The sequence below is a fragment of the Billgrantia antri genome (genome assembly GCF_019430905.1).
GTDB lineage: Bacteria > Pseudomonadota > Gammaproteobacteria > Pseudomonadales > Halomonadaceae > Halomonas > Halomonas antri.
Genome location: NZ_JAHYCA010000004.1, coordinates 169,309 through 225,326 on the forward strand (window position 1 = coordinate 169,309; position 56,018 = coordinate 225,326).

Below are 56,018 nucleotides of genomic sequence, written 5' to 3' on the forward strand. Positions count from 1 at the left end.
GGAGCCGCCGGAATCGGCGTAGCGATTGGCGCCTCCGGCACCGGCACTGGTACTGGAACGGGTACCGCTACCGGGACGCGCTGATGAGACGCGACAAACGGTGCAAACGTGTACCGACACAGGGCCGCCGCAAGGCGGTCCTGCTTCGCTTGCTGCTGTTGGGTAGCCTGGTCACGGGCCTGACGGCCTGTGCCAAAGGGGGTCAGCTGACGCCGATGGGCGCCACGCTAATGGGGGGACGCCAGGGCGAGGACCCGGCAGCACAGGCAAAAGCACTGCCTTACGCGACACTGGTAGCACACCTTCAGGGCAATGAGGCCCTGCTGGTCATGGCGCACCGTACGGGAGAGCGCGGTCGCGATACCTATTGGCAGGCGGGCGACCGTGCCACGTTGCACCTGCGCGATGGCATGCCTGCAAGCACGGCTGGCTTCGAAGCGACTCTGCTGGGACGGTGGCACTCGGCGGAGCCAGGGCCTACCGGACAGTATCGGGTACATGCTCACTGGCGCGATGCAGACGGCCAGGAGTGGCAAGACGAGGCGGTGGCAAGCCTTACCTGCGACGCGGCTCAGCCACTCGAGCTTCCACTGACCCGACTATCGTTGGAGCGCTGCACCGAGCGACTCGACTGGGTGGGCAGTGATACGCACAGCCGCGGGACGTTCTGGCGCGAGCCGGGCAGCGAGCGGATTTGGGGGGGTGACATGGCGCTCTGGCCGCATGGCCCACGCCTGCGCTGGCAGGTGGCGAGGCCTTGGTGGAGCGATGCCGAGGACACCGAGCGCGATGCCGGGCAGTCGAGCCGGCCCGATATCGTGCCATCGTCGTAATAGAAGAGAGCGAGAATGACCCGACGCCCCCCCACCCGTGCCGGCGGCTGGCGCATAGCCTGCCTGAGCACCCTACTGGCCCTGCCCCATCACGGCCACGCCGAGACCTTGCGGCTCTCCGACCTGTGGCTCGCGCAGCAGGCCCTGCCCGAACCAGCCGCCTACAGCTACTTCTTGCTGGAGCGGCAACAACAAGCCGAGCAGCGCCGGGCCAGGCGCCTGCACGAGGAGCTGACGACCCTTATTGACTGGCATGACCTCAGCGGGCGTACCGACCTGGCGCGTGGCTTGGAAGCCTGGCAGGCCACCATAGACGAACTGCAGTCGGCCCCGGCACGCACACCCGCCAGGGCCGATCTCGCCGCCCTGCTCGCCGCACCGCGTCATGATCCGATGCTGGCTTCGCTGGCCGCCGTTGGGCACTGTGACGTTCCCGACTGGGTAGAGCTGTGGCATTTCGGTGGCGTAACGCGTCATCAATGGGCCCCGGAGCTGAGTCTGCGAGATGTGCTCAACAAGCAAGCGGACTCCCAGTGGGCACGCGCCGACGAGGCATGGCTCATTACCCCACAAGGGGCTCCTCGCCGCATTGGGGTCGCCGCGTGGAATGCCAGCGATGCGCCATTGGTTCCCGGCACTCGCATTGCACTCGCCCTCGCCGAACCGGTTCAGGAAGCCGCCTGGGTCAATCGTGCCCTGCCAGGCTTCCTGGCCACCCGCCTGCCCGGCGATACCTGCCATACCATCGCCGTGCCGGAAGCCGCGGGTCAGGTCGATTCAGGAGGGCCAGCCACGTGAAGCGATCAAACCCAAGATCGCCCTGCCTCGCACCATTGACCTTCGCCATTGCCGTGGCCATGGCCACGCCAGCACTCGCCAACCCCGGCCAGCCTCGCCTTGGCACCGGGCAGAGTGACTTCGGCGGCGTAGGACTGATGCAGACGCCTACGGCTCGGATGGCACCGCTTGGAGGGTTCGCCTTTTCGCTGTCACGCACCGCACCATACCGACGCTACGGGCTTTTCTTCCAGCCCACGGAGTGGCTCGAAACCGGCTTTCGCTACGTCGAGGTGGAAAACCGTCGCTATCTGGCTGCCAGCGATGACCGCAACAACCTCGACAAGGGTATTGACCTCAAGGTGAGATTGCGCGAAGAGGATCGCTACTGGCCGCAAATTGCGGTTGGCGCGCGCGATATCGGCGGTACCGGACTTTTCTCGGGTGAGTACCTGGTCGCCAGCAAGCGTTGGCACAGCTTCGATTTCTCCTTGGGTATCGGCTGGGGCTACCTGGGCAATCACGAAGACTTCACCAATCCTATGGCCCAGTTGGACGAGCGCTTTGAGCGACGCACCGGATTCAGCTCGGGAGGAGATGGAGGCGACTTCAACCTAGGCAGTCTGTTCAGCGGCCGCAGTGCCTTGTTCGGCGGGATCGAGTACCAGACACCATGGGATCCGCTGGTGCTTCAGCTCGAACTGGATGGCAACGACTACCAGCATGAGCCGCAGCGTAACGACCAGACGCAGACGTCGCGCGTCAATCTCGGTGCTCGGCTGCGCCTCACCGACGGCATCGAGCTCAAGGCCGGCTGGCAGCGCGGCGACACCGCCATGATCGGTATCACCCTGGCCACCAATCTGGCCAGCATCTCCCAAGCCAAGCGAGATCCAGCCCCCGTCGAACTGACACCACCCCCGACCGAGCACACCCGCGACTGGAACGGACTCAGCCGTGAACTGGACGCCAATGCCGGCATCGGGGTCTATCGCATCCACCAGAACGGAACCAGCGTGACCGTCGAGGGCGAACCCACGCGCTATCGCTCGCTCGCCGAGAGCGAACTGCGTGCCGCGCGTCTGCTACACAACCATCTCGACAGCGACGTGGAAACTTTCCGGTTCCGCTGGCATGAACGTGGGATGGCGCTGCGCGAGAGCGTTCACGACCGTGACACCCTGATCGCTGCAGCGTCATCCAGCGAGAATAGCGTCGCCTATCGTCATGGGCTCTACTCGCATGCCATGCTTCACCCGACACAAGGCGAGGTGCTGCATGAAGCCGCCCCACGCGGCCTCAACTACAGCCTGGAGCCCCAGCTCGAGCAGAACTTTGGCGGCCCCGACGGCTACCTCTACCGGATATCCGCCAACCTAGCCGGCGAGTACCGCCTGGGAGCCCAGCACTGGATCTCGGGCTCTCTCACCTACACGCTGGCCGATAACCTTGGCAAGTATCGCTATATCGGCTCCTCTGACCTGCCTCGCGTGCGTACCCATATCGGCGACTATCTGGCGGAAACCGACATCGGCATCAGCAATCTCCAGTACACGCGTACCGCCCGACTGGGTAACGACTGGTACGCCCTGGGCTACGGCGGGCTGCTCGAGACGATGTTCGCCGGCGCCGGCGCCGAACTGCTCTACCGCCCGTTCAACAGCGACATGGCTCTCGGCCTCGACCTCAATTGGGTCAAGCAGCGTGAATTCGATCAGCGCTTCGAGATGCGCGACTATAGCACCTGGACGGGCCACTTGACCGGCTACTGGCAAACCGACTACGAGGACATGCTGGCCAAGGTCAGTGTCGGTCGCTACCTGGCCGGCGATCTCGGCGTCACTTTCGACGTCTCCCGCGAGTTCGACTCCGGGGTGCGCCTCGGCGGCTGGGCCACGTTCACCGATGCCGGCAGCGATTTCGGCGAAGGCAGCTTCGACAAGGGCATCTACCTATCGCTGCCGCTCGACGCTTTTTTCGTTCACTCCACGCGACAGCGGGCCAATCTCTCCTGGAGTCCGCTCACCCGCGACGGTGGCGCCCGCCTTGCGCGGCGCGAGTCACTCTACGAGCTGACCGAGGAGCGCAGCATGGGCCGCTACTGGCAGGATCAAGCCGAGCTGGTGCGTTGACCGCAGGACTGCCGCTGAAACGACCAGGCCACCGCATGGAAATGCGGTGGCCTGGAAACAAGATAACGGTATAAACGCGATCAGCCGCGATAATAGCCCGGCGCCACGAACGGCATCTTGCTCACGACCATGGGCAGGCGCTTGCCACGGACTTCGGCATAGACCGTGGTGCCGAGATCGGCCTGCTCGACATCGACGTAGCCCATCGCCACAGGCTGCCCCACGCTGGGCCCGAAACCGCCCGAGGTTACTTCACCAATGCGTTGACCGCTCTCGCTGTAGAGTTCGGCTCCCTCACGCACCGGGGCACGCCCTTCCCCCAGCAGGCCAACCCGCTTGCGACGATGATCCCTGGCATCGACCTGATGCAGGATCACATCGGCCCCGGGGAAACCGGCCGAACGTTCGCCGCCGTGGCGACGCGGCTTGCCGATGGCCCAGATCAGTCCGGCTTCCACCGGCGTGGTCTCAGTGTCGATATCGTGGCCATACAGACACAACCCCGCTTCCAGGCGCAAGGAGTCACGCGCACCCAGGCCAATCGCCTCGACTTCCTCTTCCGCCAGCAGGCGGCGCGCCACTGCCTCGGTCTCGCTAGCCGGCACCGAGATCTCGAAGCCGTCCTCGCCGGTATAGCCACTGCGGCTCACCCATACGGACACGCCATCGATCTCGAAGCGGCCGTGCTGCATGAACACCATCTCGCAGGCCTGCGGACAGTACCGGCGCATGACGTCAACGGCCTTGGGTCCCTGCAGGGCCAACAGGCCACGCTCCAGCACCTCGACCCGATGCTCATCGACGAGGCCGGTCTCGAGCAGTGCCACGTCCTGCTCCTTGCACGCGGCATTGACCACCAGGTAGAGCACTCCATCGCCAGGGTTGGCCACCATCAGGTCGTCGAGAATGCCACCCTCGTGACCGGTGAACAGTGCATAGCGCTGCATGCCTTCGGGCAGGCCCACGATGTCGGCACACACCAGCGTCTCGAGCGCCTCGGCAGGACGCGGACCGTGCAACAGGATCTGCCCCATGTGAGAGACATCGAACAGGCCACAGGCGGCACGGGTATGTTCGTGCTCCTTTTTGACCCCAAGCGGGTACTGCACCGGCATCTCATAGCCGGCAAAGGGGACCATCTTGCCTCCCAGCTCGAGATGCAGGTCGTGCAGGGGGGTACGCTTGAGTTGGCTCATGGGGTTTCCTCATGACGTGATGGGAGGCGAGAGACCAGCCACGGAGGGAGAGGCACACCAGGGTGCCTCTCCATCGTCGCGGCAGTCGTTCAGTGCTTGTCGTGGTCCAGATCCTCGCCCGGCAGCACGGTCTCGCCGTTGAAATAGTCGCGCGTCACCTTGAATACCACGGGCGACAGCAAGGCCAGCGCGATCAGGTTGGGAATTGCCATCATGGCGTTGAAGGTGTCGGCCATCAGCCAGATGAAGCCGAGCTGGGCCATGGCGCCAAGCGGGATCGCCAGCACGAACAGCACCCGGTAGAGCATGATCGAGCGCGTACCGAACAGGAACTGGAAACACTTCTCACCGTAGAACGACCAGCCCAGGATGGTGGTGAAGGCGAAAACCGCCAGCGCCAGCGACACGATCTGGTTGCCCCAGCCCGGCAAGGCCGCATCGAAGGAGAGCGCGGTCAGCGAAGCCCCCTGCTCGCCGTCGATCCATACCGTGGAGGTCAGGATGACCAGTGCGGTGATGGTGCAGACGATGATGGTATCGATGAAGGTGCCGAGCATGGCGATCAAGCCCTGGCGAACAGGGTTACGGGTCTTGGCCGCCGCGTGGGCGATGGGCGCGCTGCCCAGGCCCGCCTCGTTGGAGAAGATACCGCGCGCCACGCCGAAGCGGATCGCTGCCATCACCGCCGCGCCGGCGAAGCCACCCGCCGCCGCCACCGGATTGAAGGCGTAGTAGAAGATCAGACCGAAGGCTTCGCCGATCTGGCCTGCATTGACGATGAGCACCAGCAGGCCCGCCACCACGTAGGCGATACCCATGATCGGAACCAGCTTGCCCGCAACCTTGGCGATGCGCTTGATACCGCCGAGGATGACGGCACCCGCCAGGACCATGATGACCACGCCGGTCATCCAGGGAGGAATGCCGAAGGTGGAGTCGAGGGCGTCGGCCACGGAGTTCGATTGCACGGTGTTGCCGATACCGAAGGCAGCCACGGCGCCGAAGAAAGCGAAGGCGCCGCCCAGCCACAGCCACTTCCTGCCCAGACCGTTCTTTATGTAGAACATCGGGCCGCCGACGTGGTAGCCAGTGCTGTCGGTCTCGCGGAAACGCACCGCGAGCACTGCCTCGGAGAATTTCGTCGCCATGCCGACGAGCGCAGTGATCCACATCCAGAACACCGCACCGGGTCCGCCCAGGGCGATCGCCGTTGCCACGCCGGCGATGTTGCCGGTACCGATGGTGGCCGACAGGGCCGTCATCAGCGCGTTGAACGGAGAGATTTCACCCTCGTCGCCCGCCTTCTTCGCCTCGCCGGGCGCCGGCTTGGCATCACGCCCTTGCCACATCAGCTTGAAACCGGTGCCCAGCTTGCGGATAGGCATGAGCTTCAAGCCGATCTGCAGATATAGCCCCACCCCCAATAGCAGGATGAGCATCAACGGCCCCCAAACCACGCCGTTGATGGCGCTGAATATCGCTGTCAATGTTTCCACGAACGTATCCCTCTGTTGTTTAGACTGTTTTTAAGGCAATTTCCGAAGATCCCCACTATCGGACGGCGCTACCATAGCGGAAAGTACCGCAATCGTTCCACCAGGTCACAAAGCCTGCTGCCAGTCGTTCGTCTTGTCTCGGCTGCGCAAGCTTAGCGCGTGTTTCGTATCGGAAACAAATATCGTATGACCGTATGACTTACATTTTGGCGACACGCACAAGCCTGGCCTGGCTCCCGAGCAACACGTTTCACAGCGTAGTGAGCCTCTCCTGCCATGTCGAATCCCAGCGCTGCACAGCGGAGAGCTTACTCTTGCGCATCTTGCACTGGACGCCTGCCACCCTAGACGCCACGCTATCGATGCGGCACTTCTAGCGCATTACCCCAGGGCTCGCCAAACGGCGTCAATGGCGTTAGCATTCGTCGCACAGACAGAAACCTTTTTCGTATAGGAAAAATATCATGAGCTCGATCCCTGCCAACCTGCGCTACAACGACAGTCACGAGTGGGTGCTCGACAATGGCGACGGCACCGTCACCATCGGCATTACCGATCATGCCCAGGAAGCCCTTGGCGACGTCGTGTTCGTCGAACTTCCCGAGGTGGGGCGCACCCTCGCGAAAGGAGAAGAGTTCGGCGTGATCGAATCGGTCAAGGCTGCCTCCGACCTCTATGCCCCGCTGGCCGGTGAGATCGTCGAGGTCAACGAAGCCCTCGAAGATGCCCCCGAGACGGTCAATGAAGCGCCCTATGAGGGCGGCTGGATCATGAAGGTTCGCGTCGAGGATGCAGCTGCCGTCGAAGCACTGCTGGATGCCGAGGCGTACCAGGCCGTGGTCGACAGCGACGCCTGACCGGCTCCTCCGAGCGCTGCAGCGATGCTCCCGTCCCGGCGACCGGGCATTTCGAATCGCCGGGCACATCCCCACAACGTACAGGGTTATCCATGGTTAACGACAACCGCCGCCTGGCCGAACTGGCCGATCATGACGCCTTCATCCGTCGCCACAATGGCCCCGGAGCCGAAGATGTAGCCGCCATGCTGGCGGCGCTGGACATGGACAGCCTCGATACACTGGTCGAACGTACCGTACCCGCAGACATCCGCCTGAATCGCGAGCTGGATCTCGATCCGCCACGCAGCGAAGCCGAGGCGCTCGACTATCTCAAGCGCCTGGCGCGCCAGAACAAGGTGTTCAAGACCTACATCGGCCAGGGCTACTACAACACCCATGTGCCCGCCGTAATCCAGCGCAACGTGCTGGAGAATCCTGGCTGGTACACCGCCTACACGCCCTACCAGCCGGAAATCGCCCAGGGCCGCCTGGAAGGCCTGCTCAACTTCCAGCAGATGGTGATGGATCTCACCGGCATGGAGCTAGCCAACGCCTCGCTGCTCGACGAGGCCACCGCCGCCGCCGAGGCCATGGCGCTGTGCCAGCGCGCCAACAAGAAATCGAAGAGCAACGCCTTCTTCGTTGCCGACGACGTGCTGCCGCAGACGCTGGACGTGGTGCGTACGCGCGCCCACTACTTCGGCTTCGAACTGATCGTCGGCCCCGCCGAAAACCTGGCCGAGCACGACGTGTTCGGCGCCCTGCTGCAGTACCCCGGCGAAAGCGGCCGCGTCCACGACCTCGCCCCGCTGCTCGCCGCCGCGCGCGAGAAGAACGTGATGACCTGCGTGGCCGCCGACATCATGAGCCTGGTACTGCTCAAGGAACCGGGCGCACTGGGCGCCGACATCGTGGTCGGCAACAGCCAGCGCTTCGGCGTACCGATGGGCTACGGCGGCCCGCATGCCGCCTACTTCGCCACCACCGACAAGCTCAAGCGCTCGATCCCGGGTCGCATCATCGGCGTATCCAAGGATGCCCGCGGCAACACCGCCCTGCGCATGGCCATGCAGACCCGCGAGCAGCACATCCGTCGCGAGAAGGCCACGTCCAACATCTGTACCGCCCAGGCGCTACTGGCCAACATCGCCGGCTTCTACGCCGTCTATCACGGGGCCGAAGGCCTCACTACCATCGCCACGCGCATCCACCGCCTGACCACTATCCTGGCCGAAGGGCTGAAGGCCAAAGGGGTGGCGCTGGGGCACGACAGCTGGTTCGATACCCTGCGCCTGAGCGGCGTTGATGCCGGCAAGATTCACGGCCGCGCCCTGACCCACGAAATCAACCTGCGCTATTTCGACAACGGCGACATCGGCGTCAGTCTGGACGAGACCACCACCGCCCACGATCTCGACACGCTGTTCGACGTGCTGCTCGATGAGGAGCATGGCCTCTCCGTCACGGCCCTGGACGAACAGGTGGCCAGCCAAGGCATCAGCGGGATTCCCGCCGCCAGTCGTCGCCAGAGCGAGTTCCTGACGCACCCGACCTTCCAGCGCTACCGCAGCGAGACCGAGATGCTGCGCTACCTCAAGCGCCTGGAGAACAAGGATCTTTCGCTCACCCATGCGATGATCCCGCTGGGCTCGTGCACCATGAAGCTCAACGCCACCAGCGAGATGATTCCCATCACCTGGCCAGAGTTCGGCCAGCTGCACCCCTTCGTACCGCGGGATCAGGCAGTCGGCTACAAGCAGATGATCGACGAGCTGGCGGCCTTCCTGGTCGAGATCACCGGCTACGACCACATCTCGATGCAGCCCAACTCCGGCGCCCAAGGGGAATACGCCGGCCTGGTGGCCATTCGCCGCTATCAGGCCGCCCAGGGCGAGGGACACCGCGACGTATGCCTGATCCCCAGCTCCGCCCACGGCACCAACCCCGCCTCCGCCGCCATGGCGCAGATGAAAGTAGTGGTGGTCGAGTGCGACGAGATGGGCAACATCGATCTCGACGACCTGCGTGCCAAGGCCGAGCAGCACGGCGACGCCCTGTCGGCAATCATGCTCACCTACCCCTCGACCCACGGCGTGTTCGAGGAGGGGGTACGTGAGGCCTGCGCCATCGTCCATCGCCACGGTGGCCAGGTCTACATCGACGGCGCCAACATGAATGCCCAGGTCGGCCTCTCCCGCCCCGGCGACTTCGGCGGCGACGTCAGCCACCTCAACCTGCACAAGACGTTCTGCATCCCGCATGGTGGCGGTGGCCCGGGCATGGGCCCGATCGGAGTCAAGGCGCACCTGGCGCCCTACGTCTCCAATCACGTGGTGACGCCGATTCCGGGCGTCAAGGAGCATTGCGGCGCGGTCTCGGCGGCGGCCTACGGCAGCGCCTCGATCCTGCCGATCTCCTGGGCCTACATCAAGATGATGGGCGCACGCGGCCTGCGCCAGGCAACCGAGCTGGCCATCCTCAACGCCAACTACGTCGCCAAGCGCCTCGAGCGGCACTACCCGGTACTCTATCGCGGCGTCAACGGTACCGTGGCCCACGAGTGCATTATCGACATCCGCCCGCTCAAGGCGGCCTCGGGTATTAGCGAAGAAGACATCGCCAAGCGCCTGATGGACTACGGCTTCCATGCGCCGACCATGTCTTTCCCGGTGCCCGGCACGCTGATGGTGGAGCCCACCGAATCGGAGTCGCGCTACGAGATCGACCGCTTCTGCGACGCCATGATCGCCATTCGCGAGGAGATCGCTCGGGTAGAGCGCGGCGAGTGGCCGGCCGACGACAACCCGCTGGTGAACGCACCGCATACCATGGCCGACCTGATGGACTCAACCTGGGAGCGACCCTACTCCCGCGAGGTCGGTGCTTTCCCCGCGGAAGCGGTCAAGGCGGCCAAGTACTGGCCAGCAGTCAATCGCGTCGACAACGTCTTCGGCGACCGCCAGCTGATCTGCTCCTGCCCCAGCATCGACGAGTACCGCGACTGACGCGTCGCTGACTGAAGCAGCAAAGCGAAACGGCCCGCCGAGCGATCGGCGGGCCGTTTGCCTTGTGTCTGCCTGCCCTACAGCGGCGAAGTGACTTCCCCGTAGCCGAAACGCTCACGCATGCGCTGCTCGCGGAATCCCTCCAGCAAGCGCGCATATCGGCGCGGTATCTTGGCGCCTGAGCGAGTGACCAGATGCAGCGCCTCATGCTCCGTTACCGGCAAATCGAGCTCCTTGACCTGGCGTTGCCAAGGCGAGGTCTCCAGCACCAGCCGCGACACTACGGTAAAGCCAAGGCCACGGGCTACCGCATCCATCACCATGCTCACCTCGTTGGTGAAGCCCTGACGGCGAAACTGGCTCATGGAGCGAAATTCGTCGGGAAAGTTGCTGCGCAATAGCGCCCCGGCATGGTTGATGCCGTCGGAATAGTTGAGAAAGCCGATACCCATCAGCTCGGTAAGAGAAGTACCGGCGAAATCGGCGGGCACCACCAGGCACAGCGGCTCCTGATGCCACAGCCGGCAATCCAGCTCGGGGTGCCGAATCGGCTCGGTGACGATCCCCAGGTCGTAGCGCCCCGCCAGCACGTCCGAGACGATCTCGTGGCTGAAGGCGAAACTGTAGTTGACCGTCAGCCCCGGCGACATTTGTTGCTGCCCGAGAATGTAGGGGTAGAACATCAGACCCACACTGCCGGGGGAGGCAATGCGGCATTCTCCGGTATCGAGCGCATCGTCATCCAGTGAATGGCGGAACTGCTCGTGCTCGGCGAACAGGCGCAGACCGTAGTCATAGGCCCGCCGCCCCGCCTCGGTGAGCGTGAAGCGCCGCCCCTGGCGCTCCAGCAGCGGCTTGTCGAGGTACTGCTCGAGCTTGCGCACATGCTGGCTGACGCCAGGTTGCGTCATGTCGAGATGGCGTGCGGTGCGCGTGAAGCTGCCGGTTTCGACCAGGGTAATGAAGGTACGGAAATACTGGGCATTGAACATGGCGCATCGCTTGCTAGTGCGGTCGGGGCGCGACCGGATGCTGCCATCCTACCACCGCGAGCCAGGCGGCGCAGCGCTGCGCCCTTCTGGCCAGCGTGGTAGCATCGACTTACGTCTCGATGATCTCAAATCGATGAATATTGCATGACCCCCTGTCCACCTCCATGCGACAGGGACGCAAGCCGACACCACAAGGATCGTTTCATGCCCGATACCATCTCCGCCACCATCTCGCCCCTGCGAAGCCTGGAAGTGCTCTCGCAGCACGAGGTCAACCGCTTACGCGATACCTCCAAGGCCGGCCTGCACGACCTGCTGCGGCGCTGTTCGCTAGCCGTACTCAGCTCAGGCAGCATGACCGACGACAGCCTGGTGCTGATGGAGACCTACCACGACTTCGATATCGAAGTGATCCAGCAGGATCGAGGCATCCGACTCAAGGTCACCAATGCACCGGCCGAGGCCTTCGTCGACGGCAAGATGATCCGCGGCATCCGCGAGCATCTGTCCTCGGTGCTGCGCGACATCATCTACGTCTATAACGAGATCCAGCATCACCAGCGCTTCGACCTGACCACGGGTGAAGGCACCACCAATGCCGTGTTCCACATCCTGCGCAAGGCCGGCACGCTGAAGCCCGGCCGCGACCCCGGCATCGTGGTGTGCTGGGGCGGCCACTCGATCACTCGCGAGGAGTACGACTACACCAAGGACGTCGGCTACCATCTTGGCCTACGCGAGCTGGACATCTGCACCGGCTGCGGCCCTGGCGCCATGAAAGGACCGATGAAGGGGGCCAACCTGGCGCATGCCAAGCAGCGCATCGGCGATGGTCGTTATCTGGGCATTTCCGAGCCTGGCATCATCGCCGCCGAAGCGCCCAATCCGCTGGTCAACGAACTGGTGGTCATGCCCGACATCGAAAAACGCCTCGAGGCCTTCGTACGCCTTGGGCATGGCATCGTGGTTTTCCCCGGCGGGGTCGGCACGGCCGAGGAGATTCTCTATCTGCTGGGGATCCTGCTCCACCCGGACAACCACGACATGAAGCTGCCGGTCATCTTCACCGGCCCCGCCAATTCGGCCGAATACTTTCAGCGTATCGATGAATTCCTGGTCTATACCCTGGGTGAAGCGGTACGCAGCAAGTACCGCATCATCGTCGACGACCCCGTCGAGGTCGCTCGCACCATGCGCCAGGGCATCGACAGCGTCACCGAATTCCGGCGTGCCCACCAGGACGCCTTCCATTTCAATTGGCGGCTCACCGTTGCACGCGATTTTCAGGACACCTTCGAACCGACGCATACCGCGATGGCCGGCCTCGCACTGCATCGCAACCAACCGGTGCACGAACTGGCGGCCAACCTGCGTCGCGCGTTCTCAGGCATCGTGGCAGGAAATGTAAAGGAGCACGGATTGCGCGCGATCGAAGCCCACGGACCCTTTCAGTTGCACGCCGAGTCCGAGCTAATGCGGCGCCTGGATGAGCTGCTCGGCTCCTTCGTCGCCCAGGGCCGCATGAAGCTCCCGGGACAGGAGTACGTGCCCTGCTATCGACTGGTGTGATCGGGAGGAAAAGAGTAGCGGCATAATGGCTGGGCGCAACCGCACCCGGCCATTTTCCCTCAACCCTGCGGGCTGATGGGTCGTCCCCAGAGCCACAGAGCATGCAGCAGCAGCCCCAGGGTGGCGCCATGAGCGATCAACAGCTGCCAGCTCATCCAGTCGGTGAGCAGCGCATGCCAGAGACCCATCAGTGCCAGCCCAGCCACCAGCGACAGTGCCAGCCGCCTGCCCAGCCGTGGCAGCCGGGAACGCTCGTCTGCGCCCAGCATGCGCCAGTTCAGCATTGCCACCACCGCCACCACGCCAATGGCGATTACGATCAGAGTAAGGCGATTGTCGTGACCGCCAGCGAGATAGCGCGGCACGGTGGCCAGCATCAGGATCAGCAGGCCCGTCAACAGGCTCAACCGCTCGGCGGTTGGCGAAGCGTTCATCTCAGGCCACCTTGAGCTGCTGGGTCTCGATCCATTCCTCGGCCCATGGCAGCGCAGCATCGTCGGCCATGAAGGTTTCCATGGCATCGACCTCCAGCCGCTCCCCCAGGCGAGTGGCGCCCAGCCCCTCGAGCATTTCGTCGAGGCGGCGACCGGCTCCGCAAAAGGTATCGCCATAAGAGCTGTCGCCCAAGGCGATCACACCGTAGCGCAGTCCCACCAGCGATGGGCTGTGCTCATCCAGCCCACGGGCGAAGGGCACGAAGTTGCCGGGAAAGTCGCCGCTACCGGTGGTGGAAACACAGAACAGCGCCAGATCGGGCTGCTCTTCCGTCAAGTCTTCCAGCGTGGGCTGTTCGAGAATGGCGGTTTCATAGCCGGCCGCCTCGAACAGCGGCGCGACCTGTTCGGCGACGTCGAGCGCGCCGCCGTACATGGTTCCTACGAAGATCTTAAGCATTGGCATGTCGAGGGTTAACCTGAATTCATTCGACGCGATGGTACCATGCGCCTGTCGGATGTCGCAGTTCGGCTTTGGCCACGACCCTTGGTGACGAGGTGCCGCATGCAGCGGACATCATGCCCGAGTATAATGGTCGGCCTTTCTTGCAAGGAGGCGACATGCTGCAGACGCAGACGTTCGAAGCCTGGATCACCCCACTGCTCATCGGTGGCCTGATCCTTTTCATGTGCTTCATCATCTGGGACCTGGCCAAGAAATCCCAGGCCGGACGCTTCGGCACCCTCATGCTCTTCGTGGTGCTCGGAGCGGGCATGATGGGCTACATCCTCAAGGTGGTGATCACCTGGCTGATGGAGAATGGCGGGGGCGTGTAGCGTGCCGGATGCCACCACGGGGGTGGCATCCTGTCACAGCATCAGCTGGGGGACGAACCTTCGTAGCGTTCCACCTGGCTCTTGAGTTTCTGCCCAGGGCGGAACGTTACCACGCGACGTGCCGAGATGGGGATCTCCTCGCCGGTCTTCGGGTTGCGACCGGGGCGCTCACGCTTGTCGCGCAAATCGAAGTTGCCGAATCCTGACAGCTTCACTTGCTCGTTCTCGCGCAGGCACGCCCGGATCTCCTCGAAGAAAGCCTCTACCATGGCCTTGGCTTCACGCTTGGTCAGCCCAAGCTCGGCGTGCAGGTGTTCGGCCAGTTCCGCCTTGGTCAACGCTCCCATGTCACCTCCTCAGAATGGCGGTCCAGCCCGCCGCCTTGACGACACCCCATCGAACCTACGCTCATCCGCGCAGCTCGGCCCCCAGGTGCTGATGTGATTCGGCGACGATGGCATCGACCAACTGATTGATTTCATCGTCATTCAGCGTGCGCGAAGGATGCTGCCAGGTCAAGCCCAAGGCTACACTCTTGCTTCCTTCGGGCACGCCCTTGCCCAGGTACACGTCGAACAGGTTCAGTTCCTGGAGCCACTCCCCCGCCTGGTGACGAACGCAATCCAGCAACGCCTGCACGGGACACTCCTCCGCCATCAGGAAAGCCAGGTCCCGACGCACCTCCGGATAGCGCGACAATGGCTCGAACCCGGGCAGGACCCCATGGGTCAGCGCGTCCTGGCGCACCTCGAACAGGAACACGTCGGCCTTGAGGCCCAGTTCGGCCTTGACGCCCGGATGCAGCGCCCCGATCCAGCCGACCGGCTCGCCACGGTGAATAATCCGCGCGCTCTGGCCCGGATGCAGTGCCGGATGCTCACCGGGCTCGAAGCGCCAGGCGTTCTCTTCTCCACCGAGCGCGATCAGGCTCTCGAGATCCCCCTTGAGATCGAAGAAGTCGACCTTCTCGCGGCCACCGGCCCAGCCTTCCGGAAAGCGTTCACCACAGGCCAGGGCGCCGACCATGGGCGTCTGCTCCAGCTCGTCCAGCTCGCCGCGGAATACCAGCCCGGTCTCGAACAGACGCACGCGGGTCTGCTGTCGGTTGAGGTTATACTCGAGCGCCCTTACCAGCCCCGGGAACAGGCTCGCCCGCATTACCGCGAGATCGCTGGAGATGGGGTTGGCCAGCCGCGGCGATACCGCCTCGGGCAGCAGGGCCTGCTGGAGTTCAGGCGCCACGAAGCTGTAGGTGATCGCCTCTTGATATCCACGCGCCACCATCTGTCGACGTAGCCTGGCCAGCGGCGTGCGCGCCTCGTTATCAGGACGCAGCGCCAACCGCGCCGCCGGACGCCGCACCGGCAGACGGTTGTAGCCATGAATGCGCGCCACCTCCTCGATCAGATCCTCCTCGATGGCAATGTCGAAGCGCCAGCTCGGCACGCTGGCTCGCCAACCGCTCTCGATGGCACGGACCTGCATGCCCAGCCGCTCGAGTATGTCCTGCACTTCTTCGCCAGGCAGCGCCTTGCATAGCGCCTGCTCGAGCCGCGCAGCACGCAGGGTCACCTCACGCTTGGTGGGCAGGTTGGCTTCGCTCGCCACCTCTACGAGCGGCCCCGGCTCACCGCCGGTGATCGCCAGCAGCAGCGCCGTGGCACGCTCCACGGCTTCCTGCGTGAGCTGAGGGTCGACGCCGCGTTCGAAGCGGTGCGACGCATCGGTGTGCAGCCCGTAGGAGCGCGCCTGGCCTGCCACCGCCAGCGGCGAGAAGAAGGCGGACTCGAGGAAAATATCCTGCGTCGCCGGTCCCACTCCGGAATGCTCGCCGCCCATCACCCCAGCGATCGCCAGCGGGCCGCGCTCGTCGGCGATCACCAGCGTGGACGCTTCCAGAGCAATCTCCTGACCATCGAGCAGGATCAGCCGTTCGCCCTGGCGCGCCAGCCGCACCACTACCGCACCGTGCAGATTGTCGCGGTCGAAGGCATGCAGCGGCTGGCCGAGCTCGAGCATCACGTAGTTGGTCACGTCGACCACCGGGTCGATCGAGCGGATGCCGCTGCGCCGCAGCCGCTCGACCATCCATAGTGGTGTGGCAGCGGTGACGTCGACCCCCTTGATCAGCCGCCCAATATAACGGGGGCAGCGCTCGGCATCCTCGACGTGCACGGGGAACGTCTCATCATGACGAGGGGCGACCGGCTCGATAACGGGGGGCGTGACCGGCAGGCGGTTGAGCACGCCGACCTCCCGCGCCAGCCCCTTGAGGCTCAGGCAGTCGCCACGATTGGGCGTCAGGTCGACCTCGACGGTATGATCATCGAGCCCCATCCAGGCGCGGAAGTCCTCGCCGGCTGGAGCATCGGCGGGCAGCACCAGGATGCCCCCGGAGGTTTCCTCGGCCAGGCCAAGCTCGGAAGCCGAGCAGATCATGCCGCGCGATTCGACGCCACGCAGCTTGGCTTGCTTGATCTTGAAATCGCCTGGCAGCACGGCGCCCACACGGGCAAAGGGTACCTTCTGCCCTACCGCCACGTTGGCAGCGCCGCATACGACCTGCACCGTCTCGCCGCTGCCGTCTACCACCTGGCAGACGTTGAGCTTGTCGGCATCGGGATGCTGCCGCTTGTCCACGACCTCAGCTACCACCACGCCGCTGAAGACCGATGCCACGGGTTCGATGGCATCGACTTCCAGACCGGCCATGGTGATCTGGTCGGCCAATTCTTGTACGCCCAGCTGCGGCGATACCCATTCACGCAGCCACTGTTCGGAAAATTTCATGACAAATCCTGTGTTCTGCAGCGGTCGGTCAAGCGAATTGGCGCAGGAAGCGCAGATCGTTGTCGAAGAACATGCGCAGGTCGTTGACTCCGTAGCGCAGCATGGCCAGACGCTCGGCGCCCATGCCGAAGGCGAAGCCCTTGTAGCGCTCCGAGTCGATGCCGGAGTGGCGGAAAACCTCAGGATGCACCATGCCGCAGCCCATCACCTCGAGCCAGCCGCTATGCGAACAGACCCGACAACCCTCGCCCGAGCACATCACGCACTGAATATCGACCTCGGCAGAGGGTTCGGTGAAGGGAAAATAGGAGGGGCGAAAACGCACCGAAAGATCGTCACGCTCGAAGAAGGCGTGGAGGAAGTCCTCGATGGTGCCCTTGAGGTCAGCGAAGCTGACGTCCTCGTCGACCAGCAGACCCTCGACCTGGTGGAACATCGGTGTATGGGTCAGGTCGGAGTCGCTGCGATAGACCCGCCCGGGGCAGACGATGCGGATCGGCGGCGCCTGCTCCTTCATGGTGCGCACCTGCACCGGCGAGGTGTGAGTGCGCAGCAGCCGCGTGGCATCGAAATAGAAGGTGTCGGCCATGCCCCGTGCCGGGTGGTGGGCCGGAATGTTGAGGGCCTCGAAGTTGTGGTAGTCGTCCTCGACCTCGGGGCCGACCGCCACATCATAGCCGATGCGGCTGAACAACCCCTCGATGCGCTCCAGCGTCAACGTGACCGGATGCAGGCCACCGCTGGCCTGGCCACGCCCCGGCAGGGTCACGTCGATACGCTCCTCTGCCAGCTGAGCCTCCAGCGCAGCCTTCGACAACGCCTGCCGGCGGGCGTCGAGCTCCTCGGACAGGGCCTGCTTGGCCTGGTTGATACGCTCACCAGCCGCGGGCCGCTCCTCCGCCGGCAGCTTGCCCAACCCCTTGAGCTGGGCGGTGATCTCGCCTTTCTTGCCGAGGTAGCGCACGCGCAGCTCATCGAGCGCCGCGATGCTCTCGGCGGCCTGGATGGCCTGACGGGCCTCGGTGACCAATGACGGTAGATGGTCCATCCGCTGAGCTCCGAAATCGTTGATTCTACTATTAACGCGTCAGTGGCGAGTGGCAAAGGAATCGCCGCAAGCGATTCTTGACGTCGCGCCAGCGACGGTCCACAGGGTGGCCGCCAGGCAGGCTGACCACAAAAAACAGGGGAAGAGCGGCTGCTCTTCCCCTGCGACGGTCTGGCATCGTGACGGACCGGCCTGGGCCGGCCCGACGCCATTGGCCGATGTCACTTACTGGGCAGCCTTGGCCTTCTCGACGATGGCAGCAAAAGCAGCCTTCTCGTGAACGGCCAGATCGGCCAGCACCTTGCGATCGATCTCGATGCCAGCCTTCTTCAGACCACCGACGAAGCGGCTGTAAGACATGCCGTGCTGGCGAGCGCCGGCATTGATACGCTGGATCCACAGGGCGCGGAACTGGCGCTTGCGCTGACGGCGGTCGCGATAGGCATACTGACCGGCCTTGATGACAGCCTGCTTGGCCACGCGGAAGACGCGTGAACGGGCACCGTAGTAGCCCTTGGCCAGCTTGAGAACTTTCTTGTGACGACGGCGAGCGACGACACCACGCTTGACACGAGTCATGGCTTTCTCCTGACGTTAAAGTGGGGCAACCAAAGGCTTACAGATTCGGCAGCATGCGCTGAATCAGGGCCTTGTCGGCGTCGTGGATCTGCTTCATACCGCGCAGCTGACGCTTCCGCTTGGTCGACTTCTTGGTCAGGATATGGCTACGGAACGACTGCTTGTGCTTGAAGCCGTTGGCCGTCTTCTTGAAGCGCTTGGCAGCGCCGCTGTTGCTCTTGATTTTCGGCATGAGACTAACTCCGCTCGAGATTTTTCAGAAAATCCGGGGCCGCTGCCCAGCGCTTGCCGGGCAGCCGTTTGACTGGCCTTCGGATCACTTCTTCTTGGGGGCAATGATCATGATCATCTGGCGCCCTTCCATCTTGGGGAAGGCCTCCACGGTCCCGATCTCCTCGAGATCCGCGGCGATCCGCTCCATCAGCTTGCGGCCAATGTCCTGGTGCGCCATCTCACGGCCGCGAAAACGCAGCGTGACCTTGCCCTTGTCGCCACCTTCGAGGAAGCGAATCAGGTTACGAAGCTTGACCTGATAGTCGCCCTCGTCGGTGCCAGGCCGGAATTTGACTTCCTTGACCTGAATCTGCTTCGTCTTCTTCTTCTGAGCTGACTTCTGCTTCTTCTGCTCGAAGACGAACTTGCCGTAATCCATGATCTTGCAGACGATCGGATCGGCATTGGAAATCTGGACGAGGTCTAGACCGGCCGCTTCGGCACGCTCGAGCGCTTCGCTGGTGGGCACTACGCCCAGCTGCTCGCCGTCGCTGTCGATCAGGCGCACCTGATCCTCGGTAATCCGCTCGTTCATTGGGGGGCGCTTGTCCTGAGGACGTCCGCGCTGGCTGCTTCGCTTGATCGTTCCGTCTCCGTTCCGGTAATTGACGATGTCGTTACCAACCTGTCTTTACCAACCTGTGCTCACCAACCTTCTTCCCGTACCCGCCCGATGAAGGCGTCGACGGTCATGGTGCCCAGGTCTTCGCCGGTGCGCGTACGCACGGCAACCGAGTCGGCTTCGACTTCCTTATCTCCTACCACCAGGAGATAGGGAACCTTCTGCAACGTATGTTCGCGGATTTTAAAGCCGATCTTCTCGTTCCTCAAGTCCGCCTTGACTCGCAGACCAATTTTCTGCAAGCGCCGCTCGAGTTCGACGGCATAATCGCGCTGAGCGTCGGTGATGTTCATCACCACGACCTGCTCCGGAGACAGCCACAGCGGCATGGCCCCCGCATAGTGCTCGATCAGAATGCCGATGAAGCGCTCCATCGACCCAACGATGGCACGGTGGAGCATCACCGGGGGCTTACGGTCCCCCTCCTCGGTCACGTACTGGGCCCCCAGGCGAGTCGGCATCATGAAATCGACCTGCATGGTGCCCACTTGCCACTCGCGGCCGAGGCAATCCTTCATGTGGTACTCGATCTTGGGCCCGTAGAAGGCGCCCTCTCCCGGCAACTCTTCCCACTCCACCTCACAGGCCGACAGCGCCCCGCGCAGTGCGGCTTCGGCGCGATCCCAGACGTCGTCGTCGCCCAGCCGCTTGTCGGGCCTCAGGGCGATCTTTACCGCAATGTCCTCGAAACCGAAGTCGCGATAGACCTTCAGGGCCTGGCGATGAAACGCCGTCACCTCGGGTTCGATCTGCGCTTCGGTACAGAAGACATGGCCGTCGTCCTGGGTAAAGGCGCGGACGCGCATGATGCCATGCAGCGCCCCCGACGGCTCGTTGCGATGGCAGCCACCGAACTCACCATAGCGCACCGGCAGCTCTCGATAGCTGCGCAGTCCCGAATTGAAGACCTGCACGTGGCCGGGACAGTTCATCGGCTTGAGCGCGTACTCGCGCTTCTCCGACTCGGTGAAGAACATGTTCTCGGCGTAGTTATCCCAGTGACCCGACTTCTTCCACAGCGAGACGTCCATGATCTGCGGACAGCGGATTTCCTGATAGCCGCCCTCGCGATAGACGTTGCGCATGTATTGCTCGACGACCTGCCACAGCCTCCAGCCCTTGGGGTGCCAGAAGACCATGCCCGGTGCCTCTTCCTGCATATGGAAGTAGTCGAGCTTGCGTGCCAGCTTGCGGTGGTCGCGCTTCTCGGCCTCCTCGAGGCGCTGCAGATAAGCCTTGAGCTGCTTCTTGTCACCCCAGGCGGTACCGTAGATACGGGTCAGCATCGGCTTACTGGCATCGCCGCGCCAATAGGCGCCGGCCAGCTTGGTCAGCTTGAAGGCCTTCAGGTGCCGCGTATTGGGCACGTGAGGCCCCCGGCACATGTCGGTGTATTCCTTGTGGTAGTAGAGCCGGATCGTCTCGCCTTCCGGTATGTCGCGGACGATCTCCTGCTTGTAGGGCTCATCACGATGCAGGAAGGTCAGCATCGCCTGGTCGCGATCGACGTATTCGCGCACGACATCGTACTCGCTGTCGATCAGCGTCTTCATGCGCTCTTCGATGGCGGCGAGATCGTCCGGGGTCACCGAGCGGCCGAAGTCGATGTCGTAGTAGAAGCCGTCCTCGATGACCGGGCCGATGGCCATCTTGGCCTCGGGATAGAGCTGCTTGACGGCATGCCCGATCAGGTGGGCGCACGAGTGACGTATGACCTCGAGCCCCTCGGGGTCGCGGGCGGTGATGATCGCCACCTCGGCATCATGCTCGATGAGGTCGGCGGCATCGACCAGCACGCCGTCGATCTTGCCGGCCACGCAGGCCTTGGCCAGACCCGGCCCGATGGACTCGGCGAGCTGCATCACGCTAAGGGGTTCGTCGAAGGTTCTCTGGCTGCCGTCCGGCAGGGTCACGATGGGCATCAAAGCATCCTTTGCGCAGTGGTGATCCATACCAGGGATCACATGTCGCGGTTGATAGCGGTACGAAAAGCGTGTCAGCCAGCGAGGCATACAGCCCACCCATTACTCTGGGCGATACGGGTGCCGTACCAGACGGCCCCGCCGTACGTCGCGGCAGCCGACAAGACTAACAGAGTCTAGCCCCGCTGCGCCACGGCCTGTGCCGATTCACCGGGTAAAGAAACGACAGGGGCACCCGAAGGTGCCCCTGTTGACGCCAAACCCCGGACAACACGTCCGGGGAGAGTCGCGATCAATCCCAGTTGTTGATCTCGACGCGACGGTTTTGCGCACGTCCGGCATCAGTTTCGTTGGTAGCGATGGGCTGTTCCTCGCCGTAGCCACGCGTGGTCATGCGATTCGAATCGATACCACGAGACACCAGGAAGTCACGCACGGAGTCGGCGCGACGCTGAGACAGGTCCTGATTGTACTGGTTGGAACCGATGGAATCGGTATGACCCTCGATGCTGACGCGCATCCGCGGATTCTCGCGCAGGGTAGCAGCCACCTGATCGAGAATCGGGTAGGCGCTCTCGCGAATCTCGGCGGAATCGAAGGCAAAGGTCACTTCGCTGTCCAGTACCACCGGTTCGAACTCGGGTGCAGGAGCCGGTGCAGGCTCGGGCTCCGGCATCGGCTCGGGCTCGGCTACCGGTTCCGGCGTGCGGTCGGCACACAGCAGGGCACCAACGGCGGAACCTGCCACCGCACCGGTTGCAGTGCCTTCTTCCTCATCGGATTCACCGCTGGTCGCATAGCCGATGCTGCCGCCTACCAGGCCGCCGGCGATGCCACACACCAGGGGGTGCTGATACCAGGCACGATCGCCGGAGGTATTCGACATGCCGCCAGATGTCTCACCACCGCGCTGGAAATCGGTGGCACAGCCGGAAAGGCCAATCATCAGTGCAGAACCCAACAGCAAGCCAGTCGTTGATTTTTTCATTGCAAGACTCCTTCTTGATTTCATCTCGGGGCTATGCGAAAGCGAACTCCCCGAAGGTCAGGGCATTCATTGACCCAACGGCTTCAAGTGTAGGCCTTTATTGCCTTTGCTCAAAGCGTCCTCACACTCCATTCGTTGACCATCTTGCAGAATTTTGCCAGAAAAATCCCGTCAATGGACACTGATCAGCTTGATGGAGTACAAGACGCCGCCAACATACCTTGGCGTAAAGTGTTTGTATAGCTTCAATGCAAACCATCCGGCCAGCGGCGGCGAAACTTAAGCACCTCTTCCGCTGCTGCCAGAACCGGTTGGCGCCACTCCGCCTCGACCTCGAGGCGCTCGCGGTCCTCACGCATCCGCTCGCGCGGCGCCAACTGCTTGCGTGCGGCGTGCGTATGCAGGTGCCGCGTACGGGCATAAACCTCACCGAAGGCCTGAAAACCAGGTCTTTCGATGAGACCGGGATCGAGGATATCGAGCAGCAGCTTGCATCGCCAGGCGCCCTCGGTGACGTCCACTTGCTCCTGGATCAGCGACGACGCGACGATCTCGAGGTTGGACAGACAGTTCTCGTGGGCGCGACGAAGCTCCTCCTCACGAAAGGCCTGGCGGCGCTTCACCTCCTGCCACAGCGTAAAGGCATAAGCCCCCAGGCCGGTAACGATCGCCAAGCCCACCCCAAGCAGGATCAATGCCGTTGTCGTCGTCATCGCATCTCCAGACTGACGGAATGATCCGCGCATTGTAACGCAAGGCGTTTGCCGGTACAGGCCCGACCCTTCTCGTTACGTGAAGGCCCACAGGCCAGCGTAGTGATCCAGTAGCAGCACGCCGAATACGCCCAGGATGTAGCGAATGGAGAACCAGAAGGCCGCCAGCGGGGCCTGAGGGTCCGCGCCACGCCAGACCTTCCAGTTCCAATACATGAAGCGCAGATTCAGCACCATGACGCCTATCAGGTAGACGGCACCGCTCATGCCGATGGCGAACGGCAGCAGGGTCACGGCGACGGTCAGCCAGCCATAGAGCCATACCTGTAACCGCGTGAATGCCTCGCCATGAGTCACTGGCAACATCGGTACCCCGGCGCGGGCGTACTCGTCTCGCTTGTGAATCGCCAGCGCCCAGAAGTGCGGCGGCGTCCAGGCAAACACGATCAGCACCAGCAGCAGCGGCTCCGGTCCCAGCTGTCCGGTCACCGCCGTCCAGCCGAGCATGGGGGGCGCCGCCCCGGCGACGCCGCCGATCACGATGTTTTGCGGGGTCGCACGCTTGAGAAACGCCGTATAGATGAGGGCGTAGCCGATCAGCGAGCCCAGCGTCAGCCACGCCGTCAGCGCATTCACCTGCCACAGCAGCAGGCTGATGCCGGCAACCGAGAGCAGCGATGCCCAAATCAGCGCCAGTGGCGTCGGCATCCGCCGGGTTGCCAGGGGGCGCTGCGAGGTGCGCAGCATCATCGCATCGAGCCGACGATCGACCACATGATTGAACGCAGCCGCTCCGCCCGCGGCCATGCCGATGCCGGCCAGACCGTACACCATCACGGCAAGCGAGGGCAGCGTCGGTGTCGCCAGCGCCATCCCTACCAGCGCACACACCAACATCACCACGACCACCCTGGGTTTGCACAGCGTGAGCAGGTCCTGCCAGGTCCAGTCGGAAGCCTCCCACTGTGCCGGCGGTACGCGCTTCACACTCTCTCGCTTCAACAGCGCGTTAGACATTCGCCCACTCCTTGTCTTTTCCCGTTGAACCCACGGCCTCGACGGCCGTCTCTCGCCAGCTCCACACGGCCAATGTCAGCAGCAGGACCAGTGACACGGCCCCGGCCGTATGCAGCAACGCCAACCATAATGGCAGCCACATCAATACGTTGGCGACACCCAACCCCAGTTGCACAGCATAGGCGGCAACCAGCCCCGCCAGCCAGGGCCGCATGCGCGCCTCGCCCCAATGGCGTAGCGCCAGCGCCAGCAGCGCCAACCCCAGCAGCAGCGCACCGAGGCGATGCCCCAGATGAATGGCGGTGCGGGCCTCGGCATGCAGCTGGCCGTAGAGATAGTTCGGCCCGACCGTCTGAGTCAGATGGAACCCCTCGCTCCAGTCCATCTCCGGCCACCATTGACCGTTGCAGGTCGGGAATCCCTGGCAGGCAATTCCGGCATAGTTGCTTGACACCCAGCCCCCTAGCGCCAGCTGCAGCACCAGCAGGAGCATGGCCAGCCCCCACAGCGGCGTGAGACGACGCCTTGGCGCCCCGGGCGCGGCCCCCTTGGCGAAGCGGCGCAGGCTCAGGTGCAGCCACAGGAACAGCAGCAGCACCGTCAGCCCGCCCAGCAGGTGCAGGGTCACCACCTGCGGCCACAGCTTGAGCGTCACCGTAAAGGCACCGAACGCCCCCTGAACAAGGATCACCCCAAGTAGCGCCAAGTTGATCGCCCACGGATAACCGCTACGTCGGCGCAGGCCGGCGCCCAGAGCCAGGAGCGTAATCACCAGCAGACCGAGCGTCGACGCCACGTAGCGATGAATCATCTCCATCCAGGCCTTGAACGTCTCCAGCGGCGCACCCGGCGAATGGGCCATGGCGCGCTCGGCATCCGGCACTACCAAGGCACCGTAGCAGCCCGGCCAGTCGGGACAACCAAGCCCGGCATCTACCAGCCGCGTCCAGGCACCGATCAGCACGACGACCGCCGTGAAGACGACACCAACCAGGCTGAGGTTGAGCAACCAGCGCAGACGACGCGAATGGGCCGGCTCGAGAAGTCCTGGTGTGAAAGCACCCTGCATGCCTGGCATCCTGGATCCTGTCATGTTCCGTCACCTTGTCACATCCGGGGCCCGCACCGCCAGGCGGCACCGGGCGTTCAAGGACGCTCGCCGTCCAATTCCGTCACCGCACGCCGATCGGGATTGCGTTTCAGCAGATGGCCGAGATCGTCGAATACGTCACGCTGCGACACGCCTTGCGCATAACTCAGGACCGCCCGCCCTTCGGGGTCGAGCAGCCAGATGCCCCCTGGCTGCTGCCACTCGGGGCGCTCCCGCCACTGGGTTACCGTTTCACCCGGCAGGGCCTCTGGCATCCCGCCGATCCGCAATCGGCTGACACGCGGCGCCTCCCGCCCCAGTGCGCGGTGCATGCGCCACCAGCGATCGGCCTCGGCGCGACAGTCGCGGCTGCAATCGAAAGCCAATATCCAGTCCCCTCCATCCAGGGAGGCATGGCGTGGCTCCAGCGGCCACTCCGCCAGCACCGGCACGTCAGGCGCCAGTTCGCCGTGCGCGGTACGCTGCGCGGGGATGCCGATGCGCCACTGCACCATGACCCAGGCCGTCAGCATGGGCAGGGCGAAAACCGCGATCAGGGCGAACAGCTTGAGGCGCTGTCGCTGTACGTTCATGGCTTGCTGCACGATCTTGCTCCGCTAGTTGCCGCTCATGAGTCCACGCCGTTCGACCACTGCTCCCTGGTCAACCGTCGTCCTCCGATAATCATCACGGCCAACGCTGCCAGCGCCAGCCCCCACCACTGCACGGCATAGCCCACGTGACGCGCAGGCGGCACCACGTTGGGCTGCCACCACAGCTCGAGCCGCCCAGGCCCCTCCTCGAGATGCAGCCAGCCCGGATACGCGAATCCTTCCGGAATCTCCCACGCCGCGAGGTCGATGCGCTGCAGGCGCATGCCCTCCCGGTTGGGCCCGAAGAGCGGCGCCCCATCGCCGGCGAGCTGCCAGCGCCCGCGTAGCTCGACTTCGCCCGCGGGCGTCTCGGTGCTGGGTGTGTCGCGGGTCGGCCCCGTGGGCATGAAGCCTCGCTGCACCAGCCACAGGCGCCCCGCATCGTCGCGCAGCGGAGTGAGCACGGCCACGCCCAGCTGTCCCTCATGGGTACGATTGTCGAGGAATAGGGTCTCCTGCGCCACGTACTCCCCTTTCAGTGTCAGACGGGCTCCCTCCGGCGGCGGCTCGTGGGGCGATGTCAGCGTTGGTGCCGCGTCGAGCCGAGCCAGGTAGCGGCGCTTGTCGTCGGCCCGCTCCCACTGCCATAGTCCAAGGCTTAGCCCGACAATCACAAGCAACGACCAGAGCAGGTACCACAGACCCAATCGCCTCCTGGGCAGGCGCGATGACGGTCCCCGGCCTGCCCTGGCTCCCTGACCTTCGATGGAGTGCCCCATGATTCTCAAGACCCTGATCGCGGCTCTGTTCCTGGCCATGCTGGCCAGCCTGGCGGCCGGCGTAGGCTTCCTGTTGCGCGACGACAGCCAGTCCCGCCGCCTGCTGATCTCACTGAAGGTCCGCGTCACCCTCGCGGCCCTGCTGGTCGCCCTGCTCTTCTACGGCTTCTACTTCGGCGGCCTGGGCGAGGCATGAGCCCAAGCCGCCGCCTGACCGGTCAGAAGACGTAGACGAAGATGAACAGCCCCACCCAGACCACATCGACGAAGTGCCAGTACCAGCTCGACGCCTCGAAGCCGAAGTGCTCCTCGGCAGTGAAGTGGCGCCGCATGATCCTCACCAGCATCACGATCAGGATGATCGTGCCGATAATGACGTGCAGGCCATGGAAACCGGTCAGAATGAAGAAAGTGGCGCCGTAGATGCCGGCCTGCAGCGTAATGCCGTAATGGGCGTAGGCCTCGTAGTACTCGACGGCCTGGATCGTGATGAAGCACAGCCCCAGCAGGACGGTTCCTGCCAGCCAGTTGCGACATACCTGGCGATGACCCTCCTTCAGCGCCTCGTGGGCGACGGTCAGGGTGATGCTCGACGAGACCAGGATCAAGGTGTTCACCAGCGGCAGCTGCCAAGGGCTGAAGACCTGGGCGGGGCCGGCCACCGAAGAATCCGGTGGGTTGAGCAGCGGCCAGTGCGCGGTGAACTCCGGCCACAGCAGCGCCGTGGCCCCCTTGGCGCCCTCGCCGCCCAGCCACGGCAGGGCGAAAGTTCGAACATAGAAGAGCGCGCCGAAGAAGGCAGCGAAGAACATCACCTCGGAGAAAATGAACCAGCCCATGCCCCAGCGGAAGGAACGATCCATCTGGGTATCGTAGAGGCCGCTGCGAGATTCGTGCACCACGTCTCGAAACCACAGCGCCATGACCGTCAGCACGCCGACCAGACCGATCGCCATGACCACGGTGCCGCGTCCATGTACCAGCACCATGCCGGTGCCGATCATCATCACGCCGAGAGCCAGGGATCCCAGCGCCGGCCACTTGCTCGTTGCGGGTACGTAGTAACTGCCACTCATGCCTCTTCTCCTTGTTTGGTCTGCACCTCCGCCTGCAGCGGCTGGTGTCTGCCCTCGACGGGATAGAGGGTATAGACCAGGGTGACGGTATGAACCTCGGGGGGCAGATCGCGCGCCAGCTGGAACACCAGCGGCAGCTCGATCCGTTCGCCCGCCTGCAGTTGCTGCTCCTCGAAGCAGAAGCAGCTCGTCTTGCGCACGTGACGCGTGGCTTTGGAGGGCGAGACGCTGGGCACGGCGCGGCCCCAGCTCTCGGCACCGCTCTGGTTGCTGAAGGTGAAATAGATCTCGGAGGTCTGCCCCGGGTGCAGCCGCACCTGGCGAGTTTCCGCCTCCATGCGCCACGGCAGCCCGGTGCCGTTACGGGTAATGAACTGCACGGTCACCATGCGCGACTCGTCCACCTCCTCGTTGACGATGGCCTGGGCGGTGGTATCCACTTTGCCGTTGATGCCTGTGAGCCGGCAGAAAGCGTCGTACATCGGCACCAGGGCGAAGGCAAAGGCGAACATGCCGACCAAGGCTGCCACGGTGCGCCAGACCGTGCGCCGCACACCGGCTTCACGCACCTCGGACTCGTTGCGGCTCATGCTTAACTCCTCCTCGCCGACGCCGACTTCACCCGTACGTCCCGGCCTTAGTGGGCCGGGCGCTCGAAGGTCGGCGGTGTCTCGAAGGTATGCAACGGTGCCGGGCTGGGTACGCTCCACTCGAGGTCCGTGGCGTAATCTCCCCAGGCCTGGGCCGGCGCCTTCTTGCCGCCGCGTACGCAAAGCACGATGAGGGCGACGAACAGCAGCTGGGAGAAGCCGAAGATGAAGGCCCCCAACGACGACGCCAGGTTGAAGTCGGCGAACTGCAGCGCGTAATCGGGAATACGCCGCGGCATACCGGCCAGGCCCGAGAAGTGCATCGGGAAGAAAGTCAGGTTGACGCCGATCACCGAGAGCCAGAAGTGCCACTGTGACAGGCGCTCGTTGGGATAGTGACCGGTCCACTTGGGCAACCAGTAGTAGGCCCCGGCCAGGATCGCGAAGATCGCCCCGGGCACCAGCACGTAGTGGAAGTGCGCCACCACGAAATAGGTGTCGTGATACTGGAAGTCAGCCGGCGCGATGGCCAGCATCAGTCCCGAGAACCCACCGATGGTGAACTGCACCACGAAAGCCAGGGCGAATAGCATCGGCGGCTCGAAGCTGATCGAACCGCGGAACATGGTCGCCACCCAGTTGAACACCTTCACCCCGGTGGGTACCGCGATCAGCATGGTGGCGTACATGAAGAACAGCTGCCCGACCAGCGGCATCCCCACCGCGAACATGTGGTGACCCCAGACCACGAACGAGAGGATGGCGATGGCGGCGACGGCGTACACCATCGAGGCATAGCCGAACAGGCGCTTGCGCGAGAAGGTCGGGATGATCGCCGAAACGATGCCGAATGCCGGCAGGATCATGATGTAGACCTCGGGATGGCCGAAGAACCAGAACAGGTGCTGGAACAGCACCGGATCGCCACCCCCCGCGGCATTGAAGAAGCTGGTGCCGAAGTTGATGTCCATCAGCATCATGGTGATCACCCCGGCCAGCACCGGCATCACCGCAATCAGCAGGAAGGCGGTGATCAGCCAGGTCCAGACGAACAGCGGCATGTCCATCAGGCGCATGCCGGGCGCACGCATGTTGAGGATGGTGGCGATGATGTTGATCGCCCCCAGGATCGAACTGATGCCGGCGATATGCAGCGAGAGGATGAAGAAGGTCGTCGAAGGCGGCGCATAAGTGGTCGACAGCGGCGCATAGAAGGTCCAGCCGAAGTTGGGCCCACCCCCGGGCATCAGCAGCGTCGAAAGCAACAGGCAGAAGGCCACCGGCAGCAGCCAGAAACTGAAGTTGTTGAGTCGCGGCAGGGCCATGTCGGGCGCCCCGATCTGCAGCGGAATCATCCAGTTGGCCAAACCGGTAAAGGCCGGCATGACCGCCGCGAAGACCATGATCAGGCCATGCATGGTCGTCATCTGGTTGAAGAACTCCGGCCTGACGAACTGCAGGCCGGGCTGGAACAGCTCGAGCCGCACCACCAGTGCGAAGATGCCGCCGATGAAGAACATCGTCAGCGAGAAGATCAGGTACAGCGTGCCGATCTCCTTGTGGTTGGTGGTCAGCAACCAGCGCAGGATGCCCTTCGGCGGGGCATGGTGGGCGTGACCATGCCCGGCTTCCGCGGCGGTGCTGCTCTGCTCTAGCGTCGGTTGAGGAGGTACCTTCGGGGCCATCGGACTACTCCATGAACATTGTCTTGTTATAGCGCGGCATGTCAGGGTGGCACGGCGCGCACGCCGTGCCTGCCGTCACTCCTCCAGCCGTTCGGCGATCTCGGCGGGCTGAACGACTTCACCGGTATCGTTGCCCCAGGCGTTGCGCGTATAGGTGAGCACCGAGGCCAGTTCGACGGGGTTGAGCGTATTGCGGAACGAGGGCATGGCGGAGCCGGACACGCCGTTGATCACCTTGTTGACGTGCCAGTCCTTGTCCGAAATGAGCTGCTCGTTACCGGCCAGGGCCGGGAAGGCGGGCGGCGAGCCCTGACCCTCGGGCTGGTGGCAGGAGGCGCAGATGCTGCTGTAGATGCCCTCGCCGCGCTCCATCAGTTCGTCCATCTCCCACTCGCGGTCGATACCCATGGCCTCTTCGGCCGCAGCCTCCTTACGCTCGGCCAGCCAGGTATCGAACTCCTCCTCTTCGACGGCATGCACGACGATCGGCATGAAGCCATGGTCGACGCCACACAGCTCGGCGCACTGTCCTCGGTATATGCCGGGCTCCTGGATTTCCACCCAGTTCTCGTTGACGAAGCCGGGAATGGCGTCCTGCTTGACGGCAAGCTGGGGCACCCACCAGGCATGCATCACGTCATCCGAGGTAAAGAGGAAGCGCACCTTGCGGTTGACGGGCAGCACCAGCGGTTCGTCGACTTCGAGCAGGTAGTGTTCGCCACGCGCCTCCTCGCCGTTGATCTGTGCCCTGGGGGTAGCAAGGTTGGATATGAAGGAGACGTCCTCGCCGAGGTACTCGTAGCGCCAGCGCCACTGCTGGCCGGTAACCATTACGTCGAGCTCGGCTTCGGAGGGGTCGTAGATCTTCTGCAGCGTCGCCGTGGCGGGCACTGCCATGCCGACCAGAATCAACAGCGGCACGATGGTCCAGATGACCTCGACGGTGGTGTTCTCGTGGAAGTTGGAGGCCTTGGCCCCCCGGGAGTGGCGGAACTTGAACAGGGAATAGAACATCACCCCGAACACGACCACGCCGATGACCACGCATATCCAGAAAATGGTCATGTGCAGGCCATAGATCTCGCCGCTCAGGGTCGAAACCCCAACGGGCATGTTCCAGCCGTTAGCCAGAGCCACCTGGCTCGAGCCGACAAGGGTCAAGCCCCCTGCCAACCAGACGAGCAGAGTGCGCATCGACGCCTCCCGAAGTTGTAGTTGTACCGGAACGGCAACCCCGAGGGTCAGGGATCGGGGGCTCTCCTCCTGAGAACATTAGCCGCTTCTTCATCGAGTATAGATATCTGGTTTCGAAAGTCACTGCCCTCGGCCATGCCTGCTGGCTAACGCGCCAATCAACGCAACGCCGGTGAGCGTTACCCCGCTGCAAGGCTCGCCACCAGAACGATCAACCCCACCAGCACGGCCCCCATCACGATGCCAACGGCGATGAAGGCGACCGGATTGCCCTTCTCGAAATCCTTGAGCCGCTGCTGCTCACGCTGCACGCCGAGAAAAGCGGCCAATACCGATTTGACGACCTCCCACATAACCGGCTCCTTCTTCCGCTCGGCTCGACAAAGCATGCCATGAACGAAGGGCCAAGAGACAAGCCCCCGAAAGTCGAACTTTTCATAATGCAGCGCAGCAAAACATCTGTCCTACAGGACGGCGTGCGCTACACTCAGGATGATTACCTCTCCTCCCGTTTACCACGTTTGGAGCCTGCTCATGGCCAGCCCGTCAGCTAACAGTCCCTTCAGTTTCACCCCTGCGCTCGATGCTTCACAACCCATGATCGAGTGGTGGTCCCAGCAGTGCGTGCAAGGCCTTGCTCCGATGACTCGCTTTCAACTGGCCTGCATGGAGTGCACCTGCGAAATGTTGCAGCAGGAAGCCCGTTTCTTTTCCGCCCTCTCGGCGGCAGGCGAACAGCTCAGCCATTGTTACGAGACCCATGGCGCCGATCCGGAGAAGATGAAGGAGTGCTACGAGGAAATTGCCCGAGAGGTCGCCGACCAGCAAATGCAGCGACTGAAGCAGGTAGCCAGCCTGCCCCAGGAATTCAGGCGGCGTATTTGGGAGGAGATCTGAACGGAACTGTGTTTTAGCCAAGCCAAAACGCAAAACCGCCGCCCGGCATGACCCGTAAGCGGCGGTTTTGACTGTGTTTCGTGGTCGGAGCGACAGGATTCGAACCTGCGACCTCTGCAACCCCATTGCAGCGCGCTACCAAGCTGCGCCACGCTCCGACTTTTTGTCGACTTGCGCCAGAAAAAACTGACGTCATTCGACGCTTCCGGGCTGACCGACCTGGCCGGCGCCCCGAGAACGAGGCGTATACTAGCGCGTTCGAGCTCAAATGGAAAGTCCCTTTTGTACTTTCCTTTCAGTTGTTTGCCGGGTCAGAGGAGCCGACCCACCCCTTCGGCGCCTTCCTCGTCGAGTCCTTCCGTTCACAGCACTCTCCTCCTTCGTGCAGGATCGAGACTATCTTCTCTCTTTGCCTCTATCACTCACTGCACAGAGGGAGATCCGTATGACACGCTTTTCGCTGGAAGGACGCGCCGCCCTGGTTACCGGCTGCAACAAGGGCCTCGGCCAAGGCATCGCCGTGGCCCTGGCCGAGGCCGGTGCCGACATCGTCGGCGTCAATCGGCGCGCCGCCGAGGAGACCCGCAAGCGCATCGAGTCCTGCGGGCGTCGCTACGTAAACCTCGAAGCCCAACTGGGCCATGACCCTGCGGAAGAGATCGTCAATCAGGCCATCGACAGCCTGGGACATCTCGATATCCTGATCAACAATGCAGGCACGATCCGCCGCGCCCCGGCAGTGGACTTCACCGAAGCGGACTGGGACGAGGTGATGGACATCAACCTCAAGGCGGCCTTCTTTCTCAGCCAGCAGGTGGCGCGTCACCTGATCGAGCGCCAGGCACCGGGGCGCATCGTCAACATCGCCTCGGTCCTGTCGTTTCAGGGCGGCATCCGGGTGCCCTCCTACACCGCCAGCAAGAGCGGCATCCTTGGGCTGACCCGCCTGCTGGCCAATGAATGGGCCGCCCACGGCATCACCGTCAATGCCATTGCGCCGGGCTACATGGCCACGGACAACACCCAGGCGCTGCGTGAGGACGAAAAGCGCAGCGCCGAGATCCTCGGGCGCATTCCTGCCGGCCGCTGGGGAACGCCCGAGGACCTGGGCGGCGCCGCCGTCTTCCTCTGCTCCGATGCCGCAAGCTACGTCAACGGCCATGCTCTTGCCGTCGACGGCGGTTGGCTCGCCCGCTGAAGCTGTCACGCCGGCGCCGAGTTGCATTTCCCCCGAGCTGAACCATAATCGGGATGAATGTCAGGCTAGCATCCTGTCATACCAACAAGCGCGATGCCGGCCCATCACGACGACGATGGCAATTAAATAACGACAACGAGGAATCGCTATGCGACTGCGCGGCAAGACGGCGCTGATCACGGCGGCCGGTCAGGGTATCGGGCGTGCGACGGCCGAGCGCTTCGCTGCCGAGGGCGCCAGGGTAATCGCCACCGACATCGATGCGGCTAAGCTTGACGACCTGGCGGCCGTCGACGGCATCGAGACCCGCCGCCTGGACGTGCTCGACTCGGCCGCCGTCGAGGCCATTGCCGACGAACTGCCTCCGCTACAGGTGCTGTTCAACTGTGCCGGCTTTGTCGCCAGCGGCTCGCTGCTCGATGGTAGCGACACCGACTGGGAGCTCTCGCTGGCCCTCAACGTGACCGCCATGATGCGCCTGACCCGCGCCCTGCTGCCCAGCATGCTCGCACAGGGTGGCGGCAGCATCATCAACATGGCTTCGGTGGCCTCCAGCCTCAAGGGCGTACCCAACCGTTGCGCCTACGGCACTACCAAGGCCGCGGTGCTCGGCTTGACCAAGTCGATCGCCGCCGATTACATCGCCCAGGGCATTCGCTGCAACGCCATCTGTCCCGGCACCGTGGATTCGCCCTCGCTGCGTCAGCGCATTCGCGACCAGGCCCATCGACAGGGCCGATCCGAGGCCGAGGTACATGCCGAATTCCTCGCCCGCCAGCCGCTTGGGCGGCTCGGCACGGCACAGGAGATCGCCGCCCTGGCCACCTATCTCGCCTCGGACGAATCCGCCTACACCACCGGCACCGCCCAGGTCATCGATGGCGGCTGGCTGATCTGAATCCGAGCCGCGCTCGGGCTGAATGAATAACCAGGAGATGAGACGACATGAAACTGCTGCGCTTCGGTCCCAAGGGCCACGAAAAACCCGGCCTGCTCGACGCCGATGGCGTGATTCGCGACCTCTCGGCGCATATCGACGACCTGCATGGGCACCACCTGGGGCAAGGCAGCCTGGCGGAGCTCGCCAGGCTCGATCCCGCGCGCCTGCCAGAAGTCCCCGCCGATACCCGGCTCGGCCCCTGCGTGGGACGCGTAGGCAAGTTCATCTGCATCGGCCTCAACTACTCCGACCACGCCGCCGAGACAGGCGCCGAGGTACCGCCCGAGCCAGTCGTGTTCAACAAGTGGACCAGCGCCATCTGCGGCCCCAACGACGACGTCATCATCCCCCGCGGCTCACAGAAGACCGACTGGGAGGTCGAGCTAGGTGTAGTCATCGGCAAGCGGGCGCGCTACGTCGAAGAAGCCAACGCCATCGAGCACGTGGCAGGCTACTGCGTGGTCAACGACGTCTCCGAGCGCGAGTTCCAGCTCGAGCGCAGCGGCACCTGGGACAAGGGCAAGGGCTGCGATACCTTCGGCCCGCTGGGCCCCTGGCTGGTCACGACGGACGAAGTGCCCGACCCACACGACTTGGCGATGTGGCTGGAAGTGGACGGTCATCGCTACCAGGACGGCTCCACCCGCACCATGGTCTATCGCATTCCGTTCCTCGTCAGTTACCTGAGCCGATTCATGACGCTCGAGCCGGGCGACGTCATCTCCACCGGCACTCCGCCGGGCGTGGGCATGGGCCAGAAGCCACCGGTCTACCTGAAATCCGGCCAGCAGATGCGCCTCGGCGTCGAAGGCCTGGGCACCCAGACCCAGCACGTCGTCGCCGATCCGGCAACGCCTCCCGAGGCATGAGCCCATTTCCCCGGAGCCCGAGATGAGCGACACCATTGCCAGCAGCAGCGGCCAATTGGCGACTCTGCGCGTTCATGCCGCCGACAATGTGCGCGTTGCCCTCAAGGACCTGCCGGCCGGCACCCGGGTCGTCGACGACGGTCGCGAGTTGCGGCTGACCGAGCCGGTGCGCCACAAGCACAAGTTCAGCCTCGCAGACCTGGCGACCGGCGATGCCGTGATCATGTACGGTGTCACCGTGGGGCGAGCGACGTGCCCCATCCCCGCCGGCACCGCCATCAGTGTCGCCAACACCGAGCACAGCACCGCTTCCACCACACCGCAGGCCAGGCGTGGCCAGTGGCACGCTCCGGACGTAACGGCCTTTGCCGGCGCCACTTTCGAGGGCTTTCATCGCCCCGACGGCAAGGTCGGCACGGCCAACGTGTGGCTGGTGGTGCCGCTGGTGTTCTGCGAGAACCGCAACATCGAGGTGCTGCGCCAGTGCGTCGCCGATGCCTTGGGCGAAGACCCCTACCGCGACTACAAGCGCATGGCCCGCGAGCTGCTGCACGGCAAGCGCGACGAAGCGCGCGAGATCGCAGCCGTCGAACGCCTGTTTCCCAACGTCGATGGCGTCCGCTTTCTCTCCCATACCCTGGGCTGCGGCGGCACCGACGACGACGCCCAGGCCCTTTGCCAGCTGCTGGCGGGCTACATCTGCCACCCCAACGTGGCCGGCGCCACGGTACTCAGCCTGGGCTGCCAGAAGGCGCAGATCGAGATGCTCAAGGCCGCCGTGGCCGAGCGCGATCCCCAAGGACTGCGCCCGGTCCACTACCTGGAGCAACAGGCCAGCACCAGCGAAGAAGCCCTGATTCGCGAGGCCCTGACCACCATCTTCGATGGCTTGGCCGTAGCCGACCGCATCGAGCGCACGCCTGCCCCGCTATCGGCGCTCACGCTCGGGGTGGAGTGCGGTGGTTCCGACGGCTTCTCGGGGCTTTCGGCCAACCCGCTGGTGGGAGCGGTGGTCGACCGCCTGGTGGCCTTGGGCGGCAGCGGCATGCTCAGCGAGTTCCCCGAGCTGTGCGGCGTCGAACACGAGCTGATGGTCCGCTGCCGCGACGACAGCGTGGCCGAGCGCTTCCGCGCCTTGATGGAAGCCTATCAACGGCACGCCGCGCAGGTAGGTGCCGATTTCTCGATGAACCCTTCACCCGGCAACATCCGTGACGGCTTGATTACCGATGCCATGAAATCCGCCGGGGCGGCCAAGAAAGGCGGCGACAGCCCGGTAGTAGACGTACTCGACTACACCGAACCGCAATCCCGCGCGGGCCTCAGCCTGCTCTGCACCCCGGGTAACGACGTCGAATCCACCACCGCACTGGCCGGCTCCGGCGCCAACCTGATCCTGTTCACCACGGGACTGGGCACGCCCACCGGCAACCCCATCACCCCGGTGCTGAAGATCGCCAGCAACAGCGAACTGGCGGCGCGCATGGCGGACGTCATCGACTTCGATGCCGGGCCGATCATTCGCGGCGAGGCGAGCATCGACGAGCTCGCCGAGCGACTGCTGCAGCTCTGCATCGACACCGCCTCGGGCCGCTACCGGCCCCACGCGGTGCGCCTGGCGCAGTATGATTTCATACCCTGGAAGCGCGGCGTTTCTTTATAGGGCGGAATTGAGATAAGGCGGAATCGAGTGATGAAAGCGGAGTTTGGAAGCGCTGAGCAAATTGGCGAGCGAGATGAAGCGCAAGGCGCACGGAGCACAGGAACCGGAGCATATGGGGTATATGTGAGGATTCCGAGCACCGCGCAACGCAGCGATTCGCTCGCGCAGGCATTTGTTTATTCCGAAAGGCGCTTCTTGAGCTTCATATAGGTTCCGTAGTGGCGGTCCAGGTGGCGCCGCATCGCCGCCTCGGCGGCATCGGGGTCGCCCGACTCGATGGCCGCGACTATCGCCTCGTGGGCCGAGAGTGCCGCCTTGTCCTCGTCCTTCTGCTGCAATACCTGGGCACGACGGTCGTCGAGCCACTCCGAGAGCGCCACGTGAATGGCATCGAAGACGGGATTGCGGCCAATGCTCGCCAGCACGCCGTGGAAATCGTTGTCCGAGCGCTTGAAGCGTGCCTCGTCGCCGATGGCGTCCCGGTTGTCGGCCAAGGCATCGCGCAGGCGCTTAAGGTCCTCCTCGCCGGCATGCAGGGCTGCATAGCGCGCCAGCGATATCTCGAACATGGCCCGGGCTTCCTGGAAGTACTGCTGGCCATCGGGCTTGGACAGCAACTGGCGGGTAACGCCGGAGAGCCGCGCCATGACCGCCTCGGCGGTGGGTCGAATCACCCGGGCGCGGGTACCGCTGTTGATGGCGATCAGCCCGAGCTGCTGCAGGTGGAAGAGCGCCTCGCGTACCGCCGGGCGGCCGACGCCGAACTGCTCCATCAGTTCCCGCTCCGAGGGCAGTTGATCGTTCTCCTTCAGCCGGCCTTCGAGAATCTCCGCCTCGAGCTGTTCGGCCACCTGCTCGGACAGCGTCTTGCGCTCCACCTTGTATCGACTCATGCAATGCAACTCCTGGCCAGCCAATCCGGGCCCTCACGGCCCCGCCCTTATGGTACTGCATCCTCAGCGCCGAACGGGACGCTAAATCAGCGCAGGGATCGAGAGCCGCTCGGCCAGCTCGGCATACGCCGCCACGTTGGCCGGGTCGAGTGGAATACCCTCCTTGTCGCGGTGCGCCTGGCAGCGCCACTCGCGATCGCCGGGCGCCAGCACTTCTTCACCCTCCAAGGCGGGCTGCGTGCGTAGATCCTCAAGGTAATCCAGCATGCCGCGATCAAAGATCTCGCGCTCGACGAAGGCATCGGGGCGCATGACCAGAAAAAAATGCCCGACACCGCGCGGCGTACTCATGTCATCGCCACTCATCGGCAGCAGGCGAAAGCCATGCACCATTCCCGTCAGGGTGGCGCTGAGCACTTCGGCCATGCCGGCGAGCCCTGCCCCCTTGAAGCCGAAGTCGGCACCACCCAGCGGCAGCAGCGAAGCGGCACGGGAGGCATCGGTCGTGAGCCGGCCCGCCGCGTCGACGACCACGTTGGGCGGCAGCTCGCGTCCGATGGCGGCGTACTGCTGCACGCGATTCCAGGGAATGGCACTGGTCGCCATGTCGAGCAGGTAAGGAGGCTGGTCGGGCACCGGCGCGGCAAAGGCGATGGGATTGGTGCCGTGGAACGGGCCCTGCCCGTGGTGCAGGCTGACCAGGGCGTCGGCGGTGCAGGTCGCGAGCCCCACATAGCCGCGCCGGGCAGCCGCCAGGGCGTAGCAGCCCGCCGCCCCGAAGTGTGAGGAGCGCCCCACGGCCACCGCACCGATGCCGACCTCGTCGGCCAGGGCGATGGCGTGATCGATAGCGACATAGCCGGCCCGGTGGCCGAAGCCATCGCCGGCATCGAGATAGCCGGTTCCCGCCAGACGCCGGGTGAAGCGCATGTCCGCCTGCGGCCTGATGCGCCCGCCTTGCACGGCATTGACGTAGTGCGGCAGCAGGCGCAGGCCATGGCTGTCGGTGCCCATGCGCGAGGCGGTCACCAGCGCATCGGCAACCGCCTCGCACGTGGCACCGTCCACCTCGCAGCGAGCCAGGGCTTGGCGCATGAAGGTAGACAGGGCTTCGGCCGAAACCCGGGCGGCGGGCTCGTAAGTGCGGGACATCGGGTCTCCTCAGCAAGCGAATCAGCGATAGAAGAGTGTCGGTAGCCACATGGAAATGGCCGGTATGAAGGTGACCAACAGCAGCGCCAGCACCAACGGCACCAGGAACGGCAGCGTGCCGCGCATGCATTTCTCGAAGGAGATGTTAGAAACCCGAGAAAGCACGTAGAGCACCATGCCCACCGGCGGCGTCAGCAGACCGATCATCAGGTTGAGCACCATGATGACGCCGAAGTGCACCGGATCGACCCCGGCGGCGACCGCCAGCGGCAGCAGCACCGGCACCAGGATGGTGATGGCGGCGATGGTCTCCATGAAGCAGCCGACCACGAGGAGGACCAGGTTGGCGAACAACAGCACGGCAAACTGGCTGTCCGAGAATGGCCCCATCAGCGCCACCACGTGCTGGGTCACCTGATTGCTGGTCAGAATCCAGGCAAAGATTGAGGCACCGGCAACGATGAACAGGATGATCGCGGTGGTCTCGATGGTCTCCATGCTGACCTTCAGCAGACGTCGCCAGGTCAGGGTACGGTAGACCACGGTACCCAGCAGCAAGGCATAGATCACCGCCGCAATGGCTGCCTCGGTGGGAGTAAAGGCCCCGGTGATGATTCCTCCGACGATGATCACCGGCGTCATCAGCGAGAGGAACGCGCGCTTGGCGGCAACCCCCAGGAAACCCAGCGAGAAGCTGGCATCCCGCGGGTAGCCGCGGCGGCGAGCAAGCCAGGTGATCATCACCATCAGGACTACCCCCATCAGCAGCCCGGGAATCAGACCGGCAGCGAACAGCTGACCCACCGAGGTGGAAGCCATCACGCCATAGATCACCATCGGCAGGCTCGGTGGAATGATCGGTCCGATAGTCGACGAGGCCGCGGTGATACCGACCGCGAACTCCTGATCATAGCCGGCGTCGCGCATGGCCTTGATCTCGATGGTACCTAGCCCGCCGGCATCGGCCACCGCCGCTCCCGACATGCCGGAGAACACGATACTGGCACCGACGTTGACGTGGCCGAGACCGCCGCGCATCCAGCCCATCAACGCCTTGGCAAAATCGAAGATGCGGGTGGTGATACCACCGTTATTCATCAGGTTGCCCGCCAGGATGAAGAACGGAATCGCCAGCAGCGGAAAGCTGTCGACTCCGTTGATCATGCGATGGGCGACGACCACATCGGGCACCCGCCCGGTGAGGTAGACATACATCAGGCAGGAACCGGCCAGGGCGATGGCGATGGGGATCCCCAGCAGCAGCATGGTAAAGAGGCTGGCGAAGAGAAAGCCGAGGTAATATCCCTGCAGGGCCAGAAACAGGCACAGCCCAACGGCAGTCGCGGCAATGATCGGTGGAACCAGCGGGCCGCGTCGGCTGGGGGTCATGGGCGCACTCCGGGACGTGTCATCGTGATAGCGGGTCATGGTGCGTCGTCATCCGTAAACAGCAGTTCGCTGGTACCCTCTCGCCAGTGGCGCACGGCGACCTGAATGGCACGCAGCAGCATCAGCACGAAGCCGGCGAACACCACGTAATAGAGGTAGCTCTTGGGAATATCCACCGACACCATCATGGAGTGGGTACGAGCGGCAAGCTGATAGCTGATCCAGCAGCCGCCGACGAGAAACACGATGCGGGCCAGATCGACCAGAGTGGCCATGACCCGCCCTGTCGTTCCGGGCAAGTAGCGGTAGAAGAACTCCACCGCAATGTGCGAATTCTTCCTGACCGCCATGGCGCTGCCCAGAAAGCCCACCATGATCAGGAAATAGCGTGCCATCTCTTCCGTCCAGGCAATGGAATCGCCCAGCACGTAGCGGCTGAAGAACTGCAAGAAGACGATGACCAGCAGGACCCAGAACAGCGCCAGGGTGATGTAGTCCTCGACGGCATAATCCCGGAACTCGAAGCTGTCCAGTTCCTCGGCCTCGATCGAGCCCAGCTCCTGCCCAGGCGGGAAATGCTCATCCGACATGACGACCTCCTACGGCCTCCATGCCGCCAGGGGCATGGAGGCTTCAGCGTTGGCAGACGAGCGCTTACTGGCCGAGGGCCTGCAGCCGATCGTAGGTTTCCTGGTCCCAGGTCGCCGCCTCGCCGTTATGGTGCGGCATGACGGCTTCACGGAACGGCCCGGTATCCACCTCATTGACCGTGGTGCCCTGCTCCTCGAACCAGGCCACCAGATCCTGCTCCTGCTGCTGGATGTCCTGGGTGATCTTCTCGCCCGCCTCCTGATAGACCTCACGGAAAATCTCGCGGTCCTCTTCGGAGAGTCGGTTCCACAGCGGGCCGCCGGCAATGGTGATCAGCGAATCGGTGATGTGGCCGGTGAGGTTGATATAGTCCTGCACCTCGTGGAATGCCTTGGCCCGAATGGTCGGCAGCGGGTTCTCCTGGGCTTCGACCACGCCCTGCTGCAGGGCCAGATAGACCTCGGCGAAGGCGATCGGCGTGGGGTTGGCGCCCACCGCCTCGGGAAACATCATGTACATCGGTGCGTTGGGCACACGAATCTTGAGCCCCTCCATGTCCGCCGGCTCGTTGATCGGCTTGTTCGAGGTGGTATGGCGGCGACCGTAGTAGTTCATCGCCAGCGGTACGTTGCCGGTCTCGTCCTGGTAGCCCTGGGCTATCTCCTTGAACAGGTCGCTGTCGGCGTAGGTCTGCCAGTGGTCGAAGTCACGGAACATGTAGGGCGCCCCGGCAATGCCGATGGGGCCGTAGAAGCGGCCGGCGAACTGGTTACCGGTATAAATCAGATCGACGGTACCCAGGCCCAGCCCTTCGTTGATGTCGGCCTCCTTGCCCAGCGAGGAGGCAGGGTGCACCTCGATGGTGTAGCGCCCTTCGGTGCGTGCTTCGATCTCGTCCGCCGCCCATAGAGCCCATTCATGATAGGGCTCGGATGTCTCGTAGACGTGAGCGAAGGTAAGAGACTCGGCAGCTGCGACACCGGCGGCGCTCATTCCCGTCACCAGCAGCGTGGTCGACAGCCAGCGATTCCGCTGGCGGTTGCTCTGCTTGACCATCTTGTTGTTCTCCCTCGTGAGCGGTGCCTTCAACGGCGGTTGCCGCCTACGGCGGATGGATTGTTGTATACGTGTCATACCATCATAAGGAAACCTAGTTCCTCGCTTCGCGTGCTGCAACCGAGAGGTCAGGCTTTCGACGAATGTCTAATGCCGGCAAGCAACGTGACGAGCAGATCCTCAGGACCGAAGCCCCCCGCCTTGGTCATGACCGGCCGACCGGCATCGCCGTTGACGTGGCCCAGCGGCACACCCGGGCACCACTCTCCTGCAAGCTCGATGTACTCGCCGCCGAGTCGCTCCAGCACGGCCAAGGCGATATCGCCTCCGCAGAGGAACAGCAGGACGCCCCGCTCTTTCCCGCCCGCCGCGGCGACAGCATTCGCCATGCCCGCCGCGACCGCCTCGGCATTCGCCGCCCGATCCGCGAGCACTCCCGGAACGATGATGCACTCGCCGCGGTCATCAGCGTCGCTTACCGGGCCGAAGGCAGGCCGGCAGGGAACCTCGGGGAACGCCGCGCGCAACATTTCGAGCTGGCGGCAGCTACGAGGTGACCGCGAACCCACCGCGAACAACGTACGTACCGGCTCGGGCAGCGCGAACGTCCGCGACGCTGTCGCCGTGTACCGGGTCAGCGCCATGCTCCGAGCCAATGCCTGAGTCAGGCCTGCCGCACAGACCGGCAGCCACTCGCCAGGCGCTTCGAGAAGCTGCTCGGCAAGGAGCATCAATGTTGCGTCGTTCGTGGCATCGACGACGCAATCCGTCACCGTTAGAGGCCGACCCGCCTCGACAACGTGACGCACCAGCGAAACGCCATCCACGGCAAAGCCGCGGTCCAGCGGCCCTGTCAACGGTGGCGACAAGGCATCCCGGGCGTAGGCGGTCGCAGAAAGCGGCTCTCCCTCGACCCACACTTCGCCCCCCTGCACGCAGCGGCCCTGGCTCGGTACCGCCGGGCACACCAGCAAGCGCCGGCCGGTGAGGCGACGCAGGGCAAGAGATTCCGCTACCACCTGCCCACGCAGCGTGGAATCCACCTTCTTGATCAGCAGCCGTGGGCGCAGCTCGAGCAGCCGCTCGGCGGCCTCCTCGACCCGTCGGGCGGCAGCGTCACGACCGAGATGCCGCGACCCGGTATTGACTGCCATCACCCGTGACGGCCCTCCGCTCGCCGACAGAGCGGCCCCAAGTCCCTCCAGCGTCACCGCCACCCGCGCGGTCATGCCGCGCTCGGCGAACGGCGCGGCGGTGTCGAGCGCCCCGGTGAGGTCGTCGGCAACGATGGCAATGTCAGAGCCTGCGATCACGCGACAGCGCCCTGCTTTGCCAGGCGACGCGCATAGGCGATGGCCGCGCCCAGGTTGGTGGCATCCGCCTTGCCCTGCCAGGCAATGTCGAAGGCCGTACCGTGATCCACCGAAGTACGCCGGATCGGCAGTCCCAGGCTGACGTTGACCGTGGTATCGAAGGCGATCAGCTTCACCGGGATGTGGCCCTGATCGTGATACTGCGCCACCACCAGGTCGAACTCGCCGCGAGAGGCACGGTAGAACACCGTGTCGGCCGAGATCGGACCATGCACGTCGAAACCCCGCTCGCGCAGCGCACGCACGGCCGGCGCGATGATCCGATCGTCCTCGTCACCGAAAATGCCTCCCTCGCCGCAATGGGGGTTGAGGCCGGCCACGACGATGCGCGGCGATGCGATGCCCATGGCCACCAGATGCTCGTGGCCCACCTCCACAGTAGCGGCAATGCGCTCCGGCGTGACCCGCTCGATCGCCTCGCGCAGCGACACGTGAGTGGACACGTGCAGCGTCGAGAGCCGCTCCGAGGCCAGCAGCATGAACGAGGACGGCGCCCCCGTAAGCGCCGCCAGCATGCCAGTGTGGCCATCGTAGTAGTGCCCCGCCTCGTGCAGCGCCGCCTTGTTCAACGGCGCGGTGACAATCACCTTCGCTTGTCCCGCCTGCACCAGCGCCACCGCGCGCTCGACGCAGCGAAAGGCCAGGTCGCCGGCAGCGGCGCCGATACGGCCATCGGCTATCGATTGCCTCTCTGCCACGCTCACCTCGGCCACCGCCACGCGGCCATCACCGGGTACGGCCTGCTCCAGCGGAACGAAGTCTGGCGCCGCATCGATCAGGCCAGCGGCACGGCGATAGATCGCGAGGTCGCCGACCAGCAGCACCCCGTCTCGCTCGGCGGTCGACATGCCCGCCACGGCCTGACAGATGATTTCCGGCCCGATGCCTGCGGGGTCGCCCATGGTAATGGCGAGATCAAACTCGCGGCGTGCCGCGGCTTGCGACGTTGACGTCTCCCTCATGGCATTAATTGCCCTCCGTTGACCTCGAGAATCTGCCCGGTCACGTAGCCGCTCATGCGATCGGTGCCCAGGAACACATAAGCCCCCACGCACTCGTCGGCGGCACCGGTACGCCCCATGGGTATGGAAGCGGATACCGCGGCCAGCTGCTCCTCGGTGGAGTGGCGTTCGTGGAAATCAGTGAGAATGACTCCCGGCGCCACGGCATTGACGCGGATCTTGTCGTCCATCAGCTCCTTGGCCATGTTGCGAGTCAGCGTGCTGACGAAGCCCTTGGCCGAAGCGTAGAGCCCCGCGCCCGGCCCGCCACCGTTGCGCGCCGCGATCGACGAGGTATGAATGATGTTGCCCCTACCGACACGCTGGAAGTGCGGCAGCGCCGCCTGGGACACCATCACCACCGAACGGGCGTTGAGATCCATCACGCGGTCGTAGTGGGCATCGTCGATCTCGCCCAGGGTGACGCGCCCCAGCATGTCGCCGGCGTTGTTGATCAGCAGGTCCAGTCCGCCCAGTTGCTCTGCGGCTTCGTCGACGACACGCCGGGCCTCCGCGGAGCGGCTCACGTCCCCCTTGACGACCACCGCCTGGCCGCCTGCGTTACGGATGTCTGCCGCCACCGCCTCGGCCTTGTCGGCACTTGCATGGTAGTGCACGGCAACACTGGCCCCCAGTGCACCCAGCTGGCGCGCCACGGCCGCGCCGATGCCACGGCTGGCGCCGGTAATCAGCACGCGCTTGCCTTTCCACTCATCGAGCATGACTGAATCTCTCCCTTGTTGGTTTGATTGCTTGTGATGGCTTGGTTGCTGGTGATGATTTGATAGCTTGTCGTGACTTGCCTTCGGCAGATGCGCTCGCCTGTCGACCCGGCTTGGCACCTTGCGCTAGAGTGACATTGACTTGGCATACCTGTCATACAAGTCGACACCAACAACAGCATAGACGAGTCCCGGCAAGGAGGCAGCATGACCACCATCACGCAGGTCCAGGTCCACGACATCCGCTTTCCCACCTCGCGTAACCTCGACGGTTCGGACGCCATGAACGCCGCGCCGGACTACTCGGCCACCTACGTCATCCTGCAAGTCGACGATGACAGTGCGAAGGGGCACGGCCTCACCTTCACCATCGGCCGCGGCAACGAGATCGTAGTGGCGGCCGTCAACGCCCTGGCTCATCTCGTCGAGGGCCGCACGCTGGCCTCGATCACCGCCGACATGGGCGCGTTCTGGCGCGAAATGACCGGTGACAGCCAGCTGCGTTGGATCGGCCCCGACAAGGGCGCCATCCACCTGGCCACCGCGGCGCTGGTCAACGCGGTATGGGACCTGTGGGCCAAGCGCGAGGGCAAGCCCGTGTGGAAGCTGCTGGTCGACATGACGCCCGAGCAGCTGGTGCGCTGCCTGGACTTCCGCTTCGTTACCGATGCCCTCACCCCCGAGGAGGCCATAGCGCTGCTGCGCCGTCAGCAGGCAGGCAAGGCAGAGCGCGAAGCCGAGATGCGCCGCGACGGCTTTCCCGCCTATACCACCTCGGCCGGCTGGCTCGGCTACCCCGACGACAAGGTGCGCCGCCTGGCCCGCGAGGCGCTCGCCGAGGGCTGGACACACTTCAAGCAGAAGATCGGCGGCGACTTGGAGGAGGACATTCGCCGTGCCGCCCTGCTGCGCGAGGAGATTGGCTGGGACAACGTACTGATGATGGATGCCAACCAGGTCTGGGAAGTCGACGAGACGGTCGCCAAGATGCGCCGCCTGGCCGAATTCGATCCGCTATGGATCGAGGAGCCCACCAGCCCCGACGACGTCCTCGGCCACGCCGAGATCCGCCACCGCGTCGCCCCCATCGGCGTGGCCACCGGCGAGCACTGCCACAACAAGGTGATGTTCAAGCAGTTCTTCCAGGCCGACGCACTCGACTACTGCCAGCTCGATGCCGCGCGCCTGGGCGGGCTCAACGAGGTGATCCTGGTGGCGCTGATGGCCGCCAAGTTCGACGTGCCGGTCTGCCCCCATGCCGGCGGTGTCGGCCTGTGCGAGTATGTCCAGCACATCTCGCTATTCGACTACATCGCCGTGTCGGGCAGCCTGGAGGGACGCGTGCTGGAATACGTCGATCACCTGCACGAGCATTTCGTCGACCCCGTAGTCGTCGAGCGCGGGCGCTATCGGGTGCCCGAGGCGCCGGGCTACAGTATCACCATGCACGAAGCGTCGCTGGCCCGGCACCGCTTTCCCGACGGGGCCGCCTGGCAGGAGGAGCGCTGAATGAAACGTGACGGCTTTCTCGACGCACTCTCCATGCGCCTGGGCGAGCGCGGCCTGCTGCGCGAGCCCGACGACATGACCCGCTACGTGGCCGACTGGGCCGGCGACCGGCTCGGCATGCCCCTGGCGGTGGCTCGCCCCGCCTCCACCGAGGAGGTCGTCGATACGGTTCGCCTGTGCCGTGAACATGGCGTTGCCATGGTGCCCCAGGGCGGCCACAGCGGGCTGGTCGCAGGCGCCCTGCCCGCCGCCGAGGGCAACGAGCTCGTCATCAGCCTGGAGCGCATGAACCGTATTCGCGCCATCGACCCGATCAACTTCACCATGACCGTGGATGCCGGCTGCATCCTGGAGAACGTCAAGCAGGCCGCGGCCGAGCACGAATGCGAATTTCCGCTCGCGCTAGGCGCCCAGGGCAGCTGCCAGATCGGCGGCAACATCGCCACCAATGCCGGCGGGCTCAACGTGCTGCGCTACGGCATGATGCGCCAGTTGGTGCTGGGGCTCGAGGTGGTGCTGCCGGATGGGCGCCTATGGAACGGCATGACCGAGCTGCACAAGGACAACCGCGGCTACCCCCTCAAGCAGTTGTTCCTCGGCAGCGAAGGCACGCTCGGGATCGTCACCGGCGCCGTGCTCAAGCTCTCCCCACGCGCTACCCAGGCCCGCACGGCGCTGCTCGGCCTGCCCTCACTGGAGGCGGTGATCGAACTCTACGGCCTTGCGCGGCGTGACTGCTGTGACCTGCTCAGCGCCTTCGAGCTGATCCCGCGCCGCTGCATCGAACTCGCCATGGAAGCTACCTCATCGCTCAGCGACCCGCTGGAAGAACCGTACCCCTGGTATGTGCTGATGGAAGTCACCGCCAGCGGGCCCCTGGACCTTGGCGCCATGCTCGAGCACCTGCTGGAACAGGGCATGGCCCGCGAACTGGTGCTCGACGGAGCCTTGGCGTCGAGCGAAGGCCAGTCGGCACATCTATGGCAGTTTCGCGAGAGCATGCTGGAAGGTCAGCGTCGCCGCGGCGAGCACCTGCGCACCGACATCTCGATACCCATCTCGGCGATACCCGTTTTCGTCGACGCAGCCAGCCACATGGTGATGGAAGCCTCTCCCGAGTGCGAGATCATCGCCTATGGCCATGTCGGCGACGGCAACCTGCACTTCAACATCCTGCCGCCACCGACAATGCCGGAAGCGGACAAGCGCCACCACCTGCACGAACTCGAAACCCACCTGTTCGAGGTGGTCGACGGGCATGACGGCAGCATCAGTGCCGAACACGGCATCGGCCGGACCAAGCAATCCGCCTACCTGGAGCGGCTGTCGCCGGTGGAACGCGAACTGGCCGAAGGCATCAAGGCCCTGTTCGATCCCGAGGGGCTGATGAACCCGGGGCGCATCCTGCCGCCGCGGGACTGAGGGCTGCAACTGAGAGCTGCATCCGCCAGGCGCCACGACTACAGTGCAAAAGGAAATCCACGGCCAGAGCAAAGTCGATGAAACGCCACGCTGCCTTCATAGCCCCCGCCCTGCTGTCGTCCTGCCTTGGCATCACCGCCACGCAGGCACTCGCCGAATGCGAACCAAGCGAGGAGCAGCAGGCCATGCTCGAAAGGGTTAACCAGGCGCGCAGCGAAGCACGCCAGTGCGGCAATGAGGAGCATGCCGCCGCCGAGCCGCTGGAATGGAACTGCCGCCTGGCCGAGGCGGCCAAGGCCCATTCGACGGCCATGGCCGAAAAGGAATTCTTCAGCCATACCGGCGCGGACGACGAAGGCGTCGCCTCACGCGTCAGCGAAACCGGCTACACATGGATGGCCGTAGGGGAAAACATCGCCGCCGGCCAGGCCGAAGTCGAAGCCGTCATGCAGGGCTGGCTCGACAGCCCGGGGCACTGCGCCAACATCATGAGCGACGAGTTCACCGAAATGGGAGCCGCCTCGGTCGCGGCCGAAGGCTCGCGCTACTCGCCCTATTGGACACAAGTATTCGCAAGGCCGCGATAGCCGAGCGCTGCCGCTCCAGCGCCGTCAGGTCTCGCCCAGCAGCGACACCAGCTCGGGTGCCAACCGGTCGCCATAACCGCGTGCGATTATGTCACGATAGAGGCCGTGTATGCCCTCGGCGACGCCACGAGCCGCACCCAGGTCCTCGGCCATGGCCTGGTAATAGCCAACGTCCTTGAGCGAGTTGGCCAGGCTGAAACGAAAGCCAGAAGGGTCCCCGGCGGCAATGAAGGGGCGCAGGCGCTCGAGCACAACCCCGGCGCCACCGCCGTTGCCCAGCACCTCGAGGAACACGGCATCGTCGATGTTGGCGCGCCGCGATGCCGCAGCGGCCTCGGCGAGCACGGCGGTAAACCCCAGCGACACAAAGTTGTGCAGCAGCTTGAGCTTGTGCCCCGAGCCCACCGGCCCGCCGTGGGTGATGTTCTCGGAAAAGCACGCGAGCAGCGGCTGCAGCTCACAGAAAAGTTCGTCGGAGGCACCGACGATCAGGTTGAGACGCCCTTCCGCAGCCTCCTTGGGGGTGCGCGTCATGGCGGCATCCATGAAGCGGACGCCGGCCTGGGCAAGGCGCGTGGCTATGTTTTCGGTGGAGCGCGGTATGGCCGTCGAGCAATCGACGACCACCGCACCAGCCGGGAGACCCTCAAGCACACCGCCGGTATCGAACAGCACGCTCTCCACCTGAGGAGTACCGGTGACGCAAAGAATCACCACCTCGGCATCGACGGCGACCTCGCGGGCGCTCGAACGGCGCTCGGCCCCCGCCGCCAGCAGGTCATCGACCGGCTGGTTGCCGGGATGATCGAGAAAACACAGCCGGTGACCGGCACGCAGCAGACTCGCGGCAATGCCATGGCCCATCATCCCCACACCCACCATGCCGATACGGTACTGCCTGCTCATGAGCCCTCCCTATCGACGGAGCGATGCCGCCGTGTCGATGAACAATGTGCGACAGCACGACATCGGATTCATGCTGCTGCGGGGTGAAAGCACCTGAACCCAGCCTCGCTCAAGCGGCGGGTTCGCTCAAGCCGTGCCTGCCGAGTGGGCCGGACAAGATCGGCGGGAGGGGAAAAAGGATGACGCTGGAAGCTAGTCAGAAGCGGGACAGACGGAAAATGACAACCAGGAGGGAAACGAGACAGGACCCTCCCTGGTCCTTGGCAGCGCGTGCCTATTAGCGGATATAAGCCGCCAGAGCATCGCGAGCCGCTTGGTGGGCCAATGCTTGGGAGGCCCAGTGGTTCAGCACTTCACACGCAAGATCCGCGTTCGATTGTACAGACATGAAGTTTCTCCTGTGTGACATCCAGAAACATCATGCCCCAGCTTTATCGACATTTCATTAGGGTGGCGAAACTTTGCCCGCAAGCCCCAAGGATACGTCGCTGTATGTCACAATTTTTGTCGTTGCACCCCAAAAGGGCATAGAAAACGCTTCCATAACCGTTTTGGTGCGTTTATTCCTCAAGCGATTCTCCGGGCGAAACGGTGCTGATCGCTCTTGTTCTTTCCCAATCGACTTCAGCAGCAGCACCAGCACATCCACTTGCAGTGCCTAGTGTGCCGGAACGCATATGCGACATGCCCGCTGTCGGCCTGGGCTCGCTGGAAACGCGACTGGCACGCTGGGGGCTGACTTGAACGGGAAGCTGATATGAAGAAGCGCACGCTGTCGCCAGAAGAGCGTGAACAGGCGCTGCTGGACGTCGCTCAGGCGCTGGTCATGGGTGATATCGACAAAGACTAGGCACTGCGCCGCGATACGCTGGGGCTTTCGCAACAAGCCTATGCAGACCTGGTCGGTGTCAGCCGGCGCACCCTGTTGGACCTGGAGCAAGGCAAGGGCAACGTTTCGCTTGCGGTCATGAACCGGGCATTTCGGCCACTGGGGCTGAAGGTCGGCCTGCTGCCTCGACAGCCCGCGCTGCTGGAGAAGGTACTGGCTTTAACTAATTCTTTCTCGTAAATGATGTAGAATTAGTTAAATTCTTCACCGGTACCTCGCCATGGCCTATCAACAGTTTCAATCTGAACAGTCCCGGGTAGCAGTCAATGCGATGCAACTCTTCGAAGCACTCGAGCACCATCGTGCCCAGGCACGCCAGGTCAAGGGCTCGATGCACTGGAAGCGTATCCAAGGGCGAGAGTACCTCTACCGTGCCTACACGGGCGGCAAGAACCACTCGCTGGGCCCTCGCTCTTCCGATACTGAAGCCATTAAGAAAGCCTTCGACGCTCGCAAAGCGGAGTACACATTGCGGGAGCAGTCGCTTAAGGAACAGCTCCAGGTGCACTCCGCCTATATCCGAGCCAATCGGCTGAACCGATTTCCCATAGCCGGTGCCAGGGCGATACGAGCACTGCAGCGCAAAGCAGTCCCTTTCCGCGTGATCGGAACCAATGCTCTTTACGCCTATGAAGCCCGTGCCGGCGTACTGATAGAACCTGAGCACCTGGCGACCGCCGACATCGATGTGCTCATGGATGCCCGGCAAGGCTTGAGAATCGTCACGGCACTCGAAGGTGAAACCCTGCTATCCGTCATCCAATCCAGCGATCGCTCCTTCCAGCCGCTCACCGATACTCCCTTCGAGTTTCGAGCCGCCAATGCTAAAGGTTACATGATCGATCTCATCACCCAGGCCGTCGACCCCATGACGGTGAGTGACTTCGAGCTTCATCTGGAGCGCGGTGATTTGAAGCCGGTAGGCATCGACTCACTGAAATGGGCCATAGCCTCACCGCGCTTCGAGGCAACAGTCTTCGATGAGCGAGGCATGCCGCTGCGATTGCCTACCGTTGATCCGCGCGCCTTCGTGTTGCACAAGTGGCATGTCAGCCAGCAGCCCGACCGGGAACCGGTAAAACGTTATCGCGACGAGGCACAGGCACGCCTGGTCGCCACTCTGCTTCGCGATGAGCTGCGAGAACTGTCTACCACCCGAGCCGTCGAAAGAGCCTTTCCCCACCTCGTCAGGCAGCGGGCCAGCAGCCAGATCGACGAATTCGACGTGTAGGAAATGTTGACGGATCGTATGCCGACCTGATCGATGGCGGTCATGAACCGGGTATTTCGGCCACTGGGGCTGAGGCTCGGCCTGCTGCCTCGCCAGCCTGCGCTGCTGGAGTGGGCACTGGCGCTCAGCGATAATGGAGCGAGCGGCAACCGGTCCTCCAACCCCTGCGGATAACCATGCTCTTCGAGATCCTGATCGTCGTCGCCCTGATTCTGCTCAACGGTCTGCTCGCCATGTCGGAGCTGGCCATCGTCTCGTCCCGTCCGCTGCGTCTCAAGGCGAGAGCCGAGCGAGGCTCGCGCGGGGCCGCCGTGGCCCTCGCCCTGATCGAGCACCCCGGTCGCTTCCTCTCCACGGTGCAGATCGGTATCACCCTGGTCGGTGTGCTTTCCGGAGCCTTCTCCGGCGCCACGCTGGGCCTGAGGCTCGCCAATGCCCTTCCCGCCCTGGGTATACCGACGCAGTTTGCCGAGCCCCTCGGGATCGGCGGCGTCGTGGTCGTCATCACCTATCTTTCGCTGATCGTCGGTGAACTGGTGCCCAAGCAGATCGCCCTGGCCGATCCCGAAACCGTCGCCTCCCGCGTGGCACCGACCATGCGATTGCTCTCCCTGGCCTCGGCGCCCCTAGTCTGGATGCTCGATCGCTCGGGCCGCCTCCTGCTCGCCCTGCTGGGTCAGTCGGGCAAGCGGGAGAGTGCCGTCAGCGACGAGGAGATCCGCATGCTGATCGCCGAGGCGGCGGGCGCCGGTGTCATCGAACAGGGCGAGACCGAAATGCTCACCGGCGTCATGCGCATCGCCGACCGCACCGCCCGCGGCCTGATGACGCCGCGCCACGAGGTCGAGATGGCCGAAGTCGGCGAGAGCCGTGCCAAGGTGCTCGCCCGTTTCCGCGAGTCGGGTCGTTCACGCCTGCCGCTGCGCGGCCAAGGGCAGGACAACATCCTCGGCCTGCTGCACAGCCGCGACCTGCTGCAGGCCACGGGGCCGACGTTCGACCCCGCCGCGCTCGTGCGGAGCACGACGGTGATCCACGACGCCCTGCCGGCCATGCAGGTGATCGAGCGGCTCAAGACTTCACCCGAGCACATGCTGCTGGTCTACGATGAGTACGGCAATTTCGAGGGCATCATCACCCCGATGGACATTCTCGACGCCATCACCGGCAGCTTCGACGATGCCGAGACAGACGAGCCAAAACTGATCGAGCGCAGCGACGGCTCTCTGCTGGTGGCGGGGTGGATGCCGGTCGACGAATTCGCCGAGCGCATCGGCCTCGAGCTGGAGGCGCATCCCGAGTACGAGACCGTGGCCGGGCTCGTACTGCACAAGATCGCGGAGCTGCCCCAGGTCGGCCAGCACGTGACGGTCGGTGAATGGCGCATCGAGGTAGTCGACATGGACGGCCGCCGGATCGATAAGCTGCTGGTGCAGCACAGCACTTCACCGAGCTGATAGTGAATTAAACTAGAAGGAACCTCGAATGCCCGCCAGTCTCGCTGTACTGCTCGACGCCGTGGAGCGCATCGCCCAACAAGCCGGCGAGGCCATCATGCGGGTCTACGCCCGCGAGTTCTCGGTCGAAGTGAAAGAGGACGACAGCCCCCTCACCGAAGCCGACAAGGCTGCCCACGAAGTGATCGTCGAGGCACTGAAGGCCTTGTCTGGGGCGATTCCGATCCTCTCGGAAGAGGACATCGCGGGCTTCCCGGGGCCCGATGACAAGGGGCGCTATTGGCTGGTCGACCCCTTGGACGGCACCAAGGAGTTCATCAAGCGCAACGACGAGTTCACCGTCAACATAGCGCTGATCGAGCATGGCAAGCCGGTGCTGGGCGTGGTGGTGGCGCCGGCGCTGAAGCTCACCTACCTGGCGGCGCAGGGCGTTGGTGCGTTCAAGATCGACGCGAACGGCAAGCGCACGCCGATCCGTGCCGCCGGCAGGCCTGCCGCGGATGCCAGATGGCGCGTGATGGGCAGCCGCTCGCATGCCAGCCCCGACCTGGCGGCCTGGCTGGATACCTTAGGGGAACATGATCTGGTGCCGATGGGCAGCTCGCTGAAGTTCTGCCTGATAGCGGAGGGCCGGGCCGACGTCTATCCCCGCCTCGGCCCCACCTGCCTATGGGACACCGGCGCCGCCCAGGCGGTGGTCGAACAGGCCGGTGGCCGCGTGGAAACCCTGAGCGGCGAGGCGCTCAGCTACGCCACGCCCGAGCGCCACCTCAACCCTCATTTCGTGGTGTGGGGGCACCAGCCCTGACATAGAGGCCGCACCCGGTCTCGGTTGGCCAAGCAAGTCGCATGGCTGCTACACCTACCAGTGCAGGAAGAGGCAAAGCGAATGTCACAAGGCCTCAGGGCCAGGGAGGACGCGATGCAGCGCCTGTACTTTCTGATCCCCGACAGGGAGACCACTACCGACATCGTCAATGAACTGAACGCGATGGGGCTGACCAAGGACCACCTGCACGTCATGGGCAAGGATTGGCAGCCTCTGGAAAAGGAGGGGGTACCCGTCGCCACGCTGATTCAGACTTCCGATGTCATCAACGCCTCGAAGCGCGGGGCCGTCGTCGGGGCACTACTCGGCTTGGTGCTAGGCTTGGTCGCGCACTACGTGCTGGTCGACACGAACATCGTCTGGATGGCCCTCGGCATGACGCTCTTCGGGGCACTGTTCGGGGTATGGGCGAGCACGATGGTTGGCGTCTCGGTGAAGGACATCAAGGTCGACAAGTACGACAAGGCGATCAAGCGTGGCGCCATGCTGCTGATCATCGACGTACCGGACGAACGAGAAGGCGACTACCGGAACGTGATCAAGCGCTACCACCCCGAAGTGGTGATCGAAAAAGTGACCGCGCAAGAGCGCAAGCAGCATGCGGGTGAGGGGCATTGACTCACCCGGATGAGGATCGGCCAGTTCCGGCTGCCCTCGCCAATGGAAACCCGCTTTCTTCCCCGCCTTGCGCTTGCCCACCTCTATCCTGAGGTGGGCGATTCACCGCCCCCCTTCATCGTTGCTGCCATCAGCAAACTTTTGCACCCACAAATTAAAGTTAGATCGTTCGCGTGCCGATATCACGTGAACTAGTGGCTGTGTCCGCCACTTATAACTGAAGACGCTGCCGACGCCATGAAATATCCCACTCTGTCCCTTCACAAAACGCGCCTTGCCGTTGCCTGCGGCTTGGCGAGTACAGCGCTGATCAGCTCAGCCCACGGTAATAGCCTGACTGAATTCACGATTACCGACGACCACACCAACGTCGGCACCATGTCCATCAACTGGTCAACGATGAGCACTATGAACATGATCGGGACCCCTATCGCATCGGGCCCCAACACGTTCAATTACGTCGGCCAGGAGCTGATCGTAGGCAGCGGGGGCGAATATCTGCTGGGCCAGACCTCTGCCCCGCTGGATTCCGTCATGATGATCTACAAAGGCGCGTTCAATGCCAGCCAGCCCGGCAATGGGTGGGTAACGGGCAATGATGATTGGAGGGGACAAGTCGACGGTTCCGATCTGTCGGGCGATCTGGCAGCCGCTGGCATCACCATCGTTTCATGTGCCTCAAGCGCCGGACTTTGTCCCGCTGTAAAATTGTCACTCGACAGCGGTACCCGCTATACCGTGATCATCAGCAGCTATAGCCCCGGCACCGCAATAGGTTTCCCTCTGTCCTTCTTCGTCTACGGCCCGGATTTCGTCCTTGTCGTAGACCAGCTAGGCGCACAGCTTTTCGAAACCCCGGTGGCAGGAAGCCAAAGCCAACCGGCTGGCGCCTACCTGGACCGCGTAGTCATGGAACTTGGTCTGCGCACCCCCAACAGCCCGCTACTGCGAGCATTGACAGCGCTTTCTGCCATGAACGAAACGCAACGATCCCAATTCGTGGAAAGCATGAGTTCGAATGTCTCGCGCAATGGCATGCGGGATGCCACGCTGAATGCCGGCCGCGCGATGCTCAATACCGTGGGCAAGCGCTACGCCAGCACCGGCCTGGGTGGGCAGATGAGCCGCGGCTTGGTGGCACCTGCCACCTATGCCGGCCACACCGCCAACCAACAAATGGCAAGTGGCGCTTCACTGGGCATGGCGCCCGGTAACGACAGGCAAGCCAGCATATTGCAGTATGGCGATCACGATTCCTTCGAGGGTCTGCTCGGCATGGCATCGCAGCTCTCACACCAGGGCACTTCACAAGTTGGACAAGCCAGCAGTTGGGCTGAGGGATTCGTCACTCGCGGCAGCAGCACCGATTACGACTACCGAACCCATGGCGCCATGGTCGGCCTGGACCATCGCTTCGCGCAGGGTTGGCTCGGTGGGCTCTTCCTTGGCGTCGGCCAAGGCCGGGTAGCGGGTGACGATGCCGCTCACGCACGCACCGAAATCGAAAGCGTAACGAGCGGCGCCTATGCGGCAGTTCGGTATGGCGACTTAATTCTCGATGCCACGCTGCTCGCCGGCTTCAGCGACAACGAACACCGCCGCGAGATTGCCGGGCTACAAACCGAGGTAGTGGAAGGCAGCAACCGCGGCGAAGAGGTAACCTTGGCGCTGGGGGCCAGCTACGTCCTGCAGCAAGGCGATGACTGGGAGCTGGTCCCACATGCACGCGTAATGCATAGCTGGCTGCATCAGAGCGC

The 56,018-nt window shown here is 63.9% G+C and carries 56 protein-coding genes and 1 tRNA gene (2 of these 57 only partly in view); 24 read left to right on the forward strand and 33 right to left on the reverse strand.

The features are described from left to right. The 4 genes in view from KPL81_RS12290 to KPL81_RS12305 are tightly spaced (at most 15 nt apart) and all read left to right on the forward strand, a layout consistent with a single transcriptional unit that may run on beyond the window. Nucleotides 1–84, forward strand: the final stretch of a protein-coding gene (locus KPL81_RS12290; RefSeq protein ID WP_219792438.1) for a hypothetical protein. It extends 246 nt beyond the left edge of the window; only the last 84 of its 330 coding nucleotides appear in the window; its start codon lies beyond the left edge, outside the window; its stop codon occupies nucleotides 82–84. Further along, nucleotides 84–833, forward strand: a complete 750-nt coding sequence (locus KPL81_RS12295; protein WP_209478189.1) for a YjbF family lipoprotein — start codon at nucleotides 84–86, stop codon at nucleotides 831–833. The genes KPL81_RS12290 and KPL81_RS12295 overlap by 1 nt, the downstream gene beginning before the upstream one ends. Before the next feature lie 15 nt (nucleotides 834–848). Continuing rightward, nucleotides 849–1,631, forward strand: coding sequence for a capsule biosynthesis GfcC family protein (locus KPL81_RS12300; protein ID WP_219792439.1), 783 nt, complete (start codon nucleotides 849–851; stop codon nucleotides 1,629–1,631). Beyond that, entirely contained in the window at nucleotides 1,628–3,742 is a 2,115-nt protein-coding gene (locus tag KPL81_RS12305; RefSeq protein ID WP_338035612.1) for a YjbH domain-containing protein, read from the forward strand. The genes KPL81_RS12300 and KPL81_RS12305 overlap by 4 nt, the downstream gene beginning before the upstream one ends. 80 nt (nucleotides 3,743–3,822) lie before the next feature. Here KPL81_RS12305 and gcvT read toward each other — a convergent pair whose 3' ends face one another. Both gcvT and KPL81_RS12315 read right to left on the reverse strand, forming a co-directional pair. Continuing rightward, entirely contained in the window at nucleotides 3,823–4,938 is a 1,116-nt protein-coding gene (gcvT, locus tag KPL81_RS12310; protein ID WP_219792440.1) for a glycine cleavage system aminomethyltransferase GcvT, read from the reverse strand. An 89-nt stretch (nucleotides 4,939–5,027) separates the two neighbouring features. After that, the gene (locus tag KPL81_RS12315) at nucleotides 5,028–6,434 is read right to left on the reverse strand and encodes an alanine/glycine:cation symporter family protein (RefSeq protein ID WP_219792441.1); all 1,407 of its coding nucleotides are present in this window, start codon (nucleotides 6,432–6,434) and stop codon (nucleotides 5,028–5,030) included. A 464-nt stretch (nucleotides 6,435–6,898) separates the two neighbouring features. Here KPL81_RS12315 and gcvH point away from each other — a divergent pair, with 464 nt between their 5' ends. Then, nucleotides 6,899–7,291 carry a glycine cleavage system protein GcvH gene (gene gcvH, locus KPL81_RS12320; protein ID WP_209478183.1) on the forward strand — a complete coding sequence of 131 codons (393 nt, stop codon included), beginning with the start codon at nucleotides 6,899–6,901 and terminating at the stop codon, nucleotides 7,289–7,291. A gap of 92 nt (nucleotides 7,292–7,383) precedes the next feature. Then, nucleotides 7,384–10,278: an aminomethyl-transferring glycine dehydrogenase gene (gcvP, locus tag KPL81_RS12325; protein ID WP_219792442.1), complete on the forward strand. Its 2,895-nt coding sequence runs from the start codon at nucleotides 7,384–7,386 to the stop codon at nucleotides 10,276–10,278. Nucleotides 10,279–10,355: 77 nt separating this feature from the next. On the opposite strand, the gene KPL81_RS12330 is transcribed toward gcvP, so the two are convergent. Next, nucleotides 10,356–11,270 carry a LysR family transcriptional regulator gene (locus KPL81_RS12330; RefSeq protein ID WP_219792443.1) on the reverse strand — a complete coding sequence of 305 codons (915 nt, stop codon included), beginning with the start codon at nucleotides 11,268–11,270 and terminating at the stop codon, nucleotides 10,356–10,358. 204 nt (nucleotides 11,271–11,474) lie between these two features. Between KPL81_RS12330 and ppnN the strand changes: the two genes are divergently transcribed. Continuing rightward, entirely contained in the window at nucleotides 11,475–12,839 is a 1,365-nt protein-coding gene (ppnN, locus tag KPL81_RS12335; protein WP_240549223.1) for a nucleotide 5'-monophosphate nucleosidase PpnN, read from the forward strand. Between the two features lie 59 nt (nucleotides 12,840–12,898). Here ppnN and KPL81_RS12340 read toward each other — a convergent pair whose 3' ends face one another. Together KPL81_RS12340 and KPL81_RS12345 are read right to left on the reverse strand one after the other, a co-directional pair. Next, complete coding sequence (locus KPL81_RS12340; RefSeq protein WP_219792444.1) at nucleotides 12,899–13,273, reverse strand: hypothetical protein; 375 nt, start codon at nucleotides 13,271–13,273, stop codon at nucleotides 12,899–12,901. A gap of 1 nt (nucleotide 13,274) precedes the next feature. Continuing rightward, nucleotides 13,275–13,739, reverse strand: a complete 465-nt coding sequence (locus KPL81_RS12345; RefSeq protein WP_219792445.1) for a flavodoxin domain-containing protein — start codon at nucleotides 13,737–13,739, stop codon at nucleotides 13,275–13,277. A gap of 155 nt (nucleotides 13,740–13,894) precedes the next feature. Here KPL81_RS12345 and KPL81_RS12350 point away from each other — a divergent pair, with 155 nt between their 5' ends. Continuing rightward, on the forward strand, nucleotides 13,895–14,110 hold the full coding sequence (locus KPL81_RS12350; protein ID WP_209478173.1) for a DUF2788 domain-containing protein: 216 nt from the start codon (nucleotides 13,895–13,897) through the stop codon (nucleotides 14,108–14,110). A 41-nt stretch (nucleotides 14,111–14,151) separates the two neighbouring features. On the opposite strand, the gene ihfA is transcribed toward KPL81_RS12350, so the two are convergent. The 13 genes from ihfA to KPL81_RS12415 form a co-directional block, all read right to left on the reverse strand. Continuing rightward, on the reverse strand, nucleotides 14,152–14,457 hold the full coding sequence (gene ihfA, locus KPL81_RS12355) for an integration host factor subunit alpha (protein ID WP_209478171.1): 306 nt from the start codon (nucleotides 14,455–14,457) through the stop codon (nucleotides 14,152–14,154). 61 nt (nucleotides 14,458–14,518) lie between these two features. Further along, nucleotides 14,519–16,900 (reverse strand): phenylalanine--tRNA ligase subunit beta, encoded by a 2,382-nt coding sequence (pheT, locus tag KPL81_RS12360; RefSeq protein WP_219792446.1) that lies wholly within the window; start codon nucleotides 16,898–16,900, stop codon nucleotides 14,519–14,521. Between the two features lie 28 nt (nucleotides 16,901–16,928). Beyond that, nucleotides 16,929–17,948 carry a phenylalanine--tRNA ligase subunit alpha gene (pheS, locus tag KPL81_RS12365; protein ID WP_209478167.1) on the reverse strand — a complete coding sequence of 340 codons (1,020 nt, stop codon included), beginning with the start codon at nucleotides 17,946–17,948 and terminating at the stop codon, nucleotides 16,929–16,931. 225 nt (nucleotides 17,949–18,173) lie between these two features. Next, nucleotides 18,174–18,527 carry a 50S ribosomal protein L20 gene (rplT, locus tag KPL81_RS12370; protein WP_219792447.1) on the reverse strand — a complete coding sequence of 118 codons (354 nt, stop codon included), beginning with the start codon at nucleotides 18,525–18,527 and terminating at the stop codon, nucleotides 18,174–18,176. A 37-nt stretch (nucleotides 18,528–18,564) separates the two neighbouring features. Further along, complete coding sequence (gene rpmI, locus KPL81_RS12375) at nucleotides 18,565–18,759, reverse strand: 50S ribosomal protein L35 (protein ID WP_089725334.1); 195 nt, start codon at nucleotides 18,757–18,759, stop codon at nucleotides 18,565–18,567. Nucleotides 18,760–18,843: 84 nt separating this feature from the next. Continuing rightward, nucleotides 18,844–19,413, reverse strand: coding sequence for a translation initiation factor IF-3 (infC, locus tag KPL81_RS12380; protein WP_479688650.1), 570 nt, complete (start codon nucleotides 19,411–19,413; stop codon nucleotides 18,844–18,846). 32 nt (nucleotides 19,414–19,445) lie between these two features. Next, nucleotides 19,446–21,344, reverse strand: a complete 1,899-nt coding sequence (gene thrS / locus KPL81_RS12385; RefSeq protein ID WP_219792449.1) for a threonine--tRNA ligase — start codon at nucleotides 21,342–21,344, stop codon at nucleotides 19,446–19,448. A gap of 292 nt (nucleotides 21,345–21,636) precedes the next feature. Then, nucleotides 21,637–22,332, reverse strand: a complete 696-nt coding sequence (locus tag KPL81_RS12390; protein ID WP_209478161.1) for an OmpA family protein — start codon at nucleotides 22,330–22,332, stop codon at nucleotides 21,637–21,639. A 245-nt stretch (nucleotides 22,333–22,577) separates the two neighbouring features. After that, nucleotides 22,578–23,045, reverse strand: a complete 468-nt coding sequence (locus tag KPL81_RS12395) for a DUF2489 domain-containing protein (protein WP_219792450.1) — start codon at nucleotides 23,043–23,045, stop codon at nucleotides 22,578–22,580. A gap of 75 nt (nucleotides 23,046–23,120) precedes the next feature. Continuing rightward, the gene (cyoE, locus tag KPL81_RS12400; protein WP_219792451.1) at nucleotides 23,121–24,062 is read right to left on the reverse strand and encodes a heme o synthase; all 942 of its coding nucleotides are present in this window, start codon (nucleotides 24,060–24,062) and stop codon (nucleotides 23,121–23,123) included. Then, nucleotides 24,055–25,131 carry a COX15/CtaA family protein gene (locus tag KPL81_RS12405; RefSeq protein ID WP_219792645.1) on the reverse strand — a complete coding sequence of 359 codons (1,077 nt, stop codon included), beginning with the start codon at nucleotides 25,129–25,131 and terminating at the stop codon, nucleotides 24,055–24,057. The genes cyoE and KPL81_RS12405 overlap by 8 nt, the downstream gene beginning before the upstream one ends. A 77-nt stretch (nucleotides 25,132–25,208) precedes the next feature. Further along, nucleotides 25,209–25,757, reverse strand: a complete 549-nt coding sequence (locus KPL81_RS12410) for a hypothetical protein (protein WP_219792452.1) — start codon at nucleotides 25,755–25,757, stop codon at nucleotides 25,209–25,211. Nucleotides 25,758–25,780: 23 nt separating this feature from the next. Continuing rightward, nucleotides 25,781–26,452 carry an SURF1 family protein gene (locus tag KPL81_RS12415; RefSeq protein ID WP_240549224.1) on the reverse strand — a complete coding sequence of 224 codons (672 nt, stop codon included), beginning with the start codon at nucleotides 26,450–26,452 and terminating at the stop codon, nucleotides 25,781–25,783. A gap of 70 nt (nucleotides 26,453–26,522) precedes the next feature. Between KPL81_RS12415 and KPL81_RS12420 the strand changes: the two genes are divergently transcribed. Beyond that, entirely contained in the window at nucleotides 26,523–26,720 is a 198-nt protein-coding gene (locus KPL81_RS12420; RefSeq protein WP_209478151.1) for a DUF2909 domain-containing protein, read from the forward strand. Nucleotides 26,721–26,742: 22 nt separating this feature from the next. On the opposite strand, the gene KPL81_RS12425 is transcribed toward KPL81_RS12420, so the two are convergent. The 5 genes from KPL81_RS12425 to KPL81_RS12445 form a co-directional block, all read right to left on the reverse strand. Continuing rightward, complete coding sequence (locus KPL81_RS12425; protein WP_209478149.1) at nucleotides 26,743–27,600, reverse strand: cytochrome c oxidase subunit 3; 858 nt, start codon at nucleotides 27,598–27,600, stop codon at nucleotides 26,743–26,745. Beyond that, nucleotides 27,597–28,190 carry a cytochrome c oxidase assembly protein gene (locus KPL81_RS12430; RefSeq protein WP_219792454.1) on the reverse strand — a complete coding sequence of 198 codons (594 nt, stop codon included), beginning with the start codon at nucleotides 28,188–28,190 and terminating at the stop codon, nucleotides 27,597–27,599. Before KPL81_RS12430 ends, KPL81_RS12425 begins: the two co-directional genes overlap by 4 nt. Before the next feature lie 47 nt (nucleotides 28,191–28,237). Further along, nucleotides 28,238–29,875 (reverse strand): cytochrome c oxidase subunit I, encoded by a 1,638-nt coding sequence (gene ctaD, locus KPL81_RS12435; RefSeq protein ID WP_209478145.1) that lies wholly within the window; start codon nucleotides 29,873–29,875, stop codon nucleotides 28,238–28,240. Between the two features lie 75 nt (nucleotides 29,876–29,950). Next, entirely contained in the window at nucleotides 29,951–31,069 is a 1,119-nt protein-coding gene (gene coxB / locus KPL81_RS12440; RefSeq protein WP_219792455.1) for a cytochrome c oxidase subunit II, read from the reverse strand. A gap of 179 nt (nucleotides 31,070–31,248) precedes the next feature. After that, nucleotides 31,249–31,422 (reverse strand): DUF2970 domain-containing protein, encoded by a 174-nt coding sequence (locus KPL81_RS12445; protein ID WP_219792456.1) that lies wholly within the window; start codon nucleotides 31,420–31,422, stop codon nucleotides 31,249–31,251. Between the two features lie 181 nt (nucleotides 31,423–31,603). Here KPL81_RS12445 and KPL81_RS12450 point away from each other — a divergent pair, with 181 nt between their 5' ends. Further along, the gene (locus KPL81_RS12450; RefSeq protein ID WP_219792457.1) at nucleotides 31,604–31,966 is read left to right on the forward strand and encodes a hypothetical protein; all 363 of its coding nucleotides are present in this window, start codon (nucleotides 31,604–31,606) and stop codon (nucleotides 31,964–31,966) included. Nucleotides 31,967–32,047: 81 nt separating this feature from the next. Here the strand turns inward: KPL81_RS12450 and KPL81_RS12455 are convergent. Further along, nucleotides 32,048–32,124 (reverse strand) — tRNA-Pro (locus KPL81_RS12455). A gap of 287 nt (nucleotides 32,125–32,411) precedes the next feature. Here KPL81_RS12455 and kduD point away from each other — a divergent pair. The 4 genes from kduD (at nucleotide 32,412) to KPL81_RS12475 (ending at nucleotide 36,636) form a co-directional block, all read left to right on the forward strand. Further along, nucleotides 32,412–33,164, forward strand: a complete 753-nt coding sequence (gene kduD / locus KPL81_RS12460; RefSeq protein WP_240549225.1) for a 2-dehydro-3-deoxy-D-gluconate 5-dehydrogenase KduD — start codon at nucleotides 32,412–32,414, stop codon at nucleotides 33,162–33,164. A gap of 148 nt (nucleotides 33,165–33,312) precedes the next feature. Continuing rightward, nucleotides 33,313–34,062: an SDR family oxidoreductase gene (locus KPL81_RS12465; protein WP_219792458.1), complete on the forward strand. Its 750-nt coding sequence runs from the start codon at nucleotides 33,313–33,315 to the stop codon at nucleotides 34,060–34,062. A 47-nt stretch (nucleotides 34,063–34,109) separates the two neighbouring features. Next, nucleotides 34,110–34,973 carry an ureidoglycolate lyase gene (locus KPL81_RS12470; RefSeq protein WP_219792459.1) on the forward strand — a complete coding sequence of 288 codons (864 nt, stop codon included), beginning with the start codon at nucleotides 34,110–34,112 and terminating at the stop codon, nucleotides 34,971–34,973. 22 nt (nucleotides 34,974–34,995) lie between these two features. Beyond that, nucleotides 34,996–36,636 carry a UxaA family hydrolase gene (locus KPL81_RS12475; protein ID WP_219792460.1) on the forward strand — a complete coding sequence of 547 codons (1,641 nt, stop codon included), beginning with the start codon at nucleotides 34,996–34,998 and terminating at the stop codon, nucleotides 36,634–36,636. 176 nt (nucleotides 36,637–36,812) lie between these two features. On the opposite strand, the gene nanR is transcribed toward KPL81_RS12475, so the two are convergent. The 8 genes from nanR to KPL81_RS12515 all read right to left on the reverse strand — a co-directional run bounded on the left by nanR (nucleotide 36,813) and on the right by KPL81_RS12515 (nucleotide 44,813). Then, on the reverse strand, nucleotides 36,813–37,529 hold the full coding sequence (nanR, locus tag KPL81_RS12480; protein WP_219792461.1) for a transcriptional regulator NanR: 717 nt from the start codon (nucleotides 37,527–37,529) through the stop codon (nucleotides 36,813–36,815). 81 nt (nucleotides 37,530–37,610) lie between these two features. After that, nucleotides 37,611–38,681 (reverse strand): Ldh family oxidoreductase, encoded by a 1,071-nt coding sequence (locus tag KPL81_RS12485; RefSeq protein ID WP_219792462.1) that lies wholly within the window; start codon nucleotides 38,679–38,681, stop codon nucleotides 37,611–37,613. A 21-nt stretch (nucleotides 38,682–38,702) separates the two neighbouring features. After that, complete coding sequence (locus tag KPL81_RS12490) at nucleotides 38,703–40,070, reverse strand: TRAP transporter large permease (protein ID WP_219792463.1); 1,368 nt, start codon at nucleotides 40,068–40,070, stop codon at nucleotides 38,703–38,705. 35 nt (nucleotides 40,071–40,105) lie between these two features. Then, nucleotides 40,106–40,660, reverse strand: a complete 555-nt coding sequence (locus KPL81_RS12495; RefSeq protein WP_219792464.1) for a TRAP transporter small permease — start codon at nucleotides 40,658–40,660, stop codon at nucleotides 40,106–40,108. Between the two features lie 64 nt (nucleotides 40,661–40,724). Beyond that, nucleotides 40,725–41,717 (reverse strand): sialic acid TRAP transporter substrate-binding protein SiaP, encoded by a 993-nt coding sequence (locus KPL81_RS12500; RefSeq protein ID WP_219792465.1) that lies wholly within the window; start codon nucleotides 41,715–41,717, stop codon nucleotides 40,725–40,727. 128 nt (nucleotides 41,718–41,845) lie between these two features. Beyond that, nucleotides 41,846–43,030 carry a four-carbon acid sugar kinase family protein gene (locus KPL81_RS12505; protein ID WP_219792466.1) on the reverse strand — a complete coding sequence of 395 codons (1,185 nt, stop codon included), beginning with the start codon at nucleotides 43,028–43,030 and terminating at the stop codon, nucleotides 41,846–41,848. Continuing rightward, nucleotides 43,027–44,052 carry a 4-hydroxythreonine-4-phosphate dehydrogenase PdxA gene (gene pdxA, locus KPL81_RS12510; RefSeq protein WP_240549226.1) on the reverse strand — a complete coding sequence of 342 codons (1,026 nt, stop codon included), beginning with the start codon at nucleotides 44,050–44,052 and terminating at the stop codon, nucleotides 43,027–43,029. Before pdxA ends, KPL81_RS12505 begins: the two co-directional genes overlap by 4 nt. Continuing rightward, nucleotides 44,049–44,813 (reverse strand): SDR family NAD(P)-dependent oxidoreductase, encoded by a 765-nt coding sequence (locus KPL81_RS12515; protein WP_219792467.1) that lies wholly within the window; start codon nucleotides 44,811–44,813, stop codon nucleotides 44,049–44,051. The genes pdxA and KPL81_RS12515 overlap by 4 nt, the downstream gene beginning before the upstream one ends. A 207-nt stretch (nucleotides 44,814–45,020) precedes the next feature. On the opposite strand from KPL81_RS12515, the gene KPL81_RS12520 reads away from it, so the two are divergent. The 3 genes from KPL81_RS12520 to KPL81_RS12530 all read left to right on the forward strand — a co-directional run bounded on the left by KPL81_RS12520 (nucleotide 45,021) and on the right by KPL81_RS12530 (nucleotide 48,331). After that, nucleotides 45,021–46,322, forward strand: a complete 1,302-nt coding sequence (locus KPL81_RS12520; protein ID WP_219792468.1) for an L-fuconate dehydratase — start codon at nucleotides 45,021–45,023, stop codon at nucleotides 46,320–46,322. After that, the gene (locus KPL81_RS12525) at nucleotides 46,323–47,744 is read left to right on the forward strand and encodes an FAD-binding oxidoreductase (RefSeq protein ID WP_219792469.1); all 1,422 of its coding nucleotides are present in this window, start codon (nucleotides 46,323–46,325) and stop codon (nucleotides 47,742–47,744) included. It begins immediately after the preceding gene. 77 nt (nucleotides 47,745–47,821) lie between these two features. Beyond that, nucleotides 47,822–48,331, forward strand: a complete 510-nt coding sequence (locus KPL81_RS12530; protein ID WP_219792470.1) for a CAP domain-containing protein — start codon at nucleotides 47,822–47,824, stop codon at nucleotides 48,329–48,331. 24 nt (nucleotides 48,332–48,355) lie between these two features. Here KPL81_RS12530 and KPL81_RS12535 read toward each other — a convergent pair whose 3' ends face one another. Beyond that, nucleotides 48,356–49,237 (reverse strand): NAD(P)-dependent oxidoreductase, encoded by an 882-nt coding sequence (locus KPL81_RS12535; protein WP_219792471.1) that lies wholly within the window; start codon nucleotides 49,235–49,237, stop codon nucleotides 48,356–48,358. Nucleotides 49,238–50,105: 868 nt separating this feature from the next. On the opposite strand from KPL81_RS12535, the gene KPL81_RS20625 reads away from it, so the two are divergent. The 7 genes from KPL81_RS20625 to KPL81_RS12565 form a co-directional block, all read left to right on the forward strand. Then, nucleotides 50,106–50,306 carry a helix-turn-helix domain-containing protein gene (locus KPL81_RS20625; RefSeq protein ID WP_276314077.1) on the forward strand — a complete coding sequence of 67 codons (201 nt, stop codon included), beginning with the start codon at nucleotides 50,106–50,108 and terminating at the stop codon, nucleotides 50,304–50,306. A 40-nt stretch (nucleotides 50,307–50,346) separates the two neighbouring features. Beyond that, nucleotides 50,347–51,357, forward strand: coding sequence for a GSU2403 family nucleotidyltransferase fold protein (locus tag KPL81_RS12545; RefSeq protein WP_219792472.1), 1,011 nt, complete (start codon nucleotides 50,347–50,349; stop codon nucleotides 51,355–51,357). Nucleotides 51,358–51,399: 42 nt separating this feature from the next. Further along, entirely contained in the window at nucleotides 51,400–51,531 is a 132-nt protein-coding gene (locus tag KPL81_RS20750; protein WP_276314058.1) for a hypothetical protein, read from the forward strand. Nucleotides 51,532–51,533: 2 nt separating this feature from the next. Further along, the gene (locus KPL81_RS12550) at nucleotides 51,534–52,814 is read left to right on the forward strand and encodes a hemolysin family protein (protein ID WP_219792473.1); all 1,281 of its coding nucleotides are present in this window, start codon (nucleotides 51,534–51,536) and stop codon (nucleotides 52,812–52,814) included. Nucleotides 52,815–52,842: 28 nt separating this feature from the next. Further along, on the forward strand, nucleotides 52,843–53,622 hold the full coding sequence (gene cysQ / locus KPL81_RS12555) for a 3'(2'),5'-bisphosphate nucleotidase CysQ (RefSeq protein WP_219792474.1): 780 nt from the start codon (nucleotides 52,843–52,845) through the stop codon (nucleotides 53,620–53,622). Nucleotides 53,623–53,736: 114 nt separating this feature from the next. Then, a complete protein-coding gene (locus KPL81_RS12560) occupies nucleotides 53,737–54,261 on the forward strand; it encodes a DUF1269 domain-containing protein (RefSeq protein ID WP_219792475.1) in 525 nt (174 codons plus the stop codon). Nucleotides 54,262–54,498: 237 nt separating this feature from the next. Beyond that, nucleotides 54,499–56,018, forward strand: the 5' portion of a protein-coding gene (locus KPL81_RS12565; RefSeq protein WP_219792476.1) for an autotransporter outer membrane beta-barrel domain-containing protein. 391 nt of this gene lie beyond the right edge of the window; 1,520 of the gene's 1,911 nt are visible here — the first part of the coding sequence; the start codon lies at nucleotides 54,499–54,501; its stop codon lies off the right edge, out of view.

Coding starts and splice junctions, on each gene's coding strand:
- gcvP (WP_219792442.1), top strand. CDS start 7,384: ATGGTTAACGACAACCGCCGCCTGGCCGAACTGGCCGATCATGACGCC.
- pdxA (WP_240549226.1), bottom strand. CDS start 44,052: ATGAGGGAGACGTCAACGTCGCAAGCCGCGGCACGCCGCGAGTTTGAT.
- KPL81_RS12535 (WP_219792471.1), bottom strand. CDS start 49,237: ATGAGCAGGCAGTACCGTATCGGCATGGTGGGTGTGGGGATGATGGGC.
- KPL81_RS20750 (WP_276314058.1), top strand. CDS start 51,400: ATGAACCGGGTATTTCGGCCACTGGGGCTGAGGCTCGGCCTGCTGCCT.
- KPL81_RS12330 (WP_219792443.1), bottom strand. CDS start 11,270: ATGTTCAATGCCCAGTATTTCCGTACCTTCATTACCCTGGTCGAAACC.
- KPL81_RS12345 (WP_219792445.1), bottom strand. CDS start 13,739: ATGCCAATGCTTAAGATCTTCGTAGGAACCATGTACGGCGGCGCGCTC.
- KPL81_RS12560 (WP_219792475.1), top strand. CDS start 53,737: ATGCAGCGCCTGTACTTTCTGATCCCCGACAGGGAGACCACTACCGAC.
- KPL81_RS12495 (WP_219792464.1), bottom strand. CDS start 40,660: ATGTCGGATGAGCATTTCCCGCCTGGGCAGGAGCTGGGCTCGATCGAG.
- KPL81_RS12500 (WP_219792465.1), bottom strand. CDS start 41,717: ATGGTCAAGCAGAGCAACCGCCAGCGGAATCGCTGGCTGTCGACCACG.
- KPL81_RS12300 (WP_219792439.1), top strand. CDS start 849: ATGACCCGACGCCCCCCCACCCGTGCCGGCGGCTGGCGCATAGCCTGC.
- KPL81_RS12420 (WP_209478151.1), top strand. CDS start 26,523: ATGATTCTCAAGACCCTGATCGCGGCTCTGTTCCTGGCCATGCTGGCC.
- KPL81_RS12520 (WP_219792468.1), top strand. CDS start 45,021: ATGACCACCATCACGCAGGTCCAGGTCCACGACATCCGCTTTCCCACC.
- coxB (WP_219792455.1), bottom strand. CDS start 31,069: ATGCGCACTCTGCTCGTCTGGTTGGCAGGGGGCTTGACCCTTGTCGGC.
- pheT (WP_219792446.1), bottom strand. CDS start 16,900: ATGAAATTTTCCGAACAGTGGCTGCGTGAATGGGTATCGCCGCAGCTG.
- kduD (WP_240549225.1), top strand. CDS start 32,412: ATGACACGCTTTTCGCTGGAAGGACGCGCCGCCCTGGTTACCGGCTGC.
- rplT (WP_219792447.1), bottom strand. CDS start 18,527: ATGACTCGTGTCAAGCGTGGTGTCGTCGCTCGCCGTCGTCACAAGAAA.
- KPL81_RS12350 (WP_209478173.1), top strand. CDS start 13,895: ATGCTGCAGACGCAGACGTTCGAAGCCTGGATCACCCCACTGCTCATC.
- KPL81_RS12295 (WP_209478189.1), top strand. CDS start 84: ATGAGACGCGACAAACGGTGCAAACGTGTACCGACACAGGGCCGCCGC.
- KPL81_RS12465 (WP_219792458.1), top strand. CDS start 33,313: ATGCGACTGCGCGGCAAGACGGCGCTGATCACGGCGGCCGGTCAGGGT.
- rpmI (WP_089725334.1), bottom strand. CDS start 18,759: ATGCCGAAAATCAAGAGCAACAGCGGCGCTGCCAAGCGCTTCAAGAAG.
- KPL81_RS12530 (WP_219792470.1), top strand. CDS start 47,822: ATGAAACGCCACGCTGCCTTCATAGCCCCCGCCCTGCTGTCGTCCTGC.
- KPL81_RS12525 (WP_219792469.1), top strand. CDS start 46,323: ATGAAACGTGACGGCTTTCTCGACGCACTCTCCATGCGCCTGGGCGAG.
- KPL81_RS12425 (WP_209478149.1), bottom strand. CDS start 27,600: ATGAGTGGCAGTTACTACGTACCCGCAACGAGCAAGTGGCCGGCGCTG.
- pheS (WP_209478167.1), bottom strand. CDS start 17,948: ATGGACCATCTACCGTCATTGGTCACCGAGGCCCGTCAGGCCATCCAG.
- KPL81_RS12390 (WP_209478161.1), bottom strand. CDS start 22,332: ATGAAAAAATCAACGACTGGCTTGCTGTTGGGTTCTGCACTGATGATT.
- ppnN (WP_240549223.1), top strand. CDS start 11,475: ATGCCCGATACCATCTCCGCCACCATCTCGCCCCTGCGAAGCCTGGAA.
- ihfA (WP_209478171.1), bottom strand. CDS start 14,457: ATGGGAGCGTTGACCAAGGCGGAACTGGCCGAACACCTGCACGCCGAG.
- KPL81_RS12490 (WP_219792463.1), bottom strand. CDS start 40,070: ATGACCCCCAGCCGACGCGGCCCGCTGGTTCCACCGATCATTGCCGCG.
- KPL81_RS12550 (WP_219792473.1), top strand. CDS start 51,534: ATGCTCTTCGAGATCCTGATCGTCGTCGCCCTGATTCTGCTCAACGGT.
- KPL81_RS12340 (WP_219792444.1), bottom strand. CDS start 13,273: ATGAACGCTTCGCCAACCGCCGAGCGGTTGAGCCTGTTGACGGGCCTG.
- KPL81_RS12470 (WP_219792459.1), top strand. CDS start 34,110: ATGAAACTGCTGCGCTTCGGTCCCAAGGGCCACGAAAAACCCGGCCTG.
- KPL81_RS12395 (WP_219792450.1), bottom strand. CDS start 23,045: ATGACGACGACAACGGCATTGATCCTGCTTGGGGTGGGCTTGGCGATC.
- cysQ (WP_219792474.1), top strand. CDS start 52,843: ATGCCCGCCAGTCTCGCTGTACTGCTCGACGCCGTGGAGCGCATCGCC.
- cyoE (WP_219792451.1), bottom strand. CDS start 24,062: ATGTCTAACGCGCTGTTGAAGCGAGAGAGTGTGAAGCGCGTACCGCCG.
- KPL81_RS12485 (WP_219792462.1), bottom strand. CDS start 38,681: ATGTCCCGCACTTACGAGCCCGCCGCCCGGGTTTCGGCCGAAGCCCTG.
- gcvH (WP_209478183.1), top strand. CDS start 6,899: ATGAGCTCGATCCCTGCCAACCTGCGCTACAACGACAGTCACGAGTGG.
- KPL81_RS12405 (WP_219792645.1), bottom strand. CDS start 25,131: ATGCAGGGTGCTTTCACACCAGGACTTCTCGAGCCGGCCCATTCGCGT.
- KPL81_RS12475 (WP_219792460.1), top strand. CDS start 34,996: ATGAGCGACACCATTGCCAGCAGCAGCGGCCAATTGGCGACTCTGCGC.
- nanR (WP_219792461.1), bottom strand. CDS start 37,529: ATGAGTCGATACAAGGTGGAGCGCAAGACGCTGTCCGAGCAGGTGGCC.
- KPL81_RS12450 (WP_219792457.1), top strand. CDS start 31,604: ATGGCCAGCCCGTCAGCTAACAGTCCCTTCAGTTTCACCCCTGCGCTC.
- thrS (WP_219792449.1), bottom strand. CDS start 21,344: ATGCCCATCGTGACCCTGCCGGACGGCAGCCAGAGAACCTTCGACGAA.
- KPL81_RS12545 (WP_219792472.1), top strand. CDS start 50,347: ATGGCCTATCAACAGTTTCAATCTGAACAGTCCCGGGTAGCAGTCAAT.
- KPL81_RS12515 (WP_219792467.1), bottom strand. CDS start 44,813: ATGCTCGATGAGTGGAAAGGCAAGCGCGTGCTGATTACCGGCGCCAGC.
- gcvT (WP_219792440.1), bottom strand. CDS start 4,938: ATGAGCCAACTCAAGCGTACCCCCCTGCACGACCTGCATCTCGAGCTG.
- ctaD (WP_209478145.1), bottom strand. CDS start 29,875: ATGGCCCCGAAGGTACCTCCTCAACCGACGCTAGAGCAGAGCAGCACC.
- KPL81_RS12430 (WP_219792454.1), bottom strand. CDS start 28,190: ATGAGCCGCAACGAGTCCGAGGTGCGTGAAGCCGGTGTGCGGCGCACG.
- KPL81_RS12445 (WP_219792456.1), bottom strand. CDS start 31,422: ATGTGGGAGGTCGTCAAATCGGTATTGGCCGCTTTTCTCGGCGTGCAG.